The sequence below is a fragment of the Actinopolymorpha singaporensis genome, from assembly GCF_900104745.1.
Classification (GTDB): domain Bacteria; phylum Actinomycetota; class Actinomycetes; order Propionibacteriales; family Actinopolymorphaceae; genus Actinopolymorpha; species Actinopolymorpha singaporensis.
On the sequence record NZ_LT629732.1, the window covers coordinates 6353878 to 6403569 of the forward strand.

Annotated in this window: 50 protein-coding genes, 1 tRNA gene and 1 pseudogene (1 of these 52 only partly in view); 19 read left to right on the plus strand and 33 right to left on the minus strand. The window is 72.4% G+C overall.

Features of this window, described 5'->3' with window-relative positions:
- Window positions 1-1575 carry the 5' portion of a hypothetical protein gene (locus tag BLU27_RS28425; RefSeq protein WP_092656869.1) on the minus strand. It extends 702 nt beyond the left edge of the window, so the window shows 1575 of its 2277 coding nt (coding positions 1-1575); the start codon lies at window positions 1573-1575; the stop codon falls past the left edge of the window.
- A 203-nt stretch (window positions 1576-1778) separates the two neighbouring features.
- On the opposite strand from BLU27_RS28425, the gene BLU27_RS28430 reads away from it, so the two are divergent.
- Window positions 1779-2627 (plus strand): GNAT family N-acetyltransferase, encoded by an 849-nt coding sequence (locus tag BLU27_RS28430; protein WP_092656871.1) that lies wholly within the window; start codon window positions 1779-1781, stop codon window positions 2625-2627.
- A 35-nt stretch (window positions 2628-2662) separates the two neighbouring features.
- Here BLU27_RS28430 and BLU27_RS28435 read toward each other — a convergent pair whose 3' ends face one another.
- From BLU27_RS28435 to yczE, 8 genes are all read right to left on the minus strand, one after another.
- Window positions 2663-3532 (minus strand): LLM class F420-dependent oxidoreductase, encoded by an 870-nt coding sequence (locus BLU27_RS28435; RefSeq protein WP_092656873.1) that lies wholly within the window; start codon window positions 3530-3532, stop codon window positions 2663-2665.
- A gap of 9 nt (window positions 3533-3541) precedes the next feature.
- Entirely contained in the window at window positions 3542-4990 is a 1449-nt protein-coding gene (locus BLU27_RS28440; protein ID WP_092656876.1) for a glutamate mutase L, read from the minus strand.
- Window positions 4987-5346, minus strand: a complete 360-nt coding sequence (locus BLU27_RS28445) for a nucleoside triphosphate pyrophosphohydrolase family protein (RefSeq protein ID WP_241827693.1) — start codon at window positions 5344-5346, stop codon at window positions 4987-4989. The genes BLU27_RS28440 and BLU27_RS28445 overlap by 4 nt, the downstream gene beginning before the upstream one ends.
- A gap of 30 nt (window positions 5347-5376) precedes the next feature.
- On the minus strand, window positions 5377-6009 hold the full coding sequence (locus BLU27_RS28450) for a nucleotidyl transferase AbiEii/AbiGii toxin family protein (RefSeq protein ID WP_197681613.1): 633 nt from the start codon (window positions 6007-6009) through the stop codon (window positions 5377-5379).
- A complete protein-coding gene (locus BLU27_RS30070; protein WP_197681614.1) occupies window positions 5985-6251 on the minus strand; it encodes a hypothetical protein in 267 nt (88 codons plus the stop codon). Before BLU27_RS30070 ends, BLU27_RS28450 begins: the two co-directional genes overlap by 25 nt.
- Window positions 6248-6856, minus strand: a complete 609-nt coding sequence (locus BLU27_RS28455) for a type IV toxin-antitoxin system AbiEi family antitoxin domain-containing protein (protein ID WP_092656878.1) — start codon at window positions 6854-6856, stop codon at window positions 6248-6250. The genes BLU27_RS30070 and BLU27_RS28455 overlap by 4 nt, the downstream gene beginning before the upstream one ends.
- Before the next feature lie 66 nt (window positions 6857-6922).
- Complete coding sequence (locus tag BLU27_RS28460; protein WP_092656880.1) at window positions 6923-8074, minus strand: cystathionine gamma-synthase; 1152 nt, start codon at window positions 8072-8074, stop codon at window positions 6923-6925.
- The gene (yczE, locus tag BLU27_RS28465) at window positions 8071-8865 is read right to left on the minus strand and encodes a membrane protein YczE (protein WP_241827694.1); all 795 of its coding nucleotides are present in this window, start codon (window positions 8863-8865) and stop codon (window positions 8071-8073) included. The genes BLU27_RS28460 and yczE overlap by 4 nt, the downstream gene beginning before the upstream one ends.
- Before the next feature lie 185 nt (window positions 8866-9050).
- Between yczE and msrA the strand changes: the two genes are divergently transcribed.
- Window positions 9051-9689 (plus strand): peptide-methionine (S)-S-oxide reductase MsrA, encoded by a 639-nt coding sequence (gene msrA / locus BLU27_RS28470; RefSeq protein WP_092656882.1) that lies wholly within the window; start codon window positions 9051-9053, stop codon window positions 9687-9689.
- 133 nt (window positions 9690-9822) lie between these two features.
- Entirely contained in the window at window positions 9823-10182 is a 360-nt protein-coding gene (locus tag BLU27_RS28475; RefSeq protein ID WP_092656884.1) for a YciI family protein, read from the plus strand.
- A gap of 319 nt (window positions 10183-10501) precedes the next feature.
- Here BLU27_RS28475 and BLU27_RS28480 read toward each other — a convergent pair whose 3' ends face one another.
- A complete protein-coding gene (locus BLU27_RS28480) occupies window positions 10502-10840 on the minus strand; it encodes a hypothetical protein (protein ID WP_092656886.1) in 339 nt (112 codons plus the stop codon).
- A gap of 268 nt (window positions 10841-11108) precedes the next feature.
- Between BLU27_RS28480 and BLU27_RS28485 the strand changes: the two genes are divergently transcribed.
- A complete protein-coding gene (locus tag BLU27_RS28485) occupies window positions 11109-12500 on the plus strand; it encodes a PucR family transcriptional regulator (protein ID WP_157728849.1) in 1392 nt (463 codons plus the stop codon).
- Here the strand turns inward: BLU27_RS28485 and BLU27_RS28490 are convergent.
- From BLU27_RS28490 to BLU27_RS28525, 8 genes are all read right to left on the minus strand, one after another.
- On the minus strand, window positions 12384-12719 hold the full coding sequence (locus tag BLU27_RS28490) for a YnfA family protein (RefSeq protein WP_092656890.1): 336 nt from the start codon (window positions 12717-12719) through the stop codon (window positions 12384-12386). The genes BLU27_RS28485 and BLU27_RS28490 overlap by 117 nt on opposite strands.
- 57 nt (window positions 12720-12776) lie before the next feature.
- Window positions 12777-14024, minus strand: coding sequence for a uroporphyrinogen-III synthase (locus tag BLU27_RS28495; protein WP_092656892.1), 1248 nt, complete (start codon window positions 14022-14024; stop codon window positions 12777-12779).
- Complete coding sequence (gene nirD / locus BLU27_RS28500; protein ID WP_092656894.1) at window positions 14021-14437, minus strand: nitrite reductase small subunit NirD; 417 nt, start codon at window positions 14435-14437, stop codon at window positions 14021-14023. Before nirD ends, BLU27_RS28495 begins: the two co-directional genes overlap by 4 nt.
- Complete coding sequence (gene nirB, locus BLU27_RS28505; protein ID WP_092656896.1) at window positions 14434-17001, minus strand: nitrite reductase large subunit NirB; 2568 nt, start codon at window positions 16999-17001, stop codon at window positions 14434-14436. The genes nirD and nirB overlap by 4 nt, the downstream gene beginning before the upstream one ends.
- Window positions 16998-18446, minus strand: coding sequence for an FAD-dependent oxidoreductase (locus BLU27_RS28510; protein WP_092656898.1), 1449 nt, complete (start codon window positions 18444-18446; stop codon window positions 16998-17000). The genes nirB and BLU27_RS28510 overlap by 4 nt, the downstream gene beginning before the upstream one ends.
- Entirely contained in the window at window positions 18443-20584 is a 2142-nt protein-coding gene (locus BLU27_RS28515) for a molybdopterin oxidoreductase family protein (protein WP_092658466.1), read from the minus strand. Before BLU27_RS28515 ends, BLU27_RS28510 begins: the two co-directional genes overlap by 4 nt.
- Before the next feature lie 87 nt (window positions 20585-20671).
- Window positions 20672-22039: an MFS transporter gene (locus BLU27_RS28520; protein ID WP_092656900.1), complete on the minus strand. Its 1368-nt coding sequence runs from the start codon at window positions 22037-22039 to the stop codon at window positions 20672-20674.
- A gap of 172 nt (window positions 22040-22211) precedes the next feature.
- On the minus strand, window positions 22212-23408 hold the full coding sequence (locus tag BLU27_RS28525; RefSeq protein ID WP_092656902.1) for an FAD-dependent monooxygenase: 1197 nt from the start codon (window positions 23406-23408) through the stop codon (window positions 22212-22214).
- A gap of 125 nt (window positions 23409-23533) precedes the next feature.
- Between BLU27_RS28525 and BLU27_RS28530 the strand changes: the two genes are divergently transcribed.
- On the plus strand, window positions 23534-24181 hold the full coding sequence (locus BLU27_RS28530) for a TetR/AcrR family transcriptional regulator (protein WP_172805057.1): 648 nt from the start codon (window positions 23534-23536) through the stop codon (window positions 24179-24181).
- Between the two features lie 28 nt (window positions 24182-24209).
- Window positions 24210-24542 (plus strand): SSI family serine proteinase inhibitor, encoded by a 333-nt coding sequence (locus tag BLU27_RS28535; protein WP_092656906.1) that lies wholly within the window; start codon window positions 24210-24212, stop codon window positions 24540-24542.
- A 45-nt stretch (window positions 24543-24587) separates the two neighbouring features.
- Here BLU27_RS28535 and BLU27_RS28540 read toward each other — a convergent pair whose 3' ends face one another.
- Window positions 24588-25958: a cystathionine beta-synthase gene (locus BLU27_RS28540; protein WP_092656908.1), complete on the minus strand. Its 1371-nt coding sequence runs from the start codon at window positions 25956-25958 to the stop codon at window positions 24588-24590.
- Between the two features lie 168 nt (window positions 25959-26126).
- Between BLU27_RS28540 and BLU27_RS28545 the strand changes: the two genes are divergently transcribed.
- From BLU27_RS28545 to BLU27_RS28570, 6 genes are all read left to right on the plus strand, one after another.
- Window positions 26127-27116, plus strand: a complete 990-nt coding sequence (locus BLU27_RS28545) for an SGNH/GDSL hydrolase family protein (RefSeq protein WP_092656910.1) — start codon at window positions 26127-26129, stop codon at window positions 27114-27116.
- Between the two features lie 129 nt (window positions 27117-27245).
- Window positions 27246-28352 (plus strand): radical SAM protein, encoded by a 1107-nt coding sequence (locus BLU27_RS28550; RefSeq protein ID WP_241827695.1) that lies wholly within the window; start codon window positions 27246-27248, stop codon window positions 28350-28352.
- Between the two features lie 33 nt (window positions 28353-28385).
- Complete coding sequence (locus BLU27_RS28555; protein WP_241827696.1) at window positions 28386-29648, plus strand: acetyl-CoA C-acetyltransferase; 1263 nt, start codon at window positions 28386-28388, stop codon at window positions 29646-29648.
- A gap of 64 nt (window positions 29649-29712) precedes the next feature.
- Window positions 29713-30189, plus strand: a complete 477-nt coding sequence (locus BLU27_RS28560; protein ID WP_092656914.1) for a PPOX class F420-dependent oxidoreductase — start codon at window positions 29713-29715, stop codon at window positions 30187-30189.
- 209 nt (window positions 30190-30398) lie between these two features.
- Complete coding sequence (locus tag BLU27_RS28565) at window positions 30399-30629, plus strand: DUF4287 domain-containing protein (protein ID WP_092656916.1); 231 nt, start codon at window positions 30399-30401, stop codon at window positions 30627-30629.
- 58 nt (window positions 30630-30687) lie between these two features.
- Window positions 30688-31098 (plus strand): PPOX class F420-dependent oxidoreductase, encoded by a 411-nt coding sequence (locus BLU27_RS28570; protein ID WP_092656918.1) that lies wholly within the window; start codon window positions 30688-30690, stop codon window positions 31096-31098.
- 90 nt (window positions 31099-31188) lie between these two features.
- Here the strand turns inward: BLU27_RS28570 and BLU27_RS28575 are convergent, their stop codons facing one another.
- A complete protein-coding gene (locus BLU27_RS28575; RefSeq protein WP_092656920.1) occupies window positions 31189-31992 on the minus strand; it encodes a Bax inhibitor-1/YccA family protein in 804 nt (267 codons plus the stop codon).
- 274 nt (window positions 31993-32266) lie between these two features.
- Here BLU27_RS28575 and BLU27_RS28580 point away from each other — a divergent pair, with 274 nt between their 5' ends.
- Complete coding sequence (locus BLU27_RS28580) at window positions 32267-33235, plus strand: zinc-binding dehydrogenase (protein ID WP_092656921.1); 969 nt, start codon at window positions 32267-32269, stop codon at window positions 33233-33235.
- A gap of 8 nt (window positions 33236-33243) precedes the next feature.
- On the opposite strand, the gene BLU27_RS28585 is transcribed toward BLU27_RS28580, so the two are convergent.
- From BLU27_RS28585 to BLU27_RS28595, 3 genes are all read right to left on the minus strand, one after another.
- Window positions 33244-33321 (minus strand) — tRNA-Leu (locus BLU27_RS28585).
- Between the two features lie 55 nt (window positions 33322-33376).
- Window positions 33377-34672, minus strand: coding sequence for an SAM-dependent methyltransferase (locus BLU27_RS28590; RefSeq protein ID WP_197681615.1), 1296 nt, complete (start codon window positions 34670-34672; stop codon window positions 33377-33379).
- A 147-nt stretch (window positions 34673-34819) separates the two neighbouring features.
- Window positions 34820-36226 carry an NAD(P)/FAD-dependent oxidoreductase gene (locus tag BLU27_RS28595; protein WP_092656923.1) on the minus strand — a complete coding sequence of 469 codons (1407 nt, stop codon included), beginning with the start codon at window positions 36224-36226 and terminating at the stop codon, window positions 34820-34822.
- 130 nt (window positions 36227-36356) lie between these two features.
- On the opposite strand from BLU27_RS28595, the gene BLU27_RS28600 reads away from it, so the two are divergent.
- Window positions 36357-37031: a hypothetical protein gene (locus BLU27_RS28600; RefSeq protein WP_092656925.1), complete on the plus strand. Its 675-nt coding sequence runs from the start codon at window positions 36357-36359 to the stop codon at window positions 37029-37031.
- 84 nt (window positions 37032-37115) lie between these two features.
- Here the strand turns inward: BLU27_RS28600 and BLU27_RS28605 are convergent, their stop codons facing one another.
- The 7 genes and pseudogenes from BLU27_RS28605 to BLU27_RS29690 form a co-directional block, all read right to left on the minus strand.
- On the minus strand, window positions 37116-37985 hold the full coding sequence (locus tag BLU27_RS28605; RefSeq protein ID WP_092656927.1) for a uracil-DNA glycosylase: 870 nt from the start codon (window positions 37983-37985) through the stop codon (window positions 37116-37118).
- Window positions 37986-38004: 19 nt separating this feature from the next.
- Window positions 38005-38985: a Ppx/GppA phosphatase family protein gene (locus tag BLU27_RS28610; RefSeq protein ID WP_197682012.1), complete on the minus strand. Its 981-nt coding sequence runs from the start codon at window positions 38983-38985 to the stop codon at window positions 38005-38007.
- Window positions 38986-39009: 24 nt separating this feature from the next.
- A pseudogene (locus BLU27_RS30075) lies at window positions 39010-39510 on the minus strand (DUF501 domain-containing protein); the annotation flags it as partial.
- Window positions 39507-40286 carry an FtsB family cell division protein gene (locus BLU27_RS28615; protein ID WP_092649364.1) on the minus strand — a complete coding sequence of 260 codons (780 nt, stop codon included), beginning with the start codon at window positions 40284-40286 and terminating at the stop codon, window positions 39507-39509. The pseudogene BLU27_RS30075 and the gene BLU27_RS28615, both read right to left, overlap by 4 nt.
- 5 nt (window positions 40287-40291) lie before the next feature.
- Complete coding sequence (gene eno, locus BLU27_RS28620) at window positions 40292-41581, minus strand: phosphopyruvate hydratase (RefSeq protein WP_092649366.1); 1290 nt, start codon at window positions 41579-41581, stop codon at window positions 40292-40294.
- Window positions 41582-41700: 119 nt separating this feature from the next.
- The gene (locus BLU27_RS28625) at window positions 41701-42762 is read right to left on the minus strand and encodes a MazG nucleotide pyrophosphohydrolase domain-containing protein (RefSeq protein ID WP_092649368.1); all 1062 of its coding nucleotides are present in this window, start codon (window positions 42760-42762) and stop codon (window positions 41701-41703) included.
- A 19-nt stretch (window positions 42763-42781) separates the two neighbouring features.
- A complete protein-coding gene (locus BLU27_RS29690; protein WP_172804836.1) occupies window positions 42782-43396 on the minus strand; it encodes a SurA N-terminal domain-containing protein in 615 nt (204 codons plus the stop codon).
- A 97-nt stretch (window positions 43397-43493) separates the two neighbouring features.
- Here BLU27_RS29690 and BLU27_RS28635 point away from each other — a divergent pair, with 97 nt between their 5' ends.
- Entirely contained in the window at window positions 43494-44807 is a 1314-nt protein-coding gene (locus tag BLU27_RS28635) for a sensor histidine kinase (protein ID WP_092649372.1), read from the plus strand.
- Window positions 44808-44812: 5 nt separating this feature from the next.
- Window positions 44813-45466 (plus strand): response regulator, encoded by a 654-nt coding sequence (locus tag BLU27_RS28640; protein ID WP_197681841.1) that lies wholly within the window; start codon window positions 44813-44815, stop codon window positions 45464-45466.
- A 138-nt stretch (window positions 45467-45604) separates the two neighbouring features.
- Here the strand turns inward: BLU27_RS28640 and BLU27_RS28645 are convergent, their stop codons facing one another.
- Window positions 45605-46000, minus strand: a complete 396-nt coding sequence (locus tag BLU27_RS28645) for an ArsR/SmtB family transcription factor (RefSeq protein WP_338417588.1) — start codon at window positions 45998-46000, stop codon at window positions 45605-45607.
- A 287-nt stretch (window positions 46001-46287) separates the two neighbouring features.
- Between BLU27_RS28645 and BLU27_RS28650 the strand changes: the two genes are divergently transcribed.
- A complete protein-coding gene (locus tag BLU27_RS28650; RefSeq protein ID WP_092649377.1) occupies window positions 46288-46875 on the plus strand; it encodes a TMEM165/GDT1 family protein in 588 nt (195 codons plus the stop codon).
- Between the two features lie 118 nt (window positions 46876-46993).
- On the opposite strand, the gene BLU27_RS28655 is transcribed toward BLU27_RS28650, so the two are convergent.
- Complete coding sequence (locus BLU27_RS28655; protein WP_092649379.1) at window positions 46994-47824, minus strand: aldo/keto reductase; 831 nt, start codon at window positions 47822-47824, stop codon at window positions 46994-46996.
- 221 nt (window positions 47825-48045) lie between these two features.
- Here BLU27_RS28655 and BLU27_RS30720 point away from each other — a divergent pair, with 221 nt between their 5' ends.
- Both BLU27_RS30720 and BLU27_RS30725 read left to right on the plus strand, forming a co-directional pair.
- A complete protein-coding gene (locus BLU27_RS30720) occupies window positions 48046-48282 on the plus strand; it encodes a hypothetical protein (RefSeq protein WP_241827697.1) in 237 nt (78 codons plus the stop codon).
- Complete coding sequence (locus BLU27_RS30725; RefSeq protein WP_241828073.1) at window positions 48231-48560, plus strand: GNAT family N-acetyltransferase; 330 nt, start codon at window positions 48231-48233, stop codon at window positions 48558-48560. Before BLU27_RS30720 ends, BLU27_RS30725 begins: the two co-directional genes overlap by 52 nt.
- On the opposite strand, the gene BLU27_RS28665 is transcribed toward BLU27_RS30725, so the two are convergent.
- Window positions 48551-48925 carry a CAP domain-containing protein gene (locus BLU27_RS28665; protein WP_092656931.1) on the minus strand — a complete coding sequence of 125 codons (375 nt, stop codon included), beginning with the start codon at window positions 48923-48925 and terminating at the stop codon, window positions 48551-48553. The genes BLU27_RS30725 and BLU27_RS28665 overlap by 10 nt on opposite strands.
- Window positions 48926-49692: the final 767 nt, after the last annotated feature.

A 49692-nucleotide genomic window follows, 5' to 3' on the forward strand; every position in this document is an offset into this window, starting at 1 on the left:
TCCGTCGAAGCCGCGCAGGGTCATCAGCCGGGCGAGCACGTCGACCGCGAGGTCGGCGCCCACGTCCGGCGGCCCGGTCACCAGCAGCCGGAGGTCCTGGGCGGGCATGTCCACGAGTTCTCGGAGCACCGCGACCAGAGCCGGCTGCCCCACGATCCGGTCGATCATCGCGGTCGCCTGGGCCAGCGCCGAGGCCCGGGCGCACACCGGTCCGCCCGCGGGTGCGGGGAGGGATCGGGCGGACCGGTCCGACGCGTCGTCCGGCCCCTCGTTCGGGCCCTCGTTCGGCCCCTCGTTCGGCCCCGTCGCCTCACCGGGCCCCTCGCTGCCGGACACCTCAGCCGGAACGAGCGCCCCCGCCGCGTTCCGGCGTACCTCACCGTTGCTGTGCCCGACCGGCGGGAAAACGTCTTCCGTGGCGAGCCAGGCGGGCGCTGCCACCACGCCGGTGAGTGGATGGCGCACCCGCCGGACCCGGAACAGCCGGCGTACGTCGTCCTGGAACTCCCCCACCGGAACCAGACACGACTCGGGCGTCACCGCGTCGCCGGGCAGACCCTGGACCACGCCGGTCAGCCGGACCGCGAGGTCCAGCCAGGTCCTGGCCACGCCGAACTCCCCGGCCACCAGCGCCCGGGCCAGCCAGGACCGCACCTGAGCCCGCCACGCGTCGGCGTCCCACGTCCGCACGTCCTCCGGAAGCCGGGCGCCCACCTGCGCGTACAGGTCAGCGCGTACGCCGACGGCGAGCTCGGGCGGCACGGTGGTGAGCCCGGCCTGCACCAGCAGGCGGGAGAACGCGGTGCAGACGTCGTCCCCGCCCGGTACGGCGGCGATGAGAAGCTCGTGCGCCGCGCACCAGCCGTCGACGATCCAGCTCAGGTAGCCGACGTTGCCGGTGAGTTCGGGCAGGGCGGCCACGAGGTCGTCCCCGGCCGAGTCCGCCCAGCGTTCCCGCAGCCGGGCCCATCCCGACGGCAGACTCGGCGCGGAGAGGGTGGCCTCCACCAGGTCGTGGTCGGCCGCGGCGTGTTCGTACAGCCTCAGCAGGCCCTGCCGCCGGGTCTCCAGGGACTCGATCCCCTCCAGCGCCCGCAGGATCTCCACGGTCAGCTCCCACGCCAGCCGGCGAAGGCCGCGGTCGCCGCCGGCTGCCCGGAACAGTTCACCGCCCGGCGGACGCCACGAAGCTGCGGGGGCCACCCACCCGGCGTACGGGTCACCCGGCGCGTCCCCGCCCCGACCGGCTGCCGTGCCACCGGCGTGGTGCGACCTCACCAGGTCGTGCTCCAGCCGCAGCCAGGACCCGGAGCGGACCGCGACGTCACCGCAGAGGAAGGCGGTGATGCCGAGCACGTCGGCGACCACGGCCGGCACCGGCGTACGGAGCTGCGGATGCTCGTCGAGGACCAGCAGCGCCGCGCGCGGGTCCTCGGCCAGCGCGTCCACGCGTTCGGCCAGCTCCGCGACCAGGCCGTCCGGGACCTGCCACCTGCCCCACGAGTACAGGTCGAACACCGACTCCTCGCGGAACATCGCCTCGAGGGCGCCGTGTGCCCGGGCGTTGGTCTGCACTGGTGGTCCTCCGGCTTCCGGGCACGCCAGGTGGCCGGGCGTCGGGCGAACCTCGGCCGGGACAGGGACCGAGACCGCGGAAAGGAACAAGATCGCGCGCAGCCTAGCGGAGTCGATCACGAACTCCCACTGTGTGATCGCGTGCCGAACACCTCGACCGAAGGGCCTTTGCAGGACACCGCCGCGGGGCAGGTTTCCTCCTGGTGACCAACGACATGAACCCGACTCGCGCAGGCGGCTCCGGACCGGTCAGGGTCGGGCCGATCGAGGACCCGGCGCGACTGCCCGAGGCGGTCGAGCTCTACCGGACGGTCCTGGAGCTGCGGCCCGGCGACCCGGCGGTGAGCCCGCGGCTGCTCGCCGGGCTGCCCCGCAACGGCGGCTCGGTGATCGGCGCGTACGCCGGGGACACGCTGGTGGGATTCGCGTACGGCTACGTCGGCCGGGACTCCGTGACCGGGGAGGTCTACCACTACTCCCAGGCCGCCGTGGTCGGCCGGGACTGGCAGGGACGAGGGGTCGGGCGGGCGCTGAAGCAGGGCCAGCGGGAGTACGTCCTGGCCACCGGGCTCACCCGGATGCGCTGGGCCTACGACCCGGTCCGTGCCCGCAACGCGCACTTCAACCTGGACGTGCTGGGCGCGCGGGGCCGGTGGTTCGTCCGCGACCTCTACGGCCCGGACAGGCGTGAACCGGGCCGTGGAGGTCCCGCCGAGCCCACCGACCGGCTGGTCGTGGAGTGGGACCTGGCCGGCGCTCCGTCGCCGGTCCCAGGCCTGGCCGTGGACCTGCCTGCGGACCGGCTGCCGGCGTGGGGCGAGACGGCACCGGCCGGGGACGACCTGCTTCTCGGCGTACCACGCACGTGGTCGCGGACGGAGCCGGAGCCGGGCAGGGCGGCGCGGGTTCGCGCCGGAGTCCGCCATGCGCTGGAGTCCGCACTGGGCCAGGGGTACGTCGCGGTGTCGTGCGGTGCGCTGTCCCCGTCCTCCGGTACCAGGGGCGACGCCCGCGCCGACACCGCGTACTACCGGCTTCGCCGCGACGTCTGAACACGCCGGGCCGGTGGGCCGGTCGGCCCCCCGTCTCAGCCGACCGAGCGCAGCTTGGGCAGGATCTCGGCGACCTGCTCCGCCCGCGCCACGGCGTCGTCGCCGCGCACCACGACGATCACCTCGCCGATACCGACCCCGGCGTACGCCTCGGCCTGCCGCAGCAGGTGGTCGGTGCCCTCGTCGGCGCGGATCTGGACCGTGCGGCGGATCTGCGCCGGGTCGCGGCCGACGTCGTGGCAGTGCCGGTCGAGCACACCGGACAGTTCGGCGATCTCCTCGACGGAGCCGCCGGCGGCGTTCCAGGCGTCGGCGTACTGCGCGACGATCCGCAGGGTGCGCCTGCGACCGCTCCCGCCGATCCACAGCGGCGGCCCCGGCTTCTGCACCGGCTTGGGGTTGGCCAGCGCGTCGGTGAGGTCGTAGTGCTCACCGTGGAAGGTGGTCTTCGGCTCGGTCCACAGCGACCTGATCACCTGGCAGGCCTCCTCGAACCGGTCGAGGCGGCCCTTCACACTGCCCAGATCGATGCCGAGCATGGTGTGCTCGATCTCCGCCCATGCCGCGCCGAGGCCGAACTCCAGCCGGCCGCCGGACAGGTGGTCGACGGTCACCGCCATCTTCGCCAGCACGGCGGGATGGCGGTAGGTGACGCCGGTGACCATGCAGCCGATCCGCACCCGCTGCGTACCCTCGGCCATCGCCGCGAGCAGCGTCCAGCCCTCGAAGACGTCGCCCTCCGGTTCGCCGTGGATGGCGGCGAAGTGGTCGAAGTTCCAGCAGCTGTCGAAGCCGGCCTGGTCGGCCAGCTGCCACACGCGGCGCAGGTGGTCGACGGTGGTGTTCTGGGGCGCGAGCTTGACACCGACCCGCAGGCCCGAAGAGTTCTCCGCGACAGAAGTCATGCGCCAGTCTTACCGCGCCGGGCCCCGAACGGGCGAGGGCGGCGTTCCCGTTTCCGGTCGTACCGCCTGCGCCAGCCGGGCGGCCAGTGCGGCGGCCGCGCCGGGGTGGTCTGGCGCCAACAGGCCGACGGCCGCGAGCACGTAGTCGCGGTCCACCGCGAGCTCCGGGCGCTCGGGAACCATCCGGCCGTGCCCGCCGGCTCCGGCCAGCCCGGTCGCCACGACCCTTCGGGCGACCACGGGATCCACGTGCCGCAGCAGGCCGCCCGAACCCACCAGCAGCCCCACCGCGCGCAGGTCCTTGCCGGCGCGGTCGACCGTCGGCCCGGCCGGGCCGGTGACCACCTGGGACCGTCCGGCGTGCCGGCGCAGGGCCAGCTTGACGGCGAGTTCTGCCAGGCGTATGTCGACGTCAAGATCAGCTTGCTCCGTGGCGACGTACCCGGGATCCTCCTTGCGGCGTTCGGCCTCCGCCCGCAGCGTCGTGACGTCCGGCCCGGTTCCCGCTTCGCCCGCCTCGTCGAGCAAACCGGCCTTGACGGCTGCTCGAACGATCTCCGGCGCGTTCCACCTCAGACCCAGATCGCCCTCGACGGTACGGCTGACCGGCAGCGTGGCGACGACCTCGCGGCCCAGTCCGGCGTCCTCCGGATCGGGTTCGACCACGGAGTGCACGTCCGTGGTGGCCCCGCCGACGTCCACCACGACCACGCCCGGCACGTTGCAGGCGCGGGCCAGCACCTCCACTCCGCGCAGTACCAGGTCGGGGGTGGCACCCACGACGAAGCGGGCGAACTCCTCCCGCCGGGACAGGTGCTTGCCGCCGATCACGTGCCGGACGAACATCTCCCGGATCGCGGCCCTGGCCGGGTCCGGGCACACCACGCCGATGCGCGGCAGGACGTTGTCGGTGACCACCGCCGCGACCCCGGCGTCGGCAAGCACGCCGGCGACCTCCGCGCCGCAGGCCGCGTTGCCGGCCACGACGACCGGGGCGGTCGAGGGCGCGGCTGCCAGTGCCCGCGCGTTGGCCCGCAGGACCGCGGTGTTGCCGCCGTCGGTGCCGCCGGCCAGCAGGACCAGGTCCGGCGCCGTCGCCGCCATCGCGATCGCCGCGGCGGGGTCCAGGACACCGGCCGCCACGTGGACCACCCGGCCGCCGGAGGAGGTGGCGACACGCTCGCCGGCCTCGACCGTCACCAGTCGCTCGTTGCCGACGACCGCGATCCGCAGCCCGCCGCCGGCGCTCGAGCATGCTCGCACCGGCCAGGTCGGCTCCTCACCGGTCACCGTCGCGAGGTCGGCACGCAGCAGGTCCAGCGCCTCCATCAGGTCGGTGCCGATGGTCGTGCGCCGGCTGCCGGTGGCGACCAGCTCCCCGGTCGAGACGTCGACCAGGGCAGCCTTGGTGAAGGTCGACCCGAAGTCGACGCACAGGATCCGCGTAGGGCCGGTCACGACACCTCCGACGACGGCTCCGTCAGCCGGGCGGTGATCGCCTCCTCCAGCTCCCCGACCGTACGCCGGAACTCCGTGTCCAGGTCGACGTCGTACAGCTTGGCGAGCACCAGCACCGACCACAGGCAGTCGGCCAGCTCGTGGTGCAGCACCTCCCTGCCACCCGGCATCTCCCGAGCACCTTCCTGGGCCATCACCAGCTTGGCCAGGTCACCCACGTCGCCGACGAAGCCGAGCATGAACTCCTCGCGGTTCCACGTACGCCCGCGCTCCTTGTGGTTGAGCTCGTCGTAGAGAGCGTGCACCCACATCGCGTGTTCGGTGAGCTGGTCGAGATTCAGCCGGTCGCCGGTCATCGGCTCAGCGTAGTTGCACCCAGGTCGGAGCTACCTCCATCTCCGTGTTCGCGGGTCCCACTGACTGTTGGCAACGGTCCCTGCCAGAGCGGGGTCGGCAAACGCGATCAGCGCGCCGAGCAGATCGAGAAAGGACGACGGTAGGCGGTCGTCCAAGCCCTGTTTGCGTCGCCAGGCAGACCACCGTGCCTGGGCCAGTGCGGCGTACCCGTCGAGGACGTCGACAAGCGGCAACAACTCCGCGTGGCGATACGCCGCGACCTCGGCGATGGCGCCCTGTAGTTCGGCTCCCCCTACAGGATGAAGCCCCGTAAGGAGGTAGAGGTCGGCGAAGTCGCGCCACCGCGTGTTGACGGTGCCGCGTTGCAGTGCGGTGGTGATCTTCTCCGCGTAGACCATGGGCAACGGATAGCCAGGCAGGGCGATCTTCCCACCGAGGAGCCTGGGCAGTTCGACGATTCGTGGATCCGGCCAGATCGGGTCGCCGATATTGATGTCGACGTGCAAGCTGAGCTTTGCACTGGCCAGGGTCGCGGTCAGCGTTACGCGCACGCCGCTGTACTCGTCATCGTCCCGGATGACCTCTGCCGTTGCGGCGGCAGTGTCGAAACGTAGTCCGTCGTCAACAGATACTGCTGCTATGTCACGCACGAGCTGCAGCACGTCCCCGAGCTCTCCGCTGATCGCTTCGGACGGCGGGCGTTGTAGGCGGCAAGGAGTACGCCGCCCTTGAGCACCAACTTGTCGGCGTGCCGGGAGATGGTGAGGCGAATGAGGAAGCCCTCGAGGGCGTAGAGCTGGTGCAGTTCGTCGGTGGGGCGATGCTGGGTGCGGGCGAGGTTCTGCAGGTCCAGATATGCGCGGCCGTCGACGGTGGCTCGGGTGGGCCGGCGGAGAACGGTCATTGCAGTATCTCCAGGGTGTCGCGCAACGCCGGTTCGGCCTGGGGGAACGACTGGGCCACCCTCAGGAGTGTTGCGGGCTGCGCGCCGCGACGTCTCAGCCAGCGGCGTAGTGCCTCTACTGCCACCTCGGGTCCTTCGACGTGGCGGAGCCGGAAGACGTCGATGATGCAGCGCTCCGGGCTGTACAGCCCAATGCTTGTCTGCGCGGTCAGCGCCAGTTCGTCGCGGCCGATGGTGAAGGTGTTCGGGGCGAAAGCATGCCAGCTGACCGGCGCCTCTACGCGCGGCGGCCGCCGTCCCCGGGGAAGAGCGACGTCGATGCGAGGCGGTATGACGTCGCTCAGCCCGTGCTGTGCCAGCGCGGTCGTCAGGCAGAGCGTCGCCTGTGGCGCTCGGTACGCGATCTCCAGCAGGTCCGGATCACCCTCGGCCGCCGCGTCGACCCGGCGGAACAGGCCGCGCCCGAGTTGTTCGATATCTCCCGCATCACGCAGCGCGTACAGTCTCCTGTCCGAGAGGCCGCCCGCCCGCGCCTCGGAGTAGGTGAACGTCGCCGGCAAACCAGCGAGGATGTCTGCTGTGGCTGGCTCGGTCGATCGCGCCATGGAGGAAACCGTATACAGGTCCGGGGGGTGTGTATACGGTTTCCTCCGCGCGAGGAAGCGGCGGCCCTAGCCGAGGGCCTGGGCGAGGTCCTGCAGCAGGTCGTCGGCAGTCTCGATGCCGACCGAGAGCCGCACCAGGTCGTCGGGCACCTCCAGCGGTGAGCCCGCCGCGCTGGCGTGCGTCATCCGGCCCGGGTGCTCGATCAGCGACTCGATGCCGCCCAGCGACTCGGCGAGGGTGAACACCCGGGTGCGCTCGCAGACCTCGGCAGCCGCCGCGGCGCCCTCGGCGTGCCGGAACGACACGATGCCGCCGTACCGCCGCATCTGTTTGGCCGCGACCTCGTGGCCCGCGTGCTCGGGCAGCCCGGGGTAGAGCACCCGGCCGACCTTCGGGTGGGCCTGCAGGAACGAAGCGATCCGCTCGGCGTTGTCGCAGTGGCGTTCCATCCGTACGGCAAGGGTCTTCAGCCCGCGCAGCACCAGCCACGAATCGAACGGCCCGGCCACCGCGCCCATTGAGTTCTGGTGGAACGCCAGCCGCTCGCCGAGTTCGGCGTTGTTGGTGACCAGCGCACCGCCGACGACGTCGGAGTGCCCGCCGCAGTACTTCGTCGTCGAGTGCACGACCACGTCGGCGCCCAGGGTGAGCGGCTGCTGGAGGTACGGCGAGGCGAACGTGTTGTCGACGACCAGCAGCGCACCGGCCTCGTGCGCGACGTCTGCCAGGGCCCCGATGTCGGCGACCGAGAGCAGCGGGTTCGTCGGCGTCTCCACCCACACCACTGAGGTGGGCCGGGCCTGGACGGCCGCCCGGACCGCCGTCACGTCGGACACGTGCGCCGGCGTGTGCTCGACCCCCCAGGGCTGGGCGACCTTCGAGAAGAGCCGGTAGGTGCCGCCGTAGGCGTCGTTGGGGATGACCACGTGGTCGCCGGGCCGGCAGACGCTGCGCAGCAGGGTGTCCTCGGCGGCCATGCCGCTGGCGAACGCGAACCCGCGTACTCCCTGCTCCAGCGCGGCCAGGCACTCCTCCAGCGCCGCGCGGGTGGGGTTCTGCGTACGTGAGTACTCGTAGCCCTGCCGGGGCCGCCCAACGCCATCCTGCGCGTAGGTGCTGGTGGCGAAGATCGGCGTGATCACCGCGCCTGTTGCCGAGTCGGGCTCCTGACCTGCGTGGATGGCCTGGGTCTCGAAGCCGCGGTGCTGCTCGTTCATGGTCCCGAGGCTATCCGGGACGGCTCCGGCAGGCGGGGACCAGGCCGGGTCGGCACGGTGAGTCGCGGCAGCAGCGCGTGCACGAGCGGGCCGATCCCGAGCGCGTACACCACCGTGCCGACACCGACGGTGCCGCCGAGCAGCCAGCCGATGGCGAGGACGACCACCTCGATGGAGGTCCGGACAACCCGGACCGATCCGCCGGTACGCCCCACGAGGCCGGTCATCAGGCCGTCCCGCGGTCCCGGCCCGAGGCGGGCACCGATGTAGGCCGCGGTGGCGACGGCGTTCAGGACCACCCCGCCGAGCATGAACGCGATCCGGGCGGCCAGCGGGTCCGGGGCCGGCAGCACCGCGAGGGTGAGGTCGACCGCCACCCCGACGAGGAGCGCGTTGCTCACCGTGCCCAGCCCGGGCCACTGGCGCAGCGGGATCCAGGCCAGCAGGACGACCAGGCTGACCAGGATGACGATCGTCCCGAACGACAGCGGCATCCGTACGGCCAGGCCCTGGTGGAAGACGTCCCACGGGTCCAGGCCGAGGTCGCCGCGGATCATCAACGCCATCGAGACGCCGTACAACGCGAGGCCGGCGTACAACTGGGGCAGTCGGCGTCCCAGCCGGCCGGTGCGCAGCGCGCCCAGCGGACCGGACGCATCCCTGGGCTGCCGGTCATGATCCCCGGGCTCGGCATGATCGTTGGGTGGCTGGGCCTGATCTCTGGGCGGCTGGACCTGATCTCTGGGCGGCTGGACCTGATCTCTGGGCGGCTGGGCCTGATCGTTGGGCACCGTCCGATCCTGCGCCACGCCCGCCCGCGAGTTCCACCGGGTTCCACGGGGGCGAGCGCGGCGGCGCGGATGCCCCTGTGTCCCGGTCGGGGAATTCGGCACCTGCGGGCCCGCGTTGAGCAGGACGGGGAATCGCGTCCGGAACCCCGTCGAGTACGCAGGTCGCAGCGAGGAGAGGGTGGCCCATGAGCTTGTTCCGCCGTAAGGCCGAGATGCCCAGCCCGGAGAACGCACTGCCCGGCCGGCCCGAGCGCCCCTTCACCGTCGCGGAGCGCCACCTCGTACTCGGCACCCCGCTGGAGGGGCCCGTACCCGACGGCCACGAGGTCGCGTTGTTCGGCCTCGGCTGCTTCTGGGGCGCCGAGGAGATCTACTGGCAGCTGCCCGGCGTGTGGTCCACCTCGGTCGGGTACGCCGGCGGCATCACCCCGAACCCGACGTACGAGGAGGTCTGCTCCGGCCGCACCGGGCACACCGAGGCCGTTCGCGTGGTCTACGACCCCGCACGGGTGTCGTACGCCGACCTGGTGAAGACGTTCTTCACGGTGCACGACCCGACCCAGGGGATGCGCCAGGGCAACGACATCGGCACGCAGTACCGCTCGGCGATCTACTACACGACGCCGGAGCAGGCAGAGGTCGCCGAGCAGTTGCGCACGGCGTACGGCAAGGCGATCGCCGACCGCGGGTACGGCGAGATCACGACCGAGATCGCGCCGGCGCCGACGTACTACCTCGCGGAGGACGGGCACCAGCAGTACCTGGCGAAGAACCCGCACGGCTACCGCTGCCACGCCAACACCGGCGTACCGTTCCCCGCGTGATCGGCGCCGCGTGATCGGCGCCGCGTGATCCGCGCCGCATGGTCGGCTCCGGGTGATCCTGTCGATTCCGCGTCCCGCCGTTCGTCGAGGGGGTGACGGCGGACACCTGGTCCGCCAGGCGGGAGGAGCAGTCATGGCCGAGTACCTCATCTACTTCAACCAGCAGTGGGTCGGTGACCACTCCGAGGAGTGGTTCCGCGGGCGAGGTCCGCTCGCCCGGGCGGTCGTGGAGGAGATGAAGGCCGCCGGCGTGTTGGTGTTCACCGGGGGGCTGGAGGAGGAAACCGAGGATGCCTTCAGCGCCGACGCGACCAGCGGCACCCTGTTGATCACCGACGGGCCCTACGTGGAGACCAAGGAGTTCCTGGGCGGGCTTGCCATCGTGGACGTGGCCGACGACGAGGCGGCCAAGCTGTGGGCCGGCAAGATCGCGGAGGCGTGCGGCTGGCCTCAGGAGGTACGCCGCTTCAAGTCGCGGGCACAATCCTCGTGATCGAGCCGCGGTCGGCCCGCTTCACGCAGGTGAGGACCCTGCTGAGGCAGTGGCGCCTACGGGCAATGGCCTACGCCCGGCCCGGGTATCGGGAGGCGATCCAGGACGGCATCGAAGGCCGGGAAGATGCCTTTGTCCGCTACATCCCGCCAGACTGGGTGGCGGGTTGACGCACGGTAGCGTCAGCCTGGCGACAGACGGGCGTAGAGGCTCGCCAAGCAGCGCTTCTCACGTACTCCCGCACTGAACCCTGGCGAGCAGGCGACGGTCGGGCGGCGGCGAGTGAGCACGCCGCCGCCCGACCGGCAGACCGGGCGAGCTAGCGGCGAGCGGCTGCGGCGGGGACGGGCGCCTTCGTTGCCTTGCCCGTCTCGGAGCCCGCACCCGGGGCCGCGCCGGCCTGAGTGGCCGCCTCGGCCGCCTCCGCCCCCTTGGCTACGGGGCAGCCGGACCGCTGTGCCTTCGCGATCACCTCGAACTCCCCGGGGAAGAGCACGGTGTAACGGACGTCACCGTCCGCGCCGAGGTCGATCAGATAGGACCGGTCGGGCTTGTCGTGGGTGTCGAAGACGACTCCCTGGGTGCCGGTTTCGATGACCTGGAAACCGCTGCGGATCTCAACCGTGGTGCGTATTCGGTCTCCGAGTGCAACCTTCATGCCGTGGTCTCCTCAGGCGCGGGCCGCGGATCCCTGTTCCCTGCGCGACGGGTCGGCGTGACCGGCACGAGGCCGGTTTCGGCGACCCATCCGCCGCCGCACTGCTTCTCGTCGTGGATGGTGCCTTCCGCGTCGCGTGATCCCCGTCGCCGCCCGGCCGGCAGTCGGGGGTCCCCCGCGACGGTGATCAGTATGCAGACAATACGCCGCCGCCGCCCGCGAATCGCCTGATTTGCACGGCCCCTTTGTGACGGATGACAATCGCGGGGTGAACGGCGCGCCGGAGGGCCCGTGGACATCGCGGGGAGCCGCGGCGGCCCGGCGCGCCCTGGACGAGTTTGCGGCCGAGGTGCCGACCGTCGTGTTCGAGCGTCCGGAGGCCGGTTCGGCGGACCGGTCCCGCCCCCGGGCGCGTCAGCACGGCCCACCTCAGGGCGCGGGCGCCGGCCCGCAGACTCCCGGATCACCGCCCCCAGGCAGGTCGCACGACTCGCTCGCCGGGGTGATCGAGGAGAACGTCCACCGCTACTTCCGCGCCGCGGACGAGCACCGGCTTCCCACTCGGGCCGAGCTGGCGGAGGTACGCGAGGACGCCGCCCGCCACGCCCGCGCGGACGTTCCCCTCGCCGACCTGCTCTCCGCGTACCACCTGAGCGCCCGGTCCGGCTGGGAGGAAGTCCTGTCGGCGGCCGACCAGAGCGAGCTGCGCCGGTGGAGCGAGCACCTGCTGGCCTACTTACGCTCCGTGACGGCCGCGGTCTCCAGCGGGTACGTCGAGGGGCACCAGGAGTTCCACGACGAGGAGAACACCGCCCGGCGGGCGTTGACCAAGGCGCTTCTGGCCGGCGAGCCCGCGTCCGCCCACGCCGAGCGCGCGGGGATCAGCCTCACCACCAACCACGTGGTGCTCGTGTTCACCATCGGCGGAGCGGCCGACGTGGCCGCCGAGAAGGTCGGTCACCTGATCCAGGAGGAGCTGGACGCCTACGCCGGAACGCCCGTGCCCAGCGTTCTGGACGGGCGCCGCGGCGTCGCGCTCCTCCCCGGGCCCGGCGACACCCTGCCCTCGCTCGAGCTCGGGCTCACCTCGCTGGCCGAGCGGCTGGGCGCGGCGCTCACCGCTCCGGTCCGGGTCGGCGCCGAACGCGCGGTCGGGCTGTCCGCGATTCCGGACGCGGTGGACCAGGCCGAGGAGATAGCCCACCTTGCGTACGCCCTGGGCCGGCCGCCCGGTGCGTACGTCCTCAGCGACGTGCTGCTGGAGTACCAACTCACCCGGCCGGGACCGGGGCGGGACCGGCTGGCCCGGATCCTCGACTGTCTGGACAGGCATCCGCACCTGGTGGAGACGCTGCTCGCCTACCAGCGCAGTGGGCACAACCGCCGCCAGGCCGCCGCCGAGCTCCACGTGCACCCGAACACCCTCGACTACCGCCTGAACCGCGTGGCGAAGCTGACCAGGCTCGATCCGGGCCGGCCGGCCGACGCCCAACTGCTGGCGGCCGCGGTGATCGCGCGCACGCCGCTGTCCGGGACTGAGCGATCAGCTTCCGCGCGGTGCGTACATGATCACGGCCACGCCCACCAGGCAGATCGCGGCACCGAGCAGGTCCCACCGGTCCGGGCGGAACCGGTCGACGACGACTCCCCAGGCCAGTGAGCCGGCCACGAAGATCCCGCCGTACGCGGCCAGGATCCGGCCGAAGTTGGGGTCCGGCTGGAGGGTGGCGACGAAGCCGTAGGCCCCCAACGCGATGACGCCGGCGCCGATCCAGAGCAGGCCGCGGTGCTCGCGGACACCCTGCCAGACCAGCCACGCACCGCCGATCTCGGCGAGTGCCGCGACCACGAACAGAATCAGGGAACGCGTCACCGTCACCCGTCGGACGCTACGGCACCACGGCGCCGCACCCGAACTCCGCCGGTCTCGCGGCGCTCACCGGCCCTCCGCCGGGTCGACCGCGAGGCGGTACCCCCGTTTGGTGACCGTACCGACGATGTGGGAGTCCCCCAGCCGTGCCCGCAGCCGGGCGATCGCCATCTCCACCGCGTGCCCGTCGGCGCTGCGCGGCAGGGTGCGGAGCAGATCGGCCCGGGACACGACGCGGCCCGGGTGTTCGACCAGAGCCCGCAGCATCGCCATCGGCGCCGGGGCGAGCGTCCGCATCTCCCCGTCCACGACGACGGCGTGGCCGCGGATCTCCAGCCGGTGCCCGGCCACCGCGACGTGGCGGGTCCGGTGCGCGGGCAGCCGGTCGGTCAGGGTGCGCACGAGCCCGCCGAGCCGGGCACGGGCCGGTTGCAACGTCGGTACGCCGCGCCGGGCGAGCGGCCCGGCGGCCACCGGGCCAACGCAGGCGGCGAGCACCCCGCTCCGGAATGCCTCGAGCACCGCCTCCTCCTCCGCCCCCGACACCTCCAGCAACGCGGCTGCCGCCGGTGCACTGGTGAACGTGACCGCGTCGACGTAGCCGAGCTTCACCAGCTCCACCAGCCGGACCAGCGGCGTCACGTCCTCGGGCAGCACCCAGCGGTAGACGGGCACCTCGATCACCGAGGCCCCCGCGGAGCGCAGCGCCGCGACGAAGTCCGGCAGCGGCTCTCCGTGCAGTTGGACCGCGATCCGCAGGCCGCGTACGCCGGCGGACAGCAGGTGGTCGAGCACCTCCTGGGAACACTCCGACGCAGGCGCCCACGTCTCGGTCAGGCCGGCCGCGCGGATCGCACCGCGTGCCTTCGGCCCCCTCGCGAGCAGCCGGGCGCCGGCCAGGGCGGACAGCAGCCCGTCGGCCAGGCCTGCGCTCTCCGCCGCCTCCAGCCAACCCCGGAAACCGATCCCCGTCGTGGCCACCGCGACGTCGATGCCCTGCGCCAGGCACAGCCGAGTGGCGGCCTGCAGCGCCCGGTCGTCGGCCAGCGGAACGATCCGGATCGCCGGGGCCTCCACGACCCGTGCTCCCCGGCGTTCGAGGAGCGCGACGAGCTCCTCGCGGCGGCGGGCCGCGGTCACCCCGACGGTGAACCCGGTGAGCGGCCGCAGTTCGGTCGAGGTGTCGGGCCCGGCCCGCGGCGGCTCGGGCCCGGGCCGCGGCGGTTCAGATTCGGCCCGCGGCGGTTCGATGCTCGCCACCCTTGGCGGTGGCAGCCCCGCGGACGGGACCTCACCCTGCTGGAACGGAGTCATGACCGATCCCCGAGGGCGATCGACACCACGCCGCCGTCACAGCGCACTGCGTACGTCGGCACGGCCACCCCCGAGGTTTCGAGGCACTGCCCCGTTCGTAGGTCGAACGCCTGCTTGAACATCGGCGAGATCAGCACGGGCACCTCGCCGACGCTGCCCACGATTCCGCGGGACAGGACGTACGCGCCCGAGAACGGGTCACGGTTGCCCACGGCGTGGAGCTGCCCGTCGTGGGTACGGACGATCGCGACCTGCTGCGCTCCGACAAGTGCGGCGACGGGGCGCTCGGGCAGCAGGTCGGTCGCGGCACACACCGCGACCCAGGTCGGGTCCGCAGCCCTGCTCGACGCGAGATCGGTGGGCGAGGCCGTGCCCGAAGTCGTGTCCGGGGTTGCGTTCAGCACAGCTGTCATCTGTCAACCTCTCGTTGCGTACGCGTCGCCAGGGTGGGCCCGGCGACGAGGACGGGCGCGTCGGCGGGGACCGCCTGGCCGCGTTGGGTGACGAACTCGATCGACGGATCCGGCGTTCCGGGGGCGTTGACGAACGACACGAAGCGGCCGAGCTTCTCCGGGTCGTTCAGCGTCGCCGCCCACTCGTCGCTGTAGCTGCCGACGTGGTGTTCCATCGCCGCGTCGAGGTCGGCGCAGATACCGAGCGCGTCGTCGACGATCACCGACCGGAGGTGGTCCAGCCCACCGTCCATGCCCTCGATCCAGGCGGCGGTGCGCTGGAGCCGGTCGGCCGTTCGTACGTAGAACATCAGGAACCGGTCGATGGTGCGGACGAGGGTCTCGGTGTCCAGGTCGGTGGCGAACAGGTCCGCGTGCCGTGGGCGGAAGCCGCCGTTGCCACCCACGAAGAGGTTCCAGCCGTTCTCCGTGGCGATGACGCCGACGTCCTTGCCCCGCGCCTCGGCACACTCGCGCGCGCAACCCGACACCGCCGCCTTGATCTTGTGCGGAGAACGCAGGCCGCGGTAGCGCAACTCCAAGTTGACGGCGAGGCTGACGGAGTCCTGCACGCCGTAACGGCACCAGGTCGTACCCACGCAGGACTTCACGGTCCGGACCGCCTTGCCGTACGCGTGCCCGGACTCCATTCCCGCGTCGACCAGCCGGCGCCAGATCAGCGGCAACTGTTCCACCCGGGCGCCGAGCAGGTCGATGCGCTGGGCGCCGGTGATCTTCGTGTAGAGGTTGAAGTCACGGGCGACCTCGGCGATCACCAGCAGCTTGTCCGGAGTGATCTCCCCACCCGGGATGCGGGGAACGACGGAGTAGGTGCCGTTGCGCTGCAGGTTGGCGAGGAAGCGGTCGTTGGTGTCCTGCAACGCGGCCTGTTCGCCGTCCAGGATGTGCCCGTTGCCCAGGCTCGCCAGGATGGAGGCGATCGCGGGCTTGCAGACGTCGCAGCCCCGGCCGGTGCCGAACTCCTGCACGATCCGGGAGAAGCTGCGCAGCTCGCGTACCCGCACCAGGTCGAACAGCTCCTGGCGTGAGTACGCGAAGTGTTCGCACATCGCCCGGGACTGCTCCACGCCTGCCTGGGCGAGCAGCGTCCTCAGCAGCGGCACGCACGACCCGCAGCCGGTGCCTGCCCGGGTGCACGCCTTCAGCCCGGCGACGTCGGTGTGGCCGTCCCCGACCGCGGTGAGGACGTCGTCCTTGGTGACGGCGTGACACGAGCACACCTGCGCACCACCCGGCAGGTCGCCCGGCACCTCACCGGAGCCGAGGAAGTCGGCCAGCTTCCCGGGCAAGGGGCCGTTGACACTGGCCCGCAGCACGGCGTACGCCGACGCGTCCCCGACCAGGATCCCGCCGAGCAGGGTCTGCGCGTCGTCGGTGAGCGCGAGCTTGGCGTAGATGCCGTGCGCCGGATCGGAGTAGACCACGTCCAGCTCACCGGCCGGCGTGCCGAAGCTCGCCACGTCCACACCGAGCAGCTTGAGCTTCGTCGAGGTGTCCGCGGCCGCGAACGTGTCGTCCCCGCCCAGCAGCCGGCCGGCCACCACCTCGGCCATCGCGTAGCCGGGCGCCACCAGGCCGTGCACCTGCCCGTCGACGTTCGCGCACTCCCCGATCGCGTAGACGGCGGGGTCGGACGTACGGCAGGTGCGGTCGACGACCACACCGCCGCGCGGGCCGACCTCGAGGCCACACGCGCGGGCGAGGTCGTCGCGAGGACGGACGCCGGCCGCGAAGACGACCGTGTCCACGTCGATGCCGGGGCCGGCCGCATCGGTGGAGCCGGCATCGGTGACACCGGCATCGGCGGCACCGGTGGCGGCGTCGGCGTCCGCGGCGAACACCATCCGCTCCACAAACCCGTCCGGCCCCGCCTGCAGGCGTTCGGTCCTCGTCGCGGTGTGCACGGTCAGGCCGAGCGCCTCGACGTGGCGGCGCAGCATCGCACCCCCGGCCTCGTCGAGCTGCATCGGCATCAACCGCGGCGCGAACTCCACCACGTGGGTGCGAAGTCCCAGCAGGCGAAGGGCGTTCGCGGCCTCAAGGCCCAGCAGGCCGCCGCCGACCACCGCGCCCGCGTGACGCCCCGCACAGTGGTCCGCGAGCGCTTCCAGGTCGTCCAACGTGCGGTAGACGAAGCAGCCGGGCAGGTCGCTGCCCGTGACCGGCGGCACGAAGGGGTACGACCCGGTGGCCAGCACCAGGGCGTCGTACCGATACTCACCCCGGGCGGTGGTGACCACCCGGCGGACCCGGTCTACCGACAGCGCGGGCTCTCCCAGCCGCAGGGTGACCTCCGCGGCGTCGTCGTAGAACCCTTCGGGCACCAGGGAGAGCTCCTCCGCCGACGTGCCGGTGAAGTACGCCGACAGGCCAACGCGGTCGTACGCGGGGCGGCTCTCCTCGGCGAGCACCGTCACCTCCCACCGGCCCTCGGTGTCCCGGGCACGCAACGCCTCCACGAACCGCTGCCCCACCATGCCGTTGCCGACGACGACGAGCTTCATGCGACCACCTCCTCCGGCGCGGGGGTGTGCGCCGGGCCGGCGGACAGCGCGGCGACGAACCCCTCGATGGTGTCGCGGCAGCCGCCGCAACCTGTACTTGCGCGGGTGACCCGCGCGACCTCCTCGGTGGTACGGGCGCCGGCCAGCCAGGCGGTGGCGATGCCGCCGGCGGTGACGCCGTTGCACCGGCACAGCGTGTCCCCGGCGGCGGGCACACCCGGCGACCCGTTCGCGGCCGGCCCCGTCCCGGGGCGGGCGAACAGCAGCGACCGGGCGTCCACCGGCACCGGCGCGTCCCGGTCGAACAACTGCGTGACCGTGCCGACGCTGGGGTTGTCGCCGAGCATGATCGCCCCGACCAGTCGGCGTTCGCGGATGAGCACCTTCTGGTACACGAGCCGTGCCGGGTCGGCGAAGGTCACCACCTCGGTGGCCTCGTCGCGCACGTGCGGGTCACCCATCGTGGCCAGGTCGACGCCGGGCGCCTTGAGCCGGGTGACCAGCCGCGACCCGGCGTACGTCCCACCGTGTCCGGCGACCACTCCAGCGGCCACTCTGGCCTGTTCCCACGCCGGTGCGACCAGGCCGTACACCTGTCCGCGGTGTTCGGCGCAGTCGCCCAGAGCGTGGATGGCCGGGTCGGACGTACGCATCAGGTCGTCCACCACGATCCCCCGGCCGGTACGCAAGCCGGCCCTGACAGCGAGGCCGATGTCGGCCCGAACGCCACACGCGACCACCAGCAGGTCGGCCGGAAGCCGGGTGCCGTCCTCCAGCACGACACCGCGCACCCGGCCGTCCTCGTCTCCGACCACCGCAACCGTCGCGGCCTCGACCAGCACCTCGACCCCGAGCCCGGCGAGCGTGCTGGTGAGGATGCGACTGGCGTCAAGGTCGAGTTGGCGCTCCATCAGATGACCGCGGGCATGCACCACGCGGGCCCGCAGTCCCCGCCGGGCAAGGCCGCGGGCGGCCTCCAGGCCGAGCAGCCCGCCACCGAGCACAACGACGTCGCGGGCGCCGCGCGCCGCGGCCAGGATCCGCCGGCAGTCGGCGAGGGTCCGGAACACCGCCGCCCCCTCGACGAGCGAGCCGTCGTCGCGGCACAGGCCCTTCACCGCGGGGACGACCGGCCGGCTCCCGGTGGCGAGCACCAGCGCGTCGTACCGCGTCCGGCTCCCGTCGTCGGCACACACCACGCGGCGGTCCCGGTCGATCGCGGTGACGGTGACCCCGGCGCGCAGGTCCAGCGCCCCGGACGGCTCGGGCAGCGCCAGGTCGTCCGGCGTGAGCCGTCCGGCCAGCAGCTCCGGCAGCAGGACCCGGTTGTACGCCCGGCCGGGCTCGGCGCCGAAGACGACCAGCGGACGGTGCGGGTCGAGGGTTCGCAGGTCGGCCGCGAACCTCGTACCGGCCATGCCGTTGCCCACCACCACGACGCTCATCGGGCCGCCTCCGGCCTCTCGTGCAGGGCGCTCCCCACGGCGCTGCACACGGGTTCCAGCCGGACCGCGCAGACCTTGAACTCCGGCATCCGCGACGTGGGGTCCAGTGCCGGGTTGGTGAGGACGTTGGCCCGGCCGGCACCCGGCCAGTGGAACGGCATGAACACCGTGTCCACCCGGATCGTGTCGGTCAGCCGGGCCGGTGCAACGGCGACGCCTCGCCGGCTGACCACCCGTACGTCGTCTCCTTCCGCGATGCCGTGGCGTTCGGCCAGCACCGGATGCACCTCCACGAACGGACCCGGCGCGGCCTGCACAAGCGCGGAGACCCGCCTGGTCTGGGCACCGCTCTGGTACTGCGCGAGCACCCGGCCGGTGGTGAGGTAGACCGGGTACGCCGCGTCCACGTCCTCCACCGCCGGACGGTGCTCGACCGGTACGAACCTCGCCCTGCCGTCCGGTGTGGCGAAGCGGTCCAGGAACATCCGCGGCGTCCCCGGGTGTGCGGGCGTCGGGCACGGCCAGAAGACACCGCCCTCGGCGTCGATGCGCTCGTAGCTGATGCCCGCGTAGTCTGCGGGACCGCCTGCGCCGGCCCGGCCGAGTTCGGCGAAGACGCGTGCGGGTTCGGTCTCCACGACCGGCCCACGGCCCAGCGCGGCGGCGAGCCCGGCCATGATCTCCAGGTCGGTGCGCACCTGTCCGGGCGGCGGGCGCAGCCGGCGGCGCCGGATCACCCTTCCCTCCAGGTTGGTCATGGTGCCGTCCTCCTCCGCCCACTGGGCGCTGGGCAGCACCACGTCGGCGAGGTCGGCGGTTTCCGAACGCACCAGGTCGGCGACCACGAGCAGGTCGAGGTCGGCCAGGCGTTCCTCCATCCGCGCGGCCGCGGGCGCCGACACGACCGGGTTCGTGCCGAACACCAGCAGGACACGAGGCCCGCCCGGCCGGCCGAGGGAGTCCAGGAGTTCGTACGCGCTCGGACCGGGGCCGGGCAGGACGGCCGGGTCCACACCCCAGACAGCGGCGACGTGCGCGCGGGCGGCCGGGTCGTCGATGCGGCGGTAGCCGGGCAACTGGTCGGCCTTCTGCCCGTGCTCGCGCCCGCCCTGCCCGTTGCCCTGCCCGGTGAGGCAGCCGTATCCCGAGCCCGGCGTTCCCGGCAGTCCCAGTGCCAAGGCCAGGTTGACGAACGCCGTCACCGTGTCGGTTCCCTTGGCGTGCTGTTCCGCGCCGCGGCCGGTGAGCACCATCGCCCTGCCGGCGGTGGCCAGCAGCCGCACCGCCTCCCGTTGCTGGGCCACCGGCACGCCGGTGATCCGCTCGACGCGTTCGGGCCAGTAGCTCATCACGATCGGCCGGACGTCGGCCAGGCCGTTCGTGCGCGCCGCGACGTACTCGGTGTCGGCGTACCCCTCGACCAGTGCGACGTGCAGCATGCCCAGCGCGAGCGCGAGATCGGTGCCCGGTGTGGGCTGCAGGTGCAGCCGGGCCCGCTCGGCCGTCGGCGTACGCCGCGGGTCGACGACGATCAGCCCACCGGTGTCGGGTCGCGGTGCGGTGAGCACGCGCAGGAACGGCGGCATGGTCTCCGCCGAATTGCCACCGACGAGCAGCACCACGTCGGCCGCGGCGATGTCGCCCAGCGGGAACGGCAGACCGCGGTCCAGCCCGAACGCCCGGTTGGCGGCCGCAGCCGCCGACGACATGCAGAACCTGCCGTTGTAGTCGATGTTCGGCGTACGCAGGACGGTCCGGGCGAACTTCCCCAGCATGTAGGCCTTCTCGTTCGTCAGCCCACCACCGCCGAGCACCGCCACGCCGCCTGGCCCGTGCTCGGCCTGCACCCGCGTGATCGCCGCGGCGACGGTGCCGAACGCCCCCTCCCACGACGCGGGCACGAGCGCCTCGTCCCGCGACGCCCGCACCATCGGCGTGCGCAGCCGCTGTGGGGAGGTGAGGAGTTCGGCCGCCGTCCAGCCCTTCTGGCACAGGGCGGCGGCGTTGTCCCCGTGTGCGCGGGGCGCCACCAGAACTTCCCCTGAATCCGGCCCGGAGTCCGGCGCGGCACTCAGTTCCATCCCGCACTGCAGGGCGCAGTACGGACAGTGCGTCGCCACCGCCGCGGAATCGGACATGTCGTCGAGCCTGCGGTCCCACCGTTTCACGCCTGGGTCCCCTCTGTTTCGGGTCTGCTAACGGCCGCTCACCGATCCCCGGATCGCTCAGACCGCCGCCTCGGCCAGGCTCGGCATCCGAGCGACCAGCAACTGCCGGCGCAGGTAGCACCACCACGTCACGCCGAGACAGAGTGCGTAGAACGCGGCGTACGCGAGGACCGCCGTGGCGACCGATCCGGTCGCGCCGAGCGAGGCGCCGTACGCCCGCGGGATCAGGAACCCGCCGAACGCGCCGACCGCGGAGATGATCCCGACCGCCGCGCCGGCCTCGGTCAGCGCCGTCCGCCGGGCGCCGGCGATCCCCGCCCGCTCGTCCCGATCGCCCTGCCGGGCGAAGATCGCCGGAACCATGCGGTACGTCGAGCCGTTCCCGACGCCGCTGGCCACGAAGAGCACCGCGAACGCCGTGACGAACAACCCCAGCGACCCGGAGTTCACCGCGACCAGCAGGACCGCCATCCCGGCCACCATCGCCGCGAAGACCGCGCAGGTGACCCGGGCGCCGCCCCAGCGGTCGGCCAGCCAGCCGCCGACCGGCCGTACCAGCGACCCCACCAGGGCGCCGAGGAACGCGTACTTCGTCGCACCCGAGTCCGGGAACACGGTCTTCGCCAGCAGCGGATACGCCGCCGAGTAGCCGATGAACGAACCGAACGTCCCGATGTAGAGCAGCGACATCACCCACGTGTGCGGACGCTTGGCCGCCGCCAGCTGCCCCCGGACCGGCGCCTTCGAGACGGTGAGGTTGTCCATGCAGAACCACGCGAGCACCGCCGACGCCACGATCAGCGGCACCCACATCAGCCCGGCGTAGGCGAGTGTCCCCGCTCCCGCGCCGAGCACGACCGGCACCAGGAACTGCACCGTGCTGGTGCCGAGGTTCCCGCCGGCGGCGTTCAGGCCGAGGCCGAGCCCCTTGGCGCGTTCGGGAAAGAAGAACGAGATGTTGGTCATCGAGGAGGCGAAGTTCCCGCCGCCGAACCCGGCCGCGGCGGCGACGAGCAGGAACACCCAGTACGGCGTGGCCGGGTCGCTCACCGCGAGCGCCATCGCCACCGTCGGCACCAGCAACAGCAGCGCGCTCACCACGGTCCAGTTGCGGCCGCCGAACCTCGGCACCGCGAAGGTGTACGGCAACCGCAACAGCGAGCCGACCAGGCTGGGCAGTGCGACCAGCCAGAACAGCTGGTCGACGGAGAACGCGAAACCGGCCGCCGGCAACGCGACGACGGTCACGCTCCACACGAGCCAGACCGAGAACGCGAGGTGCTCGGCGAACACCGACACCAGGAGGTTGCGGGTCGCCACCCGGCGGCCGGTGCGCTGCCAGAACGCCGCGTCCTCCGGCTCCCACCGGTCGATCCACCGGGCTCCGAGCCGGCTCCTGGTTCTCGGCGTCTGCGTTGTGCTCACGGCGTCCTCCCACGACGGCGCCCACGGCGGGGCGCGGTTACCGGTCGTGGTGACGGTAGGAAGGCCCTGTTTCAGCCGACGTCACCCGAAGGCCGCGGTGCGGTAACAGAGCCCGCACATGCGGCGCGAGCCGTGGTGAGGTTCGCCGGTGGGAGTTGCGCGGCGGGGGCGCCTAGGACCGAGCGCCGGTCGGCCCGGTCGACTCCGTCGGCTCCCAGGTGGTGGGAAAGGTGAGGCTCCGGCTGGCGGAGTTCGCCGGCACCAGCGAGATGAGCCGGTCCCGCAGCCGCGCGCCCAACGGGTTGCGCAGCTGGCCGATCTTCCCGAGCAGACGTGCCTGCTTGGCGAGCCCGGTGGTCCGCGCCCGGCGGAGCCGGTCGTACTCCGGCAGCGCCGCGGGCACCTCGCCGGGGCCGGCGGCACGGACGACGGTCGCGAGCTCCACCGCGTCCTCCAGCGCCTGGCACGCGCCCTGGCCGAGGTCTGGCGTCATCGCGTGCGCGGCGTCGCCGAGGAGCACCAGCCGGTCGCGGACGAACGTGCGCGGCAGCGGCCACAGTAGTTCGATGTCGGTACGGATGATCCGGTCCGGCGGGGTTGCCTCGAGCAGCCGGGGAACAGGGTCGTGCCAGTCCGCGAACAGGCCGGGCACGTCCTCGCTCCCGTCTGCACGGTAACGCGGGTCGGCGTGCGCGAGCGTCGCGTACCAGTAGATGCCCCCGTTGGCGAGCGGAATGCAGCCGAACCGCTGGCCGCGCCCCCACGTCTCGCTGCCCGACTGGAGCGCGGGTGCGGACTCCGGCGGGATCAGCGCCCGCCAGGTCACGTAGCCGGCACCGCGCGTCCGGGTCCTGGGGTCGACCAGTGTCCGCAGCCGGCTGTGGATGCCGTCGGCGGCCACCACCAGGTCGGCGGGGAACTCCTCGTCGTCGGTCCGTACGACCGCGGCGGCGGGCCCGAGGTCCACGCCGGTCACGGTGCGGCCCAGGTGGAGCGCCTCGCCGGGCACGAGATCGCGGAGTACGTCGTACAACTTCGGCCGGGTCACCATCAGCGGAATGGTGAAGGCGTCCGCGGTGTCGGCCGGGCTGGGGTCGACCCGGCTGAGCCAGCGCCCGTCCGGCCGGCGCAGCCCGACCATGTCCTGCAGCTCGTTGTGCCCGCGCAGCCGGTCGACGGCGGTGGGTTCGACGGCGGCGATCGCCCGGAGGGCGTTCGGCCACAGCGAGAGGCCGGCACCGACGGCCTGGATCCGGGGCCGGCGTTCGAGCAGGTCGACCTGCCAGCCGTCGCGTGCCAGCGCGGCAGCAGCCGCCAGTCCGCCGACTCCGGCACCGACCACGACCGCCCTGCGCTGCTGCGTACTCATCGGCCCTCCACTCCCGGCACTGCCCGCACTCCCCGCGCGGCCTACCCGTAGGCGTTCCTCTACATCTGTAGAGGCGCTGCGGTTCACACTACAGGTGTAGAGGGGTGGTGGGTAGGGTTCCGAGCGTGACGCCCGACGCACCGCGACTACCCGGCCCCTCTCGCCCCGCCCGTACGACCAGGGCCGACGCGCTGCTGGACGCCGCGATCGCGGTGGTCGCCGACACCGGGCTGCGCGGCCTCACCCACCGCTCGGTCGACGCCCGGGCGCAGGTTCCGGCGGGCTCGGCCAGCTACTACTTCCGCACCCGGGTGGCGTTGCTGCAGGCGATCCTGCAGCGGCTGATCGACCTCGACGCGGCCGACTCCGCGGCGTACCTCCCCTTCGCCGACGAGGCATCGGCCCAGGCCACCGACCTGACCGGAATGGCGGCGGGCTGGGCCCGGCTGTTCGCCCACTGGCTCGGACCCGGACGGCAGCGCCTGCGTGCCCGCTACGCGCTCTACCTGGAGGGCCGCCACCACCCTGAGCTGCACGAACTGCTGGACACCGCGAGCGCGCAGTTCGTCGGGGGAGCGCGAGAACTGCTGGCGGCGGCGGGCGCCCCCGATCCCGACCGCGACGGGCCACTGCTGGTCGCGCTGCTCGACGGCCTGCTCTACGACCAGATCATCCGTGGCGGGCCGGGCGTCGACGAGGCCGAACTCCGCCGCCGGATCGAGGTGATCCTCGGCGCCGTCCTGCCGCACCTGGCCCGGTGGGGCGTGCCGTGACGCGCCCCGAGGCAGTTCAATGGGACACATGCCGACGTCCGACAGCCCTCCCCAGACCCGGCTCTCCGTCACCGTCTGGGACCGCCCCGACGCCGAGCCGCGGACGTTCGAGCTCACCGAGGATCCGCCGGCCGGCACCCATCCCCGCCCGGAGGCCGCGGTCGCCGCGATCGAGGCCGCGCCCCGGCCGTTCGAACCCGTTCCCCGCGACGCGATGTGCACCCAGATCTACGGCGGACCGCAGCGCGCCGTCATCGAGGGCATGTGGCGAGGGCAGCGCGTCCACGCGTCGTACGACAAGAAGAACGGCTGCGAGATCGCCCGGTGGAAGGCTCTCGGCGCGGTCCTCGACCCGGAGTGAGCAGGCCTGGAGCCGGCACCGGAACCGACACCGGAGCCGGCGCCGCTACTCCCCGGCCGCGAGGTGCTCGAGCAGGTCCTGCCGGGTGAGTACGCCGACCGGCTTGCCGTCGTCGAGGACGAGCACCGCGTCAGCGGTCTCCAGCAGGCGCACCGCGGCGGCGACCGGCTCCCCGGCACCGAGTTGGGGCAGCGGCGGCGACAGGTGCTGCTCCACCCGGTCGGCGAGCTTGGCGTGCCCGGAGAACAACGCCTCCAGCAGGTCGCGTTCGTGCACCGCGCCGGCGACCTCGGCCGCCATCACCGGCGGCTCCGCGCGCACGACCGGCATCTGCGACACGGCGTACTCGCGGAGGATGTCGATCGCCTCGGCGATCGTCTCGTTGGGGTGAGTGTGTACGAGCGAGGGCATCGTCCCGCTCTTGCGCCGCAGCACGTCGCCGACCGTGTCGTTGCTCTGCCCGCGCAGGAAGCCGTAGTGGGTGAGCCAGGCGTCGTCGAACACCTTCGACATGTAGCCCCGGCCGCCGTCGGGCAGCAGCACCACGACCACGGCGTCCTCGTCGGCCTCCCGGGCGACCTGGGCCGCGGCGACCACCGCCATCCCGGACGAGCCGCCGACCAGCAGGCCCTCCTCGCGGGCGAGCCGGCGGGTCATCGTGAACGAGTCGTGGTCGGACACCGCGATGATCCGGTCGCAGATGGTCCGGTCGTAGGTGGTCGGCCAGAAGTCCTCACCCACGCCCTCGACGAGGTAGGGCCGGCCGGTGCCGCCGGAGTAGACCGAGCCCTCCGGGTCGGCGCCGACGATCTGCACCCGGCCGTCGGAGACCTCCTTGAGGTAGCGCCCGACGCCGGTGATCGTGCCGCCGGTGCCGATGCCGGCGACGAAGTGGGTGATCCGTCCGTCGGTCTGGTCCCAGATCTCCGGCCCGGTGCCCTCGTAGTGCGACTGGGGGTTGTTGACGTTGGAGTACTGGTCGGGCTTCCAGGCGCCCTCGCGTTCCTTCACCAGGCGGTCGGACACCGAGTAGTAGGAGTCGGGGTGCTCCGGCGGGACGGCGGTCGGGCAGACCACGACCTCCGCGCCGTACGCTCGCAGTACGTTGCGCTTGTCCTCGCTCACCTTGTCCGGGCAGACGAACACGCAGTGGTAGCCGCGCGACTGCGCGACGATGGCCAGCCCGACGCCGGTGTTGCCGCTGGTCGGTTCCACGATCGTCCCGCCGGGGCGCAGGGCACCCTCGTGTTCGGCCGCCTCGACCATGCGCAGCGCGATCCGGTCCTTGACGCTGCCGCCAGGATTGAAGTACTCGACCTTCGCCAGCAGGAGGCCACGGACACCCTCGGCGGACCGGGTCAACCGGACCAACGGGGTGTTGCCGACAAGGGACTGCAGGGACTCGTGATACCGCACGGGTGCACTCTAGGTGGTGGAGGCCGGGTGCGGCATCCCGGCGCCTTCACGGCGCGGGGTGGATCGCTTGATGAGTTCGGGCTCCACACGGGGTAGAAGCAACAACCGGAGCCCTCCGACGGTCCCTCGACCGGCCCTCGGACGGGCAAGACCTCGAAGGAGGTCCAGGTGGGCAAGGCTCGCGCCGCACGAAAGTGGGCCGCCGCCGCCGCGCTGGGCGGTGGCGGCGCCGGACTGCTCGGCGGCACCGTGATCGCGATCCTGTTCGCCGAGGCGATGCTTGCCAAGCGCACCATCGGCGAACCCGTCGGCCAGGCGCCGGACGCCGACGGCATCTACGGCGACGGGCCCGGCGACCCGATCTCGTTCGTCGTCCTCGGCGACTCCACGGCCTGCGGGCTCGGCGTCGACACCGCCGAGGAGACCCCCGGCGGGCTGCTCGCGGCCGGCCTGGCGTCCCTGTCCGACCGGCCCGTCCGGCTCAGCGTCGCCGCCTTCTCCGGTGCGGAGACCCAGCACCTGGAGGACCAGGTGGACCAGGCGCTGGCCGTCGAACCGGACGTCGCCCTGATCATCATCGGCGCCAACGACGTCACCCACCGGACCCTTCCGTCGGACTCGGTACGCCTGCTCGTCCAGGGCGTACGCCGGCTCCGCGAGGCCGGCTGCCAGGTCGTCGTCGGCACCTGCCCCGACCTCGGCACCGTCGAGCCGCTGGCCTTTCCACTGCGTCAGCTCGCCCGGACGTGGAGCAGGCGACTGGCCGCCGTGCAGACCATCGCCGTGGTGGAGAACGGCGCCCGCACTGTCTCCCTGGGCTCGCTGCTCGGGCCGGAGTTCGCCGCCGCGCCGCGGGAGCTGTTCGGCCCCGACCGCTTTCATCCGTCGGCGGCCGGGTACGCCAGCGCGGCCGTGGCGCTGCTGCCGTCCATCGCCGCCGCGATCGGCTACTGGCCCGAGGACGAGGACGCCGACACGCCCCTTGGCGAGGGGCAGATCCTGCCGATCTCGTACGCCGCCGTGCGCGCCGCGCGGTCGGCCGGCACCGAGGTGGCCGCCGCCGACGTGGCCGGCCACGAACGCGGGCCGCGGGGCCGGTGGGCGCTGCTGCGTCGGCGCCCGCACCGTCAGGTCGAGGTACGCGAGAAAACCGGTTGAGGCGGGCGCGGCCGCTCGCGCAGACTGCTCCGCATGTGACGCCCCGCGGTGCGAGCCCGCCTTCCGCCTGTTTCGTCGTGCCCGTTCGCCCTCGTTCTGACCGGGAGCCCGTCCGATGTGTACGTTCACGTGTATCCGAATCCTCCGCCCGGGACTCGGTACGCCCAGCTGCAGGAGTTCCTCGCCCGTGCCGGGGAGCCCGCTTACCGCCTGACCCAACTCGTGCGCGCGGTGCACGACCGGGGCGTACGACGGTTCGCCGACGTCACCGACCTCCCGCTGCGGCTGCGCCGCGAGCTCGCCGAGGAGTTCGGCCCGTCGTTCGGCCCGCTGACGCCGGTCGCCACCGAACGCGGCGCGCAGGTGGAGAAGGTGCTGTTCCAGAGCGCGCAGGGCGCCCGCATCGAGACGGTGCTCGCAACCTACCGTGCCGGCTGGACGTCGTTGTGCGTGTCCAGCCAGGTCGGCTGCGGCCTCGGCTGCACGTTCTGCGCGACCGGTGCCGTCGGCCTGGTCCGCAACCTGACCGCGGACGAGATCTGCGACCAGGTGCTGCACTTCACACCGGTGGACAGCATCGCCTTCATGGGCATGGGAGAGGCGCTCGCCAACCCGCACACGTTCACCGCCCTGTCCCTGCTCACCGATCCGCGCTACCACCGCGTCAGCCCGCGCCGCGTCACCGTGTCAACCGTGGGTTTCGCACCCGGAATGCGCCGGCTGACAACGGAGTTTCCGCATGTCAACCTCACCTTGTCGGTGCATTCGGCCGACGAGGAGCAGCGGGCGGAGCTGATCCCGCTGCAGCGGCGCTTCCCGCTCGCCGAGTGCCTGGAGGTCCTGGACGAGCACACGGTGACCGGCGGCCGCAAGACCTATCTGGCCTACCTGCTGGCCGGCGGCTACAACGACTCACCCGCACACGCGCGGGCACTCGCGGATCTGGTGGCCGCGCGCCGGCGGCCGGAACTGTTCCACGTCAGCGTGATCGCCTACAACGAGGCAGCCGGCGCCCGGCCGGACCTGCGCCGGCCGAGTGCCGCGGGAGTGGAGGAGTTCGTGGCCGCGCTGCGGGCGGCGGGGATACGGGCGACCCGGCGGCAGCAGTTCGGCCGGGACCTGGATGCCGCCTGCGGCCAGCTGCACGCGCGGTACCTCACCCGGAACGCCTCGATCGGGCGGACCGCTGGCACCGGACCGGGCGGGCGTACTAGCCTCGACATTACCGACCGGTAACCATGCCGGCCGGACGACCACTGGGAGGCCGCCATGTCCGCCATGTCCATGGCCAGTCGCGGGGGCAGCGCACCGAACGACGCCGTGATCGTCGCCGCCGCGCGCACCCCGATCGGGCGGGCCGGCAAGGGTTCGCTGAAGGACGTCCGGCCCGACGACCTCGCCGCGTTCGCGGTGGACGCGGCCCTGGCCAAGGTTCCCCAACTTGACCGTACGGAGATCGACGACCTGTACCTCGGCTGCGCCGAGCCCCGCGACGAGCACGGCGGCAACATGGCGCGCCGGGTCGCGGTCCAGCTCGGCCTGGACGCCCTGCCGGCGGTGACCGTCAACCGGTTCTGCGCCTCCAGCGTCCAGACGGCGCGAATGGCCTTCCACGCCATCCGCGCCGGTGAGGGCGACGTGTTCGTCTCCGCCGGAGTGGAGTGCGTCTCGCGGTACGCCGGCTTCGGCAGCGCCGGCGTCGACCCGGTGCAGACGCACAACCCGCTGTTCGCCGAAGCGGAGGCCCGCACCCGCAAGTACGCCGAGAGCAACGACGTCTGGCACGACCCGCGCGCCGACGACCAACTCCCCGACATCTACATCGCGATGGGCCAGACCGCGGAGAACGTCGCCACCGCACGCGGGGTGAGCCGGGCGGTGCAGGACGAGTTCGGCGTACGTTCGCAGAACCTCGCCGAGGAGGCGATCCGCAGCGGCTTCTTCGCCCGCGAGATCACGCCGTACCCGCTGCCCGACGGCACCCTGGTGGAGACCGACGACGGACCACGGCGCGGGACCACCCTGGAGAAGGTCGCGGCTCTCGATCCGGTCTTCCGGCCCGGCGGTACCGTCACCGCCGGCAACTGCTGCCCCCTCAACGACGGCGCCGCCGCCGTGGTGATCATGAGTGCCGAGAAGGCCCGCCGGCTCGGCATCACCCCGCTCGCCCGGATCGTCGCCACCGCCGCATCCGCGCTGTCCCCGGAGATCATGGGCCTCGGCCCGGTGGAGGCGAGCCGGCGCGCGCTGGACCGCGCAGGACTCCGGATCGGCGACATCGACCTGGTGGAGATCAACGAGGCGTTCGCGGCGCAGGTCGTCCCCTCTGCCGAGGACCTCGGCATTCCCTGGGACAAGCTGAACGTCCACGGCGGGGCGATCGCGCTCGGCCACCCGTTCGGCATGACCGGCGCCCGCATCATGACCACTCTGCTGAACGGCCTGCGTAGCCGGGACGCGCAGTTCGGCCTGGAGACCATGTGCGTCGGCGGCGGTCAGGGCATGGCGATCATCCTCGAACGCCTCTCCTGAACCCGAGCACCTGCCCGAACGCCTGTCCGGCACGTCTGCGCCGGTGGCCGTAGGCTGGCCGGCCATGAGCCCATACATCGCCACCACCGAACGCCTCGAGCGCGCCGACCTGCTCTCGTTCCTCCGTCCGCGCCACCAGGGCGTGCTCGTCACCACCCGGCGCGACGGGCGGCCGCAGATCTCCCCGGTCACCCTGGGCCTGAACTCCGACGACCGGATCGTCGTGTCCACCTATCCCGAACGCGCCAAGGCGATCAACGTCCGGCGCGACCCGCGGGTCAGCGTGTGCGTGATGTCGGAGGGTTTCTCCGACCCGTACATCCAGGTGGACGGGACCGCCCGGGTCATCGACCTGCCCGAGGCCGTGGAGCCGCTCGTGGAGTACTTCCGGTGCATCAGCGGCGAGCACCCCGACTGGGACGAATACCGCGAGGCGATGCACCGTCAGGGCAAGTGCGTCATCGAGATGGAGATCGACAGGTGGGGCCCGGTCGCCCGCGGCGGCTTCCCCCCGCGCCTGGTCCAGTCCGACGAAAGCTGACCCATCCACCCGTACGCCGAACCATCCCGACCCGCGCCCTGAGTGGCGCGAGACGCCAACGGCGGTTACGGAATCGGGGCAGTCATGAGGGATCTCTTCGGATGCGCCAGGTAGGTGCGCACGGGGGGTTGTGTACTGCCCGCACGTCAGGCAGGCTCGGGGGCATGGTCCACGACTGATCCGACTGTCCCCGATCTCGGGAGGGCGACATGGCTCTGCACCACTCCGAAGAGACCCATCAGAACCTCTGCGCCCGGCTGGCGCAGGCGACCGGACGAGATCTCCCAGAGTGGATCAGAGTGCTGGAGAACGGACCCACCTTCCTCCGCTTCGAGGACCGGGTCAGTTGGCTGCGCAGCGAGTACGGCATCGCCCACGGGCACGCCACCGCGATCGTGCACGAGCAGGACCTCCGCCGCGCCCAGCGCAACTTCGGGTGAGCCCCGCGGACACGGTGGGCGCCGAACCCTCGGCCCCGGCGCCGAGCCGGCGGCATCGATGGACGTGACACAGGCGCAGGCGTTCCTGCGCGAACACCATCACGCCGTCCTCGGCACGATTCGCCGGGACGGCCGGCCCCAGCTCTCCCCGGTCACCGTCGGGGTGGACGACGAGGGGTACGCCGTGATCAGCACCCGCGAGCCGGCGTACAAGGTACGAAACCTGCGGCGCGACCCGCGGGCCAGTCTCTGCGTCTTCCCCGACGGGTTCTACGGCGAGTGGGTCCAGGTCGAGGGAGAGGCACACATCCTGTCGCTGCCGGACGCGATGGAGCCGCTGGTCGACTACTACCGCGGAGTCTCCGGCGAGCACCCGGACTGGGCCGACTACCGCGCGGCGATGGAACGCGACCGTCGCTGCCTGATCCGCGTCCGCATGGACCGGGTGGGGCCGGTGGTGTCCGGCTGATCCTCGCGATCTCCGGCTGACATGCGGAAAGGGCCGCCCGAGAATCTCGGGCGGCCCTTCCGCGTTTCTGCCTGTCCGGCTCGGTCTGGGTCAGTCACCGCCGCGCAGGATCGCGAGGATGCGCAGCAGCTCGATGTAGAGCCACACCAGGGTGACGGTGAGCCCGAACGCCGCGAACCACGCGTCCTTGCTCGGCGCACCGGCGGCGATGCCCTTCTCGACGTAGTCGAAGTCGAGCAGCAGGTTGAAGCAGGCCAGCGCCACCCCGATCACGGCGAACACCAGGCCCAGCCCGCCCAGCCCGCTGACGCCGAGGTTGAGGCCGAACATGCGCAGGACGAGGTTGACGGCCACGATGAGGAAGAAGCCGAGGGTGGCGGCCACGACGAACCGCTGGAACTTCGGGGTCACCCGGATGATCCGGAACTTGTAGACCGCGAGCATGCCGGCGGATGCGCACATCGTGCCGAGGACCGCCTGGGCAACGATGGACGAGTCACCGACGTAGGCGGACAGCACCTTGCTGGCCAGGCCGACGAACACGCCCTCGACCGCGGCGTAGCCGAGGATCAGCGCCGGGTTGGTGATGTGCCGCAGGCCGATGACGAAGCCCAGGCCCATCCCCACAAGGGCGGCACCGATCAGCCAGCCGAAGTGGGCCGGCTGCACCGGTCCGGTGAGGAACCACGTCGCGCCCGCCACCACGATCAGGGTGCCGAGCGTCATGGCGGTGCGGGCCACCACGTCGTCGATGGTCATCCGGTCGCGCCGCGGGCCGGAGTAGGACGGCGCGTCGTACATCTCCCGCAACTGGTCGGCACTCATGCCCGCGGCGCCGGAGCCAGCCGACTGGAACGCGTCGCTGCGCCGGAACACCGGGTTCTTGCTCTGCATCCTGGGTCCTCCTCCGCCGGCGGCGGGTGACGGTCGGCGGCCCGCGAGCGCGGGCCGGTTGGCTGCGGAATGCTCCACAACAGCGCCGGGCCGGTTCGGACCGGCTCGGCAGTGACGCCAATAGTAATGACTCGGCAAAGTCTTTGTCCTCCCCAACGGACATTTCGTCTCCAATGCCCGGCCCCGCCCTTCTCCGCCCACTTGACCTGAACCTTGGTGGAGGTCACAGGCTTGGGCGCGGACAACGGAGCGGGACGAGCCTGGAGGTCTGCGGATGCGCGCGGTGTGGGTCAGTGGGTTCGGCGGGCCGCAGGTGCTGGTTCCGGGTGAGGCGCCGGACCCCGCGGCCGGGCCCGGCCAGGCCCTGGTCGAGGTGGCGTACGCCAACATCACGTTCGTGGAGACCCAGCTCCGGTCCGGCACCGGCCCCTTCACCCCGACGCTGCCGACCATCCCCGGCAACGGCGTGGGCGGGACCGTCCGTGCCGTCGGGACAGGCGTCGACCCGGCCCTGGTCGGCGGGCGGGTGGTGACCAGCACCGGCGGCTCCGGCGCGTACGCCGAACTCGTCGTGGTGGCCGCGGACGGGATGGTGGAGGTTCCGGCGACGCTGCGGCTGGACGACGCGGTGGCGGTGCTCGCCGACGGCCGGACAGCGACCTGGCTGATGCGCGCGAGCGGCGCCGGGCCCGGTGACCGCGTGCTGGTGACGGCTGCCGCCGGCGGCGTCGGAACGCTCCTGGTGCAGCTGGCCACGGCGGCCGGAGCGCAGGTCGTCGCGGCGGCCGGCGGTGACCGCAAGTTGGCGTTGACGACGAAGCTGGGCGCGAAGGTCGCCGTCGACTACCGCCGCCCGGACTGGACCGAGCGGGTACGTGAGTCCGTCGGCGGCGTCGACCTCGTGCTGGACGGTGTGGGCGGCGCGCTGGGCAGGGCGGCGTTCGGCCTGCTGGTCGAGGGCGGTCGGATGCTCAGCTTCGGCCTGGCCAGCGGCACCTGGACCGACGTGCCGGAAGCGGAGGCGCGGCTACGTGGCGTGCGGCTGCTGCGCCCGGCCCTGGATCCGGCGGACGTCCGCGAACTCACCGAGAGCGCCCTGCGGGCGGCCGCCGACGGCCGGCTGCACCCGGTGATCGGCCAGCGGTTCGAGCTGGCCCGGGCGGCCGAGGCACATGCCGCGATCGAGGCACGCGCCACGATCGGCAAGACGCTGCTGGAGGTGCGGCCGGAGGAAGCGACGTGATACCGGAGTGCCCCCGGTGGGACTCGAACCCACAAAACTGACACCCATTTTAAGTGGGCCGCCTCGACCAGTTGGGCTACGGGGGCGCTGCGCGGGCCGACCGCCAGACCACCGACGGCTGACCTGTGACCACGCCCAACCTTAGTGTCGCCAGGCGCTCCGGGTGGCGGGCAGTAGTGCCCGGCCGTCGGTGTGCGGGCGAACGACCAGCAGCTGGTACGCCGAGATCCGGGCCGCCTCGAACGCCAGTGCCGACACCGCGAGGTAGAGCAGCCACACCCGCGCCCGCCCCGGCGAGGCCTGCCGGGCGCACTCGTCCCAGGCCCCTTCCAGGTTGGCCACCCAGGCTCGCAGGGTGCGGGCGTAGTGCTCGCGCATCGTCTCCAGGTCGCGGACCTCCAGGCCCGCGTTCTCGATGATGCTCGTGACGGTTCCGATCGGGAGGAGCTCGGCGCCCGGGTGGACGTAGGCGTCCAGGAAGGAGCGTTCCTGTGCCAGCGGCTCACCGCGCCGGCCGACCTGGTTGACCAGCAGCCGGCCACCCGGACGCAGCAGGCCGTACAGCGCGCCGGCGTACTCCCCCAGCCGGTCCGCACCCACGTAGTCGGCCAGCCCGTACGCGACGATCGCGTCGAACGGGTCGGCCTCGACCTCGCGCCAGTCCGCGACCCGGAACTCCACCCGCCCGGCGAGCCCCGCGTCGACCGCCCGCTTGGTCGCCTGCTCGGCCTGTTCGGCGGAGGAGGTGATGCCGAGCCCGCTCACCGCGTGGTGCTCGGCGGCGTGCAGGAGGAACGTCCCCCAGCCGCAGTCGACGTCGAGCACCCGGGCGCCGCGTTCTTCCGCGGGCCGATCGGCAAGGCCCAGCTTGCGGCAGGCGAGCTGCAGGCCGGCGCGTTGCGCGTCGTCCAGGGACATGCCCGGCTCGGCCCAGTAGCCGCTGCCCAGCATCAGCGTCTGACCGAACACCCGCGACAGGAACTTCGTACCGACCGGGTTGTCCGGCGAACCGCTCGGTGCGGTGTCGCGATCCAGCGCGTGCCGGCGTTCGGCCCCCGTGATCTCCTCCTCCGGCGGCTTGGGCGCCGGGCCGACGGCACCGAGATAGACCGCAGCCCGCATCAGTTCGCTGCGGTCGGCGGCGGTGAGCTCGGGGCGGGCGCCGATCGAGCGCCCGAACGGCGCGAGGCGTTCCAGGGCGGTGAGGATCGGGCCGTCGACCTCGATCTCGCCGGCGACGAACGCCCGGGCCAGGCCGAGTTCGTCCGGCCGCCACAGCAACCGGCGGACGGCACGCCGGGAGTGCACGCGTACGGCCGGCGCTTCGGTGGGCCCGGCCACCGAGCCGTCCCAGGCATGCAGGCGGACGGGCGCTTCCAGCCCGAACAACCGCAACAGGATGTCGTGCAGCCGCTCGGCGACAACGGGACCGGCCACAGCGCCCCCTCTCGTTCGGTCGTCCCCGTGACGTTCTACCCGTCCCGGGGACGATCGAGCCACTGCCGGATCAGAACCGAACCAGAACCGAACCAGAATCGGATCAGAATCGGATCAGGGCCGGAGCAGGCGCCGACGGCGTTGCAGCTACTGCCTGTGCTGCTCCCAGGTCACCTCGGTCCTCCCACCAGCATGAGCGTGTTCGAACTCCGGCGACCTGCTCGCGGGCGGGGAGAACTGGCGCGGCAGGGCGCTGCGTTCGAACTCCTCCCGCGGGCGCTGCAGGCTTCCGAGCGAGACGATCTCGCGGGGGAAGAACAGGCCGAGCGTCCAGTCGGCCACGATGCGGACCTTGCGGTTGAGGGTGGGCATCCGGCTGATGTGGTAGGTACGGTGCATGAACCACGCCGGCCAGCCGCGCAACTTGATGCCGTAGACCTGCGCCACGCCCTTGTGCAGGCCGAGGCTGGCCACCGAACCCACGTGCTTGTGCTCGTAGTTGTGCAGCAGCCCGCCCCTGAGGGCGCGGGCGACGTTGTCGCCGAGCACCTTCGCCTGGCGTACGGCGTGCTGGGCCGACGGGCTGCACAACGCGTTCGGCGGGCCGGTCAGGTCGGGGACCGCGGCGCAGTCACCGGCCGCCCAGACGTGGTCGGCACCCACGACCCGCAGGTCGGGCTCGGTGGGCAGCCGGCCCTTGTCGTCGCGTGGCAGGTCGGAAGCGGCGATGACGGGATTCGCCTTGACGCCGGCGGTCCACACGATGGTGTCGGAGTCGAACCGCGTGCCGTCGGACAGCTCCACGTGCCCGCCGACGCAGGACGCCAGCAGGGTGTTCAGCTTCACGTCGATGTGGCGCCTGCGCAGGCGCTCGACGGTGTAGCGGCCCATGTCCTCCCCGACCTCGGGCAGGATCCGGCCGGCCGCCTCCACGAGCACCCAGCGCATGTCCTCGGCGCGGAAGTTGCGGTAGTAGCGGCAGGCGTAGCGGGCCATGTCCTCGAGCTCGGCGAGCGCCTCGACTCCGGCGTACCCGCCACCGACGAACACGAACGACAGCGCTCGTCGCCGGGTCTCCTCGTTCGTGGTGGACTCGGCGACGTCGAGCCGGTCGAGGACGTGGTTGCGGAGCTGGATGGCCTCCTCGACCTGCTTGAAGCCGATGCCCTGCTCGGCGAGGCCGGGGATGGGCAGGGTGCGGGCGACCGAGCCGAGGGCGACGACGAGTTCGTCGTAGTGCACGTCGTACGTCGCGCCGGCGCGCGGCTCGATCCGGGCGCTGCGCCCGGCGTGGTCGATGCTCACGATGCGGCCGGTGATGACCTGCACGTCCGGGAGGACACGCCGCAGTGGTACGACGACGTGGCGGGGCTCGAGGTTGCCGGCCGCGGCCTCCGGGAGGAAGGGCTGGTACGTCATGTACGACCGGGGCTCGACGACGGTGATCGTGACCTCGCCCCGGCGGATTTCCTTGCGAAGGGATTTCTGGAGCCGGAAGGCGGCGTACATGCCGACGTAGCCGCCTCCGGCGATGAGGACGTGGCGTGTGTTCACGTCCGTTCACCTCCTCGGTTGGTTTCAGGCTAGTCGCTCGTGAATGTCTTCACAAGGCTGGACACCGCTGTCGGTAACGTCACACCCCACGCCCGGGAGCACCTAAGCTCGATAGAACGAGGGAGGGGCCGTGGGCGGGATCTTCGCTGTCATCCTCATCGCCCTGGTCGTCGCGGCAGTAGCGCTGACCGTGCCGCTCGTCGCGCTCGTCCAGCGCCGCGAACAGCGCCGACTCGAGGGCCTTGCCGCCTGGGCGTCGTCGATCGGGTGGACGACGTACGCCGGCAGCGTGGAGGTGCCCTGGACCGCTCGCCTGCCCGGAGCGAACCCGCGCGGGGTCCGCTGTCTCTTCACCGGCATCTATCGCGAACTACCCGTGAGCATGGCGGAGTACACGTACCAGACGACGCACACGACCTACGTCAACGGGCAAACCCAGGTCACCACCGACAACCACGACTTCGTCGTGTGCGTCGTGCATCTCCCCTACACCTACCCCGGCATCGAGGTGGCCAGCCGCGGCTCCGGCTCGCGCATGTGGCGCTGGCTCAACGGCCCGGACCACGCCGAGGAGGTGGGCATCGACGAGTTCGACCGGGACTTCCGCGTCCACAGCACCCACCCAGAACTCGTACGGCAGGTGATCGGCCCCGCGCTGGTCCGCACCCACCTGGCCGGCATGGCGCCGAACTGGAGCCTGCACGGCACCGACCTGCTGGTGTACTGGCAGGGTCGGATGGAGCCCACCCGGGTGCTGCCCGCCGTGGACTCCGTCATCCGCGTCGCCAACCTCCTCGGCCGCTGACGGCTCGCATCCAGACGATGCTTCCCGAAGAACATCTCCCGTACGGTCGCTCCATGAACGAGGCGGAGACCCGAGTCCTGAGTGTCAGTGCGCGGGCAGGCCGGCGTGGTCGGCGGCACGGGTGAGGACGGCGTCCAGCATCGGCTCGGTGAGCTTGCCGGTGAAGGTGTTCTGCTGGCTCGGGTGATAGGAGCCGACGAGGAGCACTTCGGGTCGCTCCGCCGGATGCTGGTCGGCTGCGGTCAGCAGAACCTCCGCTGCGTGGCCGAACCGCGGCCGCGGACGGGGAACCCGGTAGCCCAGCGCGGCGAGAGTACGAACCGCAGCGGTCCAGCCGTACGACCCGAGGGCCACGACCGACCGGACGGTCGGGGCGGAAATCTCCCACTCCCTGCGCAGCCACGGGAAGCACGCGTCGCGTTCGGCCGGCAGCGGCTTGTTCGCCGGAGGCGCGCAACGGACCGCGGCGACCACGCGGACGCCGAGCAGACGTTGCCCGTCACCGGCCGAAACGCTCGTCGGCTGCACGGCGAGGCCCACCCGCGCGAGTGCGGCGAACAGCCAGTCGCCGGACCGGTCGCCGGTGAAGATCCGGCCGGTGCGGTTGCCGCCGTGCGCGGCCGGTGCCAGCCCGACGACCAGCATGCCGGGTGCCGGGTCGCCCCATCCAGGCACCGGACGTCCCCAGTACGGCTGGGCGGCGAACGACCGGCGCGGCGACGCGGCGACCTCCTCCCGCCACTCGACCAGGCGAGGGCAGGCCCGGCACACCGACTGCGCGGCGGTCAGCTCACCCAGGTCGGGCGCGGACGCCGCGAGGCGCTCCACCTCGGCGGCGTCGTGCGCGACGGGGGTTCCCGGCTCGGCCGGGTCGTCCGGCCAGCCGGTGCCCGGCGCAACGGGGCTGGCGAACAGCGCCCCGGTCACCGGGTGCGGGCGCCGGTCAGTGGTCATCAGCGGCCATCCGAGGTCGTCAGCGGGCCGGACGGGACGACCGCTCGGCGCCGCTCCACGCGATGCCGTCCAGGATGTCGTGCTCGCTGACCACCAGCTCCGTCCGGGCGAGGTGAGGTGAGACCCGGGCGAGGATGCGGTCCAGGATCAGTGCGCCCGCGCCGATCACGTCCACCCGGCCCGGATGCATGAACGGCAGCGCCTTCCGCTCCGCGTGGGTCATCGTCAGCAACCGGCCGGCGGCCGCGTGCACGTCGGCCGCGCCGATGCGGGCGTGGTGGATCCGGTCGCGGTCGTACGCCGGCAGGTCCATCGCCGTCGCCGCCACCGTCGTCACCGTGCCGGCCAGGCCGACGAGGGTGCGAGCGCGCTCCAGCGGGACCTCCCCGGCCACCTCGTCCAGCCGGCGCTCGACCTCCGCCCGGGCCCGCTCCACCTGCTCAGGTGTGGGCGGGTCGTCGGTGAGGTACCGCTCGGTCAGTCGTACGCAGCCCATGTCGACCGAGACCGCCGCCTCCGGCCGGGCGCCGCCGAGGACGAACTCGGTGGAGCCGCCGCCGATGTCGACGACGAGGTACGGCGTCGGGATCCGGCGACCGGCCAGCTCGCGGGTCGCGCCGGCGAAGGACAGGTCGGCCTCCTCGGCACCGGTGATCACCTCGGGTTCGACACCGAGGATCTCCCGAATCCCCGTCACGAACTCGGCTCGGTTGTCGGCGTCGCGGGAGGCGGACGTGGCGACGAACCGCACCTGGTCGGCACCCAGTTCGCGGATCCGCTCGGCGTACCGCTCGCAGGCGGCGAACGTCCGGGCCAGCGCCTGCTCGGACAACCGGCCCGTGCGGTCGACGCCCTCCCCGAGCCGGACGATCTCCAGCCGGCGGTCCAGTTCGTGCAGATGGCGGGTTCCCGTCGCCGGCTCGGTGGTGATGTCGGCGACCAGCAGCCGGATGGAGTTGGTGCCGCAGTCCACGGCTGCCACGCGTACCGGCGGGCCCACCTCGACGCAGCGTCCCCCCGCCGCCCAGTCCGGCAACAGCGCCAGCGCCTCGTCCCCGAGCGGGTTCACTCCCGGTCCCGCCGCGAGCGCGTGGCCGACGAGAGAGTGCAGGCACTTCACCCGGTCGGGCATGCCGCCGGCGGAGATTCCGGCGATCTCGGGTACGTGGCCGAGACGCTCGCGCGCGGCGAGGTAGTGCTCGTGTGCGCGCCGGTAGCCGGCGGCCAGGTCGGGGTCGGCGGCCAGTCGTTCGGTCCACTCCCGCATCAGCCCACTCGCCTCCAGCCGCCCGATCTCGGCAGCCAGGCGCGGGCAGGTGAGGTAGAAGGTGGTCGGGAACGGCGTACCGTCGGGCAGCCGCGGCTCGGTCTCCACGACGTCCGGCAGTCCGCACCGGCACCGGTGCGCGACGCGGTGCACACCGCGGGCCGGCCGGCCCAACTGGGCGCTGACCGCCACCACGTCGGCCGGGTCCACCGGGGCGTCCGGATCCACGGGGTCGGGGGGGTCAGGTGCTGCGGTCATCGGTTCGGTCGCGGCGTCTGGGTGGGGCTGGGGTCGATGGTCTTCGGCGGCTGGTGTTTCGGCGTGCTGGGCGTCTTGCCGACGGGCGGCGTCGTCGGCTGCACACCGGAGCGCTCGACACTCCCCCACAGGCTGGACCACCAGGCCTGCTGGGGCCCCGAGCGGACGGCGGCGCCACCGGCGGCGGCCGGCGCCTTCGCGACCGAGCCGTCCTCACCGACGACGACGTATCCGGTCTCGCCCGGCTTCACCCAGCGCAGGCGCTCGCGGGCCTGCGCCTCGACGTACGCCGGATCGTGCCAGCGCCGTAACTCCTTCTCCAGTGAGGCCACGCGCTCGGTGCGCTGGGTCTCCTCGGTGCGCAACGCGGCGATCTGGCTGCGTTGTTCGACCCAGGCCCGCAGGCTGGACGCGTACGAGATGACCAGCGCCGCGATCACCAGGGCCAGGATCGCCGCCCGGCCGGTGACGTTGCCGTTGCGCCGCGAAGCGGGCTTGGTGGCGTCGGACCGGCCGGGGCCGCGACGAGCACCGGGCACTGTCCCGGCGGTGGCGCGGGCCACACCGGGCCGCACCGCCTCCGGACGGGCCTCGCCCCGGGCGGCCGTGCGGGTGGGGCCGGCGCCGGCGGTGCGGCGGGTGGTCCGGGGAGTGCCCGCACCACCTCGCGAACCGCGTCCGGACGTGCCACGCCCGGACGTCCCGGGCTTGGCGCGTCCCGGCCCTCGCCCGCGCCCCGCGGGCCGGGCGTTGCGACCACCTCGCGCGTCGCTCACCGGACCTACTCGGAGGTGAACCGCGGGAACGCCGTACGTCCGGCGTAGCGGGCCGCGTCGTCCAGCTCCTCCTCGATCCGCAGCAGCTGGTTGTACTTCGCCACCCGCTCGCTGCGCGCGGGGGCACCGGTCTTGATCTGGCCCGCGTTGGTCGCCACCGCGAGGTCGGCGATCGTGGTGTCCTCGGTCTCACCGGACCGGTGGCTGATCATCGTGCGGAAGCCGGCGCGGTGGGACATGTCCACCGCGTCGAGGGTCTCGGTGAGCGTGCCGATCTGGTTGAGCTTGATGAGCACCGCGTTGGCGGACCGCTCGGCGATGCCGCGGCCGATCCGCTCGGGGTTGGTGACGAACAGGTCGTCGCCGACCAGCTGCACCTTCCCGCCGAGGGTCTCGGTGAGCCCGGCCCAGCCGGACCAGTCGTCCTCGGCCAGCGGGTCCTCCAGTGACACCAGGGGGTACGACGCACGCAGCTCGGCGTAGTAGGCCGCCATCTCCTCCGACGTCTTGTCGCCGCCCTCGAAGCGGTAGCGGTCGCTGTCGGCGTCGTAGAACTCGGTGGCCGCGGCGTCGATGGCCACCGCGACGTCGGTGCCGAACCGGAAGCCGGCCGCGCCGACCGCGGTGGCGATCAGGTCCAGCGCCGCCCGGTTGGACGGCAGGTTGGGCGCGAAGCCACCCTCGTCACCGAGACCGGTGGACAGGCCCTGGCTCTTCAGAACCGCCTTCAGCGCGTGGTAGGTCTCCGCACCCCAGCGCAGTGCCTCGGCGAAGGTGGCCGCCCCGATCGGGGCGATCATGAACTCCTGGAAGTCGACGTCGTTGTCGGCGTGCGCACCGCCGTTGACGATGTTGAGCATCGGCACCGGGAGCAAATGCGCGTTGGGCCCGCCGACGTAACGGAACAACGGCAGGTCGGCCGAGGACGCGGCGGCGCGGGCGACGGCCAGGGACACGCCGAGCAGCGCGTTGGCGCCGAGCTTGGCCTTGTTGGGCGTGCCGTCCAGGTCCATCAGGCGGGCGTCGATCAGCCGCTGCTCGCTGGCCTCGTAGCCGACCAGCTCCGGGGCGATCACGTCGACCACGCCGCGCACGGCGTTGGTGACACCCTTGCCGACGAAGCGCTTGTCGTCACCGTCGCGCAGCTCCACCGCCTCGAACGCGCCGGTCGACGCACCGGAGGGTACGTCGGCGCGGGCGATGGTGCCGTCGTCGAGACCCACCTCGACCTCGACGGTGGGATTGCCGCGCGAGTCCAGAATCTCGCGGGCGGTGAGGGCCTCGATCGTTGCCACGTGCTTCCTCCCAGACAACCTCAGGTCACGGATGCCCCGAGCCCAGGGCAGGTTTCACCCTAGCGGCGCCGCCTGTGCGCACCGCGAACCGACCCGCGCACCGCCGGGATCACTCGCGATCAACCGGGATTCTCGGCGGCGCGAACGGCATCGACGTAGCGCCGGCAGGCGTCCCGTAACGCCTGTTCGGGATCGAGGTCCGCGGAGCGCGCGCGGTCCACCAGGGCCAGCAACGCCGCGCCGAGCCGGTCGGCGTCCAGGCGTCCCGGCTCGCCGAGGGTGTGACCGGCGACCTCGGCGAGTACGCCCGGATCGGGCCCGTCGACCCGGACGCCCGACCTTCTCGTACGCCCGAGCAGCTTGTCGGCGAGCGTCAGCGCGGGCAGCGCCAGCGGCACGCCCTCGACCGCGGAAGTCCGCCGCTTCTCCTCGGCCTTCAACTGGTCCCAGACGTTCTCCACCTCGGCCGCCGTCGACTCCGGAGTCCCGGACGGGCCACCCGCGGCAGGGCCGAAGACGTGCGGGTTGCGCCTGATCAGCTTCTCCACCAGGTCGGCGGTGACGTCGTCGATGGAGAACGGCGTCTCCGCGTCCTCCTCGGCCAGCCGGGCGTGGAACACCACCTGGAACAGCAGGTCGCCGAGCTCCTCGCGCAGGTGCTGCCGGCCGCCGGTCTCGATCGCCTCGACGGTCTCGTACGACTCCTCCACGAGGTACCGCACCAGCGAGCGGTGCGTCTGGTCGCGCACCCACGGGCAGCGTTCGCGCAGCTGGTCCATCACCGACACCAGGTCGAGCAGCCGAGCGCCGGGCAGGTCGTAGGAGGCGGGCACCACCTCCAGGGTGGGCAGGCCGCGCGTACCGGCCTCGGCGGCGGTGGCCAGCAGGTGACCGAGCGCCCGGCCGAGCGCGGGATCACCGTCGTCGGCGGCCAGCCACACCACGTCGACGCCGGCACGCGCCCTGGTCACGAGGAGGTCGGCCAGCTCCCCCGGCCCGGGCGCGTCCTCGACCACGAGGACGCGGACCCCGGCGGCCTCCACCGCCGCGCGTTGCGGGTGGTCGGCGTCGTCGGTGAGCACCTGGCCGGCCGCGTGCAGCAGCTCCCAGGCAGGCCAGGCGAGCAGCCCCGGCGCCACGCGCGGGCTGGTCAGCAGCAGCGCGATCCGACCGGCCGTCATCTGCGGGGCCACGGTGGGGTCAGGGCATCTGCGGGGCGGCCGGAGCCTGGGTGGCGGTCGGCCCCGGGGTGACGAGCTGGCCGCCCGGCTTCACCGCTCCGCCGGACCAGGTGCCGTAGCGGGGGTTGACCCGGACGCCGACCTGCTTGGCCGTCTTCGCCATCTCCCGCCCGACCAACTGGTCGGCCTTGGCCTGGTCCTGCTGGCTGGCCGGCTCCCTGCCGAGCAGCTTGGTGTTGAGTGCCCGCCGCAGGACGACCCACCGGGCGAAGCCGTCCAGCATGTCCGGCGGGATGACCACGCGCTGGGACTGGATCTGGGACTTCACCTGGTCGATGTCGGCCTGGCTGGCGCTCACCCCGGCACGCCTGGCGGTCGGCACGATCAGTGCGTCGTCGACGAGTTGCTGCAGCAGGTCGCTCTGCAGCTTCGTCGACTCGGAGTCGCTGAGATCGGACCGGCCGGCCTTGGCCAGGATGTCGCGCGACTGCTTCTGGAGGTAGGACACCGAGATCGTCTCGTCGCCGACTGTGGCCGCGGCTCCGGGGTTGGAGACCGCGCCGCAGCCGGACAGCGCCAGCCCGGCGACCAGAGCGACAACGGCGACTCGACCAGCGTGCCTTCGACCGACCACGGGACCTCTTCTCGTAACGGAAACCAGCCACGTCGCACCCGATCGTACGCAGGGCCTTCCGGCGGCGGGCCGACGGGCCGGACCCTACTCTCGACCCATGTCCGGCCCCATCTCCGAACGAACCGCACCCTCCGGAGCCTCCATGGTCCGGTTCCGGGCGGGCCTCGCCGCCGCCGGGCTGCTCGTCCTGGCCGGCTGCGTGGCGGCGTTCCTCGTCAGCCCGTTCGTCAGCGTTCCCGCGGGTGTGGCCGCCGGCGGCCTGGCCGGAGTACTGGTGGCCGGCCCGGCGCACCGGACCGCCCTGGTGCCTGTCGTGACCGTCGCAGCACTCGTCTCCCTCGCCGCCACGATTCTCGTCCCGGAGCCGCTGCCGCCGAGCGTGCAGTGGTTCGGGCTGTTCGAGCTGGCCGGGCTGCTGTGGCTGATCGTCCTGGTGGTCCGGCTTGCCCCGGCCCGGCAGGCGGTCGCCGTCGGCCTGCTCGCCTCGGCCGCGCAGGCGACGATGATCCTTCGTGCCGTACGCGGCTGGTCCCTGCTGGACCAGGTGGGGTCGGTCGGCTTCTGGGCGCTCGGCGCGGTGTGTGCCGCTCTCGGTGGGACCTACCTGCGGTCACTGGACAGCACCCGCGAGCGGGCCGTTCGCGAGGCACGCCGGACGCAGCGGCTGGCGCTGGCCCGGGACCTGCACGACTTCGTGGCGCACGACATCAGCGGCATCGTGGTCCAGGCGCAGGCCGCGCGCGCGGTGGCCGCGCAGCGGCCGGAGGCCGTTCTCGACGCGCTCGCCCGGATCGAGGAGGCCGGGCTGGCGGCGCTGTCCTCGATGGACCGGACCGTGCACATGTTGCACGACCCGGACGAGGACTCTGCGGAAGGCGGCGCGGAGCCGCCCGGCGCTGCGGACACCGGCCGGGCAGTCGCACCAGGTGTCGCCGACCTGCCCGAACTCCTCGACCGGTTCGCCGCCGGCGGGTCCGGGCCGGTCCGGCTGCACCTGCCCCCGGACCTGGCCGCCGCCATCCCCCGCGAGATCGGCTCCACCGTCCACCGGGTGGTGGTGGAGGCGCTGACGAACGTACGCCGGCACGCACCGCTCGACTCCGCCGTCACCGTCCTGCTCACCCGCGGGGACGGCGACGCCTCGACACTGACCGTGGAGATCACCAACCAGCGGGTCGGCCCCGGCCGTACGGACGCTCCCGTCGACGGCGGCGAACGCCGGGGCGGCCTCGGTCTGGTCGGCCTGGCCGAACGCGTACAGGCGCTCGGTGGCACCCTGTCCGCCGGTCCGTACGGCCGGGCGGGATGGCGTACGACCGCGGTCCTCCCCCTGTCCACCGGTCCGTCCACCGGTCGAGCCGGCCGGGGCGACGACCGAGGTGACCACCCCGTGACACGAGGACGAGAATGACCGGCGTGGCCACCCGGATCCTCATCGCCGACGACCAGGAGAACATCCGCAGCGGCTTCCGGTTGGTCCTGGACTCCCAGCCGGACATGCACGTCGTCGCCGAGGCCGCGGACGGCGCCTCGGCGCTGGAGCAGGCCCGGCTCCTGCGGCCGGACGTCGTGATCGCCGACATCCGGATGCCGCGGCTGGACGGCCTGGAACTCACCCGGGCGCTGGCCGGGCCGGACGTCCCCGACCCGCTGCGGGTGGTGGTGGTGACGACGTTCGACCTGGACGAGTACGTCCACACCGCGCTGGCGTACGGCGCCTGCGGGTTCCTGCTCAAGCGTGCCGGTCCCACGCTGCTGGTGGAGGCGGTGCGCGCGGCGGTGGCCGGGGACACGTTGATCAGTCCGTCGGTCACCGTTCGCCTGCTGCGCCACGTCAGCGAGCGGCGGCGCACCCGCACTGCTTCCCCGGTCGAGCCGCTGACCGAGCGGGAGGTCGAGGTGGCCCGCCTGGTCGCCGCCGGCAAGACGAACGCCGAGATCGGCGCCGACCTGTTCATCTCGGCGGGTACGACCAAGACGCACGTCGCGAACATCCAGCGGAAGCTGGGCGTACGCAATCGGGTGGGGATCGCCGCGTGGGTGTGGGCGTCAGGCGAGACGATCCCCTGAGAGCCACAAGTGCGGTGTGGGCGTCAGGCGAGACGATCCCCTGAGAGCCACAAGTGCGGTGTGGGCGTCAGGCGAGACGATCCCCTGAGAGCCACAGGTGCGGTGTGGGCGTCAGGCGAGACGATCCCCTGATTCGCGTCAGGAGCGGCGCGGGTGCCGTGGCGTGGGCGGGTCCGGCGCCAGCGAGCCGTCCGGGGCGATGTGCTCGAAGATCTGGTCGACAAGGGTGAGGACGTGCGGGTCCTCCACGGCGTAGATCTGCCGCCGGCCCTCTCGCCGGGCCGTCACCAGCCCGGCCAGCCGGAGCTTGGCCAGGTGCTGGCTGACCGCGGCGACGTTGGCGCCGGTGCTCTCCGCGAGCGTGCCCACGTCGTACTCGTGCCGGGCGAGCAGCCACACGAGGTGCAGCCGGGTGGGCGAGGACAGCAGGTCGAACGTGTCCGCCGCCGCTCGCAGCTGCGGCCCGGACAGCATGGGCTGCCCGATCGGCTCAGGTGACCCGGTCGGCTGGGGCGGATCGGCTGGATTGACCATGACGCCGCCGATTCTTCCGCATGCGCCAGGTGAGCGGAACGGCCGGATGTGAGCTGGCCCACAACAATTCGTCACTTGCGCAACTGGTTGACAATCCTGCCGGTCCGCGCCAGGCTGTACGACGCGAAGGGGAGTAGCCCCCAATGCCGCGGTCGACACGCTGGCAGCCCCTGTGGCGCCCGGCCCGGCAGCCTCCACCAGGCGGGCGAGACCTTCGACCAGGCGGATACGCCCGGGTCGAGAGGTCGCATCCCTCGGTCCGGCCTGATCGAGGAGCGACACTTCGCATGGATGCCCTGACGGCCAGCTTCTTCCTCAGCTTCGGCGTCATCTTCGTGGCCGAGCTCGGCGACAAGTCTCAGCTGATGGCCCTGACCTTCGCCACCCGCTACCGCGCACTCCCCGTGCTCGTAGGGATCACCGTCGCGACGGCCGTGGTGCACGCGGTGTCGGTGGGCGTCGGCTACTTCCTCGGTGCCAACCTGCCCACCGGTTGGATCTCCCTGGTGGCCGCGCTGGCGTTCTTCGGGTTCGCCGGCTGGACCCTGCGTGGCGACAGCCTCTCCGAGGACGAGGAACAGAAGGCCCGCCGGGCCAAGCAGTCCGCGATCGTCGCGGTCTCCGTCGCGTTCTTCCTCGCCGAACTCGGCGACAAGACGATGCTGGCCACCATCACCCTGGCCACCCAGCACGGCTGGCTGGGCACCTGGCTCGGGTCGACCGTCGGAATGGTGGTCGCGGACGCCATCGCCATCGTGATCGGCCAGCAGCTCGGCCGCCGGCTGCCCGAGCGTGCGATCAGGTACGGCGCCTCGGCCCTGTTCGCCGTCTTCGGCGTCTGGCTGCTCGTCGAGGCGATCACCCAACTGCGCTGACGCGTACGGCGCGTACGGCACGTACGACCAACACGGCGAACGAAAGGCGGCGGCCCGTCCTCACCGGACGGGCCGCCGCCTGTTTCACGTCAGAGCGCCAGCGGGCCACGTCGAAGGGTCAGGAGCCCAGCGTGTCGGGGTCGCCGCCGGTCCGCTCGTCTCGGTTCAGGGCGGTGATCGCACCCAGGTCGCCGGCCGACAGCTCGAAGTCGAACAGGTCGAAGTTCTCCTTGATCCGCGACGGAGTGACCGACTTCGGGATGACCACGTTGCCGAGCTGGATGTGCCACCGCAGCACGATCTGGGCAGGCGTCTTGCCGTACTTCTCCGCCAGCCTGCCGATCTCGGGGTCCTTCAGCAGCTCGCCGCCCTGGGCCAGCGGGCTCCACGCCTCGGTGGCGATGTTGTGCTCGCTGTTGAACGCCCGCAGCTTCTCCTGGATGAGGTACGGGTGCAACTCGATCTGGTTGAGGACCGGGACGTCGGTGGCCTCGTCGAACAGCCGCTGGAGGTGGTGCGGGTTGAAGTTGGAAACGCCGATGGAGCGGACCCGCCCGTCGGCGTACAGCTTCTCGAACGCGCGCCAGGTGTCGACGTACTTGTCCTGGCTCGGCACCGGCCAGTGGATGAGGTACAGGTCCACGTAGTCGAGCTTGAGCCTGCGCAGGCTCTCCTCGAACGCCGCGAGCGTGGAGTCGTAGCCCTGCTCGCCGTTCCACAGCTTGGTGGTGACGAACAGCTCCTCGCGGGGGACGCCGGACTCGGCGATCCCCTTGCCGGTGCCCTCCTCGTTGCCGTAGATCGCGGCCGTGTCGATGCTGCGGTAACCGACCTCGATCGCGGTGCGCACGGCGGCGGTGGCGTCCTCGTCGGGCACCTGCCAGACGCCGAAGCCGAGCTGCGGCATCTCCACACCGTTGTTCAGGGTGACGTTGGGTACTGCGGACATGCGCGTGAACCTCCATGGGAGTGCACTGGTGTGCCGGTCGTGTCGGCGACTCGTGAGGTCACGACCGGTCATCCCAAACATCAGACCACAGCGGCGGCCTTGCGGCGAGCGGGGGTCAGCGGGCCCGGCGACCCGGCGGTCGGTCAACGGGCCGGGCGACCCGGCGGTCGGTCAACGGGGCCTCGGCGGCGGGCGTACGGGCGCCGGTTAGATTTGCCCGCGTGGAGCTGCGCACGGTCGGCTTCGACCACCCCGATGCCCAGACGCTGACCGAGCAGGTGCAGCAGGAGTACGTCGTACGCTACGGCGGGATCGACCGCTCACCGATCGACCCGCGCGAGTTCGACCCGCCGACAGGACTGTTCCTGGTCGGCTACCTCGACGGCCGGCCGGTCGGCTGCGCGGGCTGGGCGTACTCCGCCGTACACCCTGCTGTGGCCCCGGTGACGCCGAGGTGAAGCGGATGTACGTCGCACCCGAGGCTCGCGGGCGGGGCCTGGCCCGCCGGATGCTCGCCGCCCTGGAACGCGACGCCGCCGCGGCCGGGAAGACCCGGATGGTTCTGGAGACCGGCCTCGGCCAGCCGGAGGCGATCACGCTCTACCTGTCCGCGGGTTACGCGCCGATCCCGTCGTTCGGCCTGCACCGCGACTCACCCGGCAACCGGTGCTACGCCAGGTCACTGGCGACCGGGACCGATCCGGCGCCGGAGCAGGTGGGCGGAGCTCAGCGGTAGCCGAAGTCCTGCGTCCACCACGGTCCACCGGGCCCGATGTGGGCACCGACGCCGATCGCCTTGATCTTGCAGTTCAGCATGTTCTCGCGGTGGCCCCGGCTGTCCAGCCAGGCCCGGGTGACGTCCTGCGGTGTCTGCTGGCCGCGGGCGATGTTCTCCGCGGCGGGAGCGTCGTAGCCGGCGGCCCGGATGCGGTCCCAGGGAGTCCTGCCGTCCGGCGTGTTGTGCCCGAAGTAGTCGCGGGCGGCCATGTCGGCGGAGTGCGCGTGCGCGACGGATCGCAGCCGGTCGTCCACCCGCAGCGGTGCGCAGCCGACGCGCGCACGGGCGGCGTTGGTCAGCAGGACCACCTGGGTCTCGTACAAGGCCTCCTCGCGGGTACTGGTGGTTCCCGAATCGGTCTGCGGCCTGGCGGTGCGGGCGGGAGGCGCGGCTCCCGAGTGTGCAGGGACGTACGCCGGGGGGCCGGCGAGTCGACCCTGGCCTTCGGCTGCTCGGCCTTCTCGGCCGCCTTCGGCTCGGGTGGGTCGGCGGCCCTCGCGCTTCTTCGGCGCCGGACCAGCCGGCTTGTCCGCGGGGGCGGTGTTCTTCGGGTGGCGGCGCGCTCCGGCGTGGCCGCGGGCGGCGCCGTCACCCTCTTGGCCGGGTGGGGGCCGGCTTCGCGGCCGGGGCGTCGGCGGCCCGCTCGGGCGTACCGGCGTGAGGCGGATCGGCCACCACGCGTTCCTGGCCGGCCCGGGGAGTCTGGTCGGCGGGCTGGAGGTAGCCGCTCAGCGCGAGCGCACCACCGCCGAGCCCGAGAACCGGTAGCCACCAGTGCCGGGACCATCAGGCGGCGCGACAGCGGGCGCCTGCCTCGGTGGCGCGGCCGGTCCGCCTCCTCGTCCCAGTAGCCGCGGTCGTGACGACCGTCGTCGTGGTGGAGTACGTCTCGGTCCTCGCGCGCCACGGCTTCTCCCAGGTCTCGAGTGCTGGCGGTCGATGGTCGTTCGGTCTGTTTCGCCCCATCGGCGGCACCTGTCGCGGATGTCGGTTACGGAAGATCCGGCACCGGAATATTAGGCGATGCCGGGAGCGGCAGCGGCAGCTTGGGCGACGGTTTCCGGGTGGGCGTCGGGTCGCTGGTCGGCGA

What these genes read in the sequence shown, in the direction of transcription:
- BLU27_RS28535 (WP_092656906.1), top strand. Translation starts at nt 24,210, where the DNA reads ATGCCGACGTCCGACAGCCCTCCCCAGACCCGGCTCTCCGTCACCGTC.
- BLU27_RS28525 (WP_092656902.1), bottom strand. Translation starts at nt 23,408, where the DNA reads ATGAGTACGCAGCAGCGCAGGGCGGTCGTGGTCGGTGCCGGAGTCGGC.
- BLU27_RS28575 (WP_092656920.1), bottom strand. Translation starts at nt 31,992, where the DNA reads ATGCAGAGCAAGAACCCGGTGTTCCGGCGCAGCGACGCGTTCCAGTCG.
- BLU27_RS28625 (WP_092649368.1), bottom strand. Translation starts at nt 42,762, where the DNA reads ATGACGGCCGGTCGGATCGCGCTGCTGCTGACCAGCCCGCGCGTGGCG.
- BLU27_RS28435 (WP_092656873.1), bottom strand. Translation starts at nt 3,532, where the DNA reads ATGACTTCTGTCGCGGAGAACTCTTCGGGCCTGCGGGTCGGTGTCAAG.
- BLU27_RS28635 (WP_092649372.1), top strand. Translation starts at nt 43,494, where the DNA reads ATGTCCGGCCCCATCTCCGAACGAACCGCACCCTCCGGAGCCTCCATG.
- BLU27_RS28455 (WP_092656878.1), bottom strand. Translation starts at nt 6,856, where the DNA reads ATGGCGCGATCGACCGAGCCAGCCACAGCAGACATCCTCGCTGGTTTG.
- BLU27_RS28570 (WP_092656918.1), top strand. Translation starts at nt 30,688, where the DNA reads ATGGACGTGACACAGGCGCAGGCGTTCCTGCGCGAACACCATCACGCC.
- msrA (WP_092656882.1), top strand. Translation starts at nt 9,051, where the DNA reads ATGAGCTTGTTCCGCCGTAAGGCCGAGATGCCCAGCCCGGAGAACGCA.
- BLU27_RS28565 (WP_092656916.1), top strand. Translation starts at nt 30,399, where the DNA reads ATGGCTCTGCACCACTCCGAAGAGACCCATCAGAACCTCTGCGCCCGG.
- BLU27_RS28515 (WP_092658466.1), bottom strand. Translation starts at nt 20,584, where the DNA reads ATGTCCGATTCCGCGGCGGTGGCGACGCACTGTCCGTACTGCGCCCTG.
- BLU27_RS28460 (WP_092656880.1), bottom strand. Translation starts at nt 8,074, where the DNA reads ATGAACGAGCAGCACCGCGGCTTCGAGACCCAGGCCATCCACGCAGGT.
- nirD (WP_092656894.1), bottom strand. Translation starts at nt 14,437, where the DNA reads ATGACAGCTGTGCTGAACGCAACCCCGGACACGACTTCGGGCACGGCC.
- BLU27_RS28445 (WP_241827693.1), bottom strand. Translation starts at nt 5,346, where the DNA reads ATGACCGGCGACCGGCTGAATCTCGACCAGCTCACCGAACACGCGATG.
- BLU27_RS28580 (WP_092656921.1), top strand. Translation starts at nt 32,267, where the DNA reads ATGCGCGCGGTGTGGGTCAGTGGGTTCGGCGGGCCGCAGGTGCTGGTT.
- BLU27_RS28560 (WP_092656914.1), top strand. Translation starts at nt 29,713, where the DNA reads ATGAGCCCATACATCGCCACCACCGAACGCCTCGAGCGCGCCGACCTG.
- BLU27_RS28480 (WP_092656886.1), bottom strand. Translation starts at nt 10,840, where the DNA reads ATGAAGGTTGCACTCGGAGACCGAATACGCACCACGGTTGAGATCCGC.
- BLU27_RS28555 (WP_241827696.1), top strand. Translation starts at nt 28,386, where the DNA reads ATGTCCGCCATGTCCATGGCCAGTCGCGGGGGCAGCGCACCGAACGAC.
- BLU27_RS28495 (WP_092656892.1), bottom strand. Translation starts at nt 14,024, where the DNA reads ATGACTCCGTTCCAGCAGGGTGAGGTCCCGTCCGCGGGGCTGCCACCG.
- BLU27_RS28475 (WP_092656884.1), top strand. Translation starts at nt 9,823, where the DNA reads ATGGCCGAGTACCTCATCTACTTCAACCAGCAGTGGGTCGGTGACCAC.
- BLU27_RS28605 (WP_092656927.1), bottom strand. Translation starts at nt 37,985, where the DNA reads ATGACCACTGACCGGCGCCCGCACCCGGTGACCGGGGCGCTGTTCGCC.
- BLU27_RS28655 (WP_092649379.1), bottom strand. Translation starts at nt 47,824, where the DNA reads ATGTCCGCAGTACCCAACGTCACCCTGAACAACGGTGTGGAGATGCCG.
- BLU27_RS30070 (WP_197681614.1), bottom strand. Translation starts at nt 6,251, where the DNA reads ATGACCGTTCTCCGCCGGCCCACCCGAGCCACCGTCGACGGCCGCGCA.
- nirB (WP_092656896.1), bottom strand. Translation starts at nt 17,001, where the DNA reads ATGAAGCTCGTCGTCGTCGGCAACGGCATGGTGGGGCAGCGGTTCGTG.
- BLU27_RS28510 (WP_092656898.1), bottom strand. Translation starts at nt 18,446, where the DNA reads ATGAGCGTCGTGGTGGTGGGCAACGGCATGGCCGGTACGAGGTTCGCG.
- BLU27_RS28645 (WP_338417588.1), bottom strand. Translation starts at nt 46,000, where the DNA reads ATGGTCAATCCAGCCGATCCGCCCCAGCCGACCGGGTCACCTGAGCCG.
- BLU27_RS28650 (WP_092649377.1), top strand. Translation starts at nt 46,288, where the DNA reads ATGGATGCCCTGACGGCCAGCTTCTTCCTCAGCTTCGGCGTCATCTTC.